Origin of the sequence: Methylobacterium sp. UNC300MFChir4.1, assembly GCF_900110155.1 — a bacterium.
Classification (GTDB): Bacteria; Pseudomonadota; Alphaproteobacteria; order Rhizobiales; family Beijerinckiaceae; genus Methylobacterium.
This window is the reverse complement of sequence record NZ_FOCS01000008.1, coordinates 57,672-113,695: the sequence shown is the minus strand read 5'-3', so window position 1 is coordinate 113,695 and position 56,024 is coordinate 57,672. Positions and strand designations below refer to the sequence as shown.

At 73.4% G+C, this 56,024-nt stretch carries 47 protein-coding genes (1 of these 47 only partly in view); 21 read left to right on the top strand and 26 right to left on the bottom strand.

Annotated elements, in window-relative coordinates:
* Positions 1-408: the 5' portion of a Ros/MucR family transcriptional regulator gene (locus BMY19_RS13205; protein WP_020095185.1), read on the bottom strand. The gene continues 60 nt to the left of window position 1, outside the view; only the first 408 of its 468 coding nucleotides appear in the window; its start codon is at positions 406-408; the stop codon falls past the left edge of the window.
* 318 nt (positions 409-726) lie between these two features.
* Here BMY19_RS13205 and BMY19_RS13200 point away from each other — a divergent pair, with 318 nt between their 5' ends.
* The 5 genes from BMY19_RS13200 (at position 727) to BMY19_RS13180 (ending at position 2,299) form a co-directional block, all read left to right on the top strand.
* The gene (locus BMY19_RS13200; RefSeq protein WP_026605250.1) at positions 727-933 is read left to right on the top strand and encodes a hypothetical protein; all 207 of its coding nucleotides are present in this window, start codon (positions 727-729) and stop codon (positions 931-933) included.
* 33 nt (positions 934-966) lie between these two features.
* A complete protein-coding gene (locus BMY19_RS13195; RefSeq protein WP_012318898.1) occupies positions 967-1,152 on the top strand; it encodes a hypothetical protein in 186 nt (61 codons plus the stop codon).
* 52 nt (positions 1,153-1,204) lie between these two features.
* Positions 1,205-1,459: a hypothetical protein gene (locus BMY19_RS13190; RefSeq protein ID WP_020095183.1), complete on the top strand. Its 255-nt coding sequence runs from the start codon at positions 1,205-1,207 to the stop codon at positions 1,457-1,459.
* Positions 1,460-1,600: 141 nt separating this feature from the next.
* A complete protein-coding gene (locus BMY19_RS13185) occupies positions 1,601-1,834 on the top strand; it encodes a DUF6894 family protein (RefSeq protein ID WP_026605249.1) in 234 nt (77 codons plus the stop codon).
* A gap of 39 nt (positions 1,835-1,873) precedes the next feature.
* Complete coding sequence (locus tag BMY19_RS13180; protein ID WP_100251998.1) at positions 1,874-2,299, top strand: hypothetical protein; 426 nt, start codon at positions 1,874-1,876, stop codon at positions 2,297-2,299.
* A gap of 16 nt (positions 2,300-2,315) precedes the next feature.
* Here the strand turns inward: BMY19_RS13180 and BMY19_RS13175 are convergent, their stop codons facing one another.
* Both BMY19_RS13175 and thrS read right to left on the bottom strand, forming a co-directional pair.
* Positions 2,316-3,326: a sensor domain-containing diguanylate cyclase gene (locus BMY19_RS13175; protein WP_100251997.1), complete on the bottom strand. Its 1,011-nt coding sequence runs from the start codon at positions 3,324-3,326 to the stop codon at positions 2,316-2,318.
* Positions 3,327-3,602: 276 nt separating this feature from the next.
* Entirely contained in the window at positions 3,603-5,630 is a 2,028-nt protein-coding gene (gene thrS / locus BMY19_RS13170) for a threonine--tRNA ligase (protein WP_100251996.1), read from the bottom strand.
* 1,002 nt (positions 5,631-6,632) lie between these two features.
* Between thrS and BMY19_RS13165 the strand changes: the two genes are divergently transcribed.
* On the top strand, positions 6,633-7,538 hold the full coding sequence (locus BMY19_RS13165) for an NAD(P)-dependent oxidoreductase (protein ID WP_056532754.1): 906 nt from the start codon (positions 6,633-6,635) through the stop codon (positions 7,536-7,538).
* A gap of 60 nt (positions 7,539-7,598) precedes the next feature.
* Here the strand turns inward: BMY19_RS13165 and BMY19_RS13160 are convergent, their stop codons facing one another.
* From BMY19_RS13160 to BMY19_RS13150, 3 genes are all read right to left on the bottom strand, one after another.
* The gene (locus BMY19_RS13160; protein WP_100251995.1) at positions 7,599-7,835 is read right to left on the bottom strand and encodes a DUF6894 family protein; all 237 of its coding nucleotides are present in this window, start codon (positions 7,833-7,835) and stop codon (positions 7,599-7,601) included.
* 72 nt (positions 7,836-7,907) lie between these two features.
* A complete protein-coding gene (locus BMY19_RS13155) occupies positions 7,908-9,830 on the bottom strand; it encodes an ABCB family ABC transporter ATP-binding protein/permease (RefSeq protein WP_091680197.1) in 1,923 nt (640 codons plus the stop codon).
* An 87-nt stretch (positions 9,831-9,917) separates the two neighbouring features.
* On the bottom strand, positions 9,918-10,112 hold the full coding sequence (locus BMY19_RS13150; protein WP_100251994.1) for a DUF1127 domain-containing protein: 195 nt from the start codon (positions 10,110-10,112) through the stop codon (positions 9,918-9,920).
* Between the two features lie 104 nt (positions 10,113-10,216).
* On the opposite strand from BMY19_RS13150, the gene BMY19_RS13145 reads away from it, so the two are divergent.
* Positions 10,217-11,551, top strand: a complete 1,335-nt coding sequence (locus tag BMY19_RS13145; protein WP_091680198.1) for an aminotransferase-like domain-containing protein — start codon at positions 10,217-10,219, stop codon at positions 11,549-11,551.
* Between the two features lie 10 nt (positions 11,552-11,561).
* Here BMY19_RS13145 and BMY19_RS13140 read toward each other — a convergent pair whose 3' ends face one another.
* On the bottom strand, positions 11,562-13,058 hold the full coding sequence (locus tag BMY19_RS13140; protein WP_100251993.1) for a LysM peptidoglycan-binding domain-containing protein: 1,497 nt from the start codon (positions 13,056-13,058) through the stop codon (positions 11,562-11,564).
* 227 nt (positions 13,059-13,285) lie between these two features.
* Here BMY19_RS13140 and BMY19_RS13135 point away from each other — a divergent pair, with 227 nt between their 5' ends.
* The 3 genes from BMY19_RS13135 (at position 13,286) to BMY19_RS13125 (ending at position 19,268) form a co-directional block, all read left to right on the top strand.
* Positions 13,286-13,882, top strand: a complete 597-nt coding sequence (locus BMY19_RS13135) for an LOG family protein (protein ID WP_100251992.1) — start codon at positions 13,286-13,288, stop codon at positions 13,880-13,882.
* Between the two features lie 34 nt (positions 13,883-13,916).
* Positions 13,917-15,695, top strand: coding sequence for a methanol/ethanol family PQQ-dependent dehydrogenase (locus BMY19_RS13130; protein ID WP_091680204.1), 1,779 nt, complete (start codon positions 13,917-13,919; stop codon positions 15,693-15,695).
* A gap of 411 nt (positions 15,696-16,106) precedes the next feature.
* Positions 16,107-19,268, top strand: coding sequence for an autotransporter domain-containing protein (locus tag BMY19_RS13125; protein ID WP_100251991.1), 3,162 nt, complete (start codon positions 16,107-16,109; stop codon positions 19,266-19,268).
* Here the strand turns inward: BMY19_RS13125 and BMY19_RS13120 are convergent.
* On the bottom strand, positions 19,252-20,172 hold the full coding sequence (locus BMY19_RS13120; RefSeq protein ID WP_100251990.1) for a LysR family transcriptional regulator: 921 nt from the start codon (positions 20,170-20,172) through the stop codon (positions 19,252-19,254). The two genes, BMY19_RS13125 and BMY19_RS13120, sit on opposite strands and share 17 nt — an antisense overlap.
* A 92-nt stretch (positions 20,173-20,264) precedes the next feature.
* Between BMY19_RS13120 and BMY19_RS13115 the strand changes: the two genes are divergently transcribed.
* The gene (locus BMY19_RS13115; RefSeq protein WP_100251989.1) at positions 20,265-21,146 is read left to right on the top strand and encodes an aldo/keto reductase family oxidoreductase; all 882 of its coding nucleotides are present in this window, start codon (positions 20,265-20,267) and stop codon (positions 21,144-21,146) included.
* Positions 21,147-21,304: 158 nt separating this feature from the next.
* Here BMY19_RS13115 and BMY19_RS13110 read toward each other — a convergent pair whose 3' ends face one another.
* The 7 genes from BMY19_RS13110 to BMY19_RS13080 form a co-directional block, all read right to left on the bottom strand.
* Positions 21,305-22,534 (bottom strand): ABC transporter substrate-binding protein, encoded by a 1,230-nt coding sequence (locus BMY19_RS13110; RefSeq protein ID WP_091680211.1) that lies wholly within the window; start codon positions 22,532-22,534, stop codon positions 21,305-21,307.
* 268 nt (positions 22,535-22,802) lie between these two features.
* A complete protein-coding gene (locus BMY19_RS13105; RefSeq protein WP_100251988.1) occupies positions 22,803-23,690 on the bottom strand; it encodes a beta-keto acid cleavage family enzyme in 888 nt (295 codons plus the stop codon).
* Between the two features lie 18 nt (positions 23,691-23,708).
* Positions 23,709-24,467 carry an SDR family NAD(P)-dependent oxidoreductase gene (locus BMY19_RS13100; RefSeq protein ID WP_100251987.1) on the bottom strand — a complete coding sequence of 253 codons (759 nt, stop codon included), beginning with the start codon at positions 24,465-24,467 and terminating at the stop codon, positions 23,709-23,711.
* On the bottom strand, positions 24,464-25,414 hold the full coding sequence (locus tag BMY19_RS13095) for a 3-hydroxyacyl-CoA dehydrogenase family protein (protein WP_100251986.1): 951 nt from the start codon (positions 25,412-25,414) through the stop codon (positions 24,464-24,466). Before BMY19_RS13095 ends, BMY19_RS13100 begins: the two co-directional genes overlap by 4 nt.
* 64 nt (positions 25,415-25,478) lie before the next feature.
* Entirely contained in the window at positions 25,479-26,330 is an 852-nt protein-coding gene (locus BMY19_RS13090; protein ID WP_091925922.1) for an AAA family ATPase, read from the bottom strand.
* Positions 26,331-26,563: 233 nt separating this feature from the next.
* On the bottom strand, positions 26,564-27,205 hold the full coding sequence (locus BMY19_RS13085) for a hypothetical protein (RefSeq protein ID WP_020092351.1): 642 nt from the start codon (positions 27,203-27,205) through the stop codon (positions 26,564-26,566).
* Complete coding sequence (locus BMY19_RS13080; RefSeq protein WP_100251985.1) at positions 27,202-28,461, bottom strand: ATPase; 1,260 nt, start codon at positions 28,459-28,461, stop codon at positions 27,202-27,204. Before BMY19_RS13080 ends, BMY19_RS13085 begins: the two co-directional genes overlap by 4 nt.
* A gap of 310 nt (positions 28,462-28,771) precedes the next feature.
* Here BMY19_RS13080 and BMY19_RS13075 point away from each other — a divergent pair, with 310 nt between their 5' ends.
* The gene (locus tag BMY19_RS13075; protein WP_042671514.1) at positions 28,772-30,616 is read left to right on the top strand and encodes a cation:proton antiporter domain-containing protein; all 1,845 of its coding nucleotides are present in this window, start codon (positions 28,772-28,774) and stop codon (positions 30,614-30,616) included.
* 75 nt (positions 30,617-30,691) lie between these two features.
* Here BMY19_RS13075 and BMY19_RS13070 read toward each other — a convergent pair whose 3' ends face one another.
* Positions 30,692-31,099, bottom strand: a complete 408-nt coding sequence (locus BMY19_RS13070) for a hypothetical protein (protein WP_100251984.1) — start codon at positions 31,097-31,099, stop codon at positions 30,692-30,694.
* Between the two features lie 335 nt (positions 31,100-31,434).
* Here BMY19_RS13070 and BMY19_RS13065 point away from each other — a divergent pair, with 335 nt between their 5' ends.
* A complete protein-coding gene (locus tag BMY19_RS13065; protein WP_100251983.1) occupies positions 31,435-32,610 on the top strand; it encodes a vWA domain-containing protein in 1,176 nt (391 codons plus the stop codon).
* Between the two features lie 169 nt (positions 32,611-32,779).
* Here the strand turns inward: BMY19_RS13065 and BMY19_RS13060 are convergent, their stop codons facing one another.
* Together BMY19_RS13060 and BMY19_RS13055 are read right to left on the bottom strand one after the other, a co-directional pair.
* The gene (locus BMY19_RS13060; protein WP_020092346.1) at positions 32,780-33,100 is read right to left on the bottom strand and encodes a 2Fe-2S iron-sulfur cluster-binding protein; all 321 of its coding nucleotides are present in this window, start codon (positions 33,098-33,100) and stop codon (positions 32,780-32,782) included.
* Between the two features lie 133 nt (positions 33,101-33,233).
* Entirely contained in the window at positions 33,234-33,554 is a 321-nt protein-coding gene (locus tag BMY19_RS13055; RefSeq protein ID WP_100251982.1) for an Hpt domain-containing protein, read from the bottom strand.
* Positions 33,555-33,842: 288 nt separating this feature from the next.
* Between BMY19_RS13055 and BMY19_RS13050 the strand changes: the two genes are divergently transcribed.
* Positions 33,843-41,180, top strand: a complete 7,338-nt coding sequence (locus BMY19_RS13050; protein WP_100251981.1) for an apolipoprotein A-IV repeat region-like domain-containing protein — start codon at positions 33,843-33,845, stop codon at positions 41,178-41,180.
* A 71-nt stretch (positions 41,181-41,251) separates the two neighbouring features.
* On the opposite strand, the gene BMY19_RS13045 is transcribed toward BMY19_RS13050, so the two are convergent.
* Both BMY19_RS13045 and BMY19_RS13040 read right to left on the bottom strand, forming a co-directional pair.
* Positions 41,252-41,692 (bottom strand): DUF1489 family protein, encoded by a 441-nt coding sequence (locus BMY19_RS13045; RefSeq protein ID WP_091925910.1) that lies wholly within the window; start codon positions 41,690-41,692, stop codon positions 41,252-41,254.
* A gap of 103 nt (positions 41,693-41,795) precedes the next feature.
* The gene (locus BMY19_RS13040; RefSeq protein ID WP_100251980.1) at positions 41,796-43,094 is read right to left on the bottom strand and encodes a hypothetical protein; all 1,299 of its coding nucleotides are present in this window, start codon (positions 43,092-43,094) and stop codon (positions 41,796-41,798) included.
* 145 nt (positions 43,095-43,239) lie between these two features.
* Here BMY19_RS13040 and BMY19_RS13035 point away from each other — a divergent pair, with 145 nt between their 5' ends.
* The 6 genes from BMY19_RS13035 to BMY19_RS13010 all read left to right on the top strand — a co-directional run bounded on the left by BMY19_RS13035 (position 43,240) and on the right by BMY19_RS13010 (position 49,662).
* On the top strand, positions 43,240-44,415 hold the full coding sequence (locus BMY19_RS13035; protein ID WP_100251979.1) for an MFS transporter: 1,176 nt from the start codon (positions 43,240-43,242) through the stop codon (positions 44,413-44,415).
* Between the two features lie 48 nt (positions 44,416-44,463).
* Positions 44,464-45,618 carry an ABC transporter permease gene (locus tag BMY19_RS13030; protein ID WP_100251978.1) on the top strand — a complete coding sequence of 385 codons (1,155 nt, stop codon included), beginning with the start codon at positions 44,464-44,466 and terminating at the stop codon, positions 45,616-45,618.
* Between the two features lie 10 nt (positions 45,619-45,628).
* Positions 45,629-46,438, top strand: a complete 810-nt coding sequence (locus tag BMY19_RS13025) for an ABC transporter ATP-binding protein (protein ID WP_056532693.1) — start codon at positions 45,629-45,631, stop codon at positions 46,436-46,438.
* Between the two features lie 170 nt (positions 46,439-46,608).
* The gene (locus tag BMY19_RS13020; protein WP_020092338.1) at positions 46,609-47,691 is read left to right on the top strand and encodes an MlaD family protein; all 1,083 of its coding nucleotides are present in this window, start codon (positions 46,609-46,611) and stop codon (positions 47,689-47,691) included.
* Positions 47,692-47,812: 121 nt separating this feature from the next.
* Positions 47,813-48,391: an ABC-type transport auxiliary lipoprotein family protein gene (locus BMY19_RS13015; protein WP_020092337.1), complete on the top strand. Its 579-nt coding sequence runs from the start codon at positions 47,813-47,815 to the stop codon at positions 48,389-48,391.
* 350 nt (positions 48,392-48,741) lie between these two features.
* Positions 48,742-49,662: a helix-turn-helix domain-containing protein gene (locus BMY19_RS13010; RefSeq protein ID WP_244534913.1), complete on the top strand. Its 921-nt coding sequence runs from the start codon at positions 48,742-48,744 to the stop codon at positions 49,660-49,662.
* Here BMY19_RS13010 and BMY19_RS13005 read toward each other — a convergent pair.
* The 3 genes from BMY19_RS13005 to thiE form a co-directional block, all read right to left on the bottom strand.
* On the bottom strand, positions 49,637-50,263 hold the full coding sequence (locus BMY19_RS13005; protein ID WP_020092335.1) for a helix-turn-helix domain-containing protein: 627 nt from the start codon (positions 50,261-50,263) through the stop codon (positions 49,637-49,639). The genes BMY19_RS13010 and BMY19_RS13005 overlap by 26 nt on opposite strands.
* A gap of 136 nt (positions 50,264-50,399) precedes the next feature.
* A complete protein-coding gene (thiD, locus tag BMY19_RS13000; protein WP_091680230.1) occupies positions 50,400-51,215 on the bottom strand; it encodes a bifunctional hydroxymethylpyrimidine kinase/phosphomethylpyrimidine kinase in 816 nt (271 codons plus the stop codon).
* The gene (gene thiE, locus BMY19_RS12995) at positions 51,212-51,940 is read right to left on the bottom strand and encodes a thiamine phosphate synthase (protein ID WP_056532687.1); all 729 of its coding nucleotides are present in this window, start codon (positions 51,938-51,940) and stop codon (positions 51,212-51,214) included. Before thiE ends, thiD begins: the two co-directional genes overlap by 4 nt.
* A 217-nt stretch (positions 51,941-52,157) precedes the next feature.
* Here thiE and BMY19_RS12990 point away from each other — a divergent pair, with 217 nt between their 5' ends.
* Positions 52,158-53,153: an NUDIX hydrolase gene (locus BMY19_RS12990; protein WP_100251977.1), complete on the top strand. Its 996-nt coding sequence runs from the start codon at positions 52,158-52,160 to the stop codon at positions 53,151-53,153.
* A gap of 9 nt (positions 53,154-53,162) precedes the next feature.
* On the opposite strand, the gene BMY19_RS12985 is transcribed toward BMY19_RS12990, so the two are convergent.
* The 3 genes from BMY19_RS12985 to panB all read right to left on the bottom strand — a co-directional run bounded on the left by BMY19_RS12985 (position 53,163) and on the right by panB (position 55,980).
* Positions 53,163-54,719 (bottom strand): serine hydrolase, encoded by a 1,557-nt coding sequence (locus tag BMY19_RS12985; protein WP_100251976.1) that lies wholly within the window; start codon positions 54,717-54,719, stop codon positions 53,163-53,165.
* Between the two features lie 147 nt (positions 54,720-54,866).
* Positions 54,867-55,148, bottom strand: coding sequence for a DUF333 domain-containing protein (locus BMY19_RS12980; protein WP_020092330.1), 282 nt, complete (start codon positions 55,146-55,148; stop codon positions 54,867-54,869).
* Between the two features lie 13 nt (positions 55,149-55,161).
* Entirely contained in the window at positions 55,162-55,980 is an 819-nt protein-coding gene (gene panB / locus BMY19_RS12975) for a 3-methyl-2-oxobutanoate hydroxymethyltransferase (RefSeq protein ID WP_020092329.1), read from the bottom strand.
* Between the last annotated feature and the right edge of the window lie 44 nt (positions 55,981-56,024).

Sequence of the window (56,024 nt, the reverse complement as noted above, 5' to 3'; positions counted from 1 at the left end):
GATCGCCTTGGCGAGGGCGGAGCGCTGCTCGGCGTAGCTCGGCGCGACCATCGGATAGTCCGCCGGCAGGCCGTAGCGGTCGCGGTAGCTGCGCGGATCCAGGCCGTGGCTGGTCAGGTGGCGCTTCAGCGTCTTGTAGGTCTTGCCGTCGATGAAGCTGACGATCCCGTCGTGCCGGACCGACTTGCGAATCTGGGCCGCGCTCGGCTTCTCGACCTCGGCCTGCGGAACCGCCCCGATCTCCGCCGTCAGAGTCCCGGTGACGAGCCCGCTGATCGCGCCGTGCACGCGCGCGATCAGAGCCGGAAGCTCCGCGGCCGGCACCGGATTGTTCGACACGTAGGCGGCGACGATATCGCCCGCCAGCTCGATGAAGTTGGAGTTGGGCCCTGTGGTTTCTTCTGACACTGTAAGATTCCTGGTGTGCCCCTCGCCCGGGATCTGCTACTTTTGAGCACTGAATGCAAGTTACAAAACCGTTGGCGGGCCGCTTCCGGTGCATGATCGGGGTGCCCGCCGCGGAGATCGGCCGGCCATTTCTGGCGATTTCCGGCGGAGTATTTCCGAGCGCCGTCCGAGTCGGCCTATCGACTGCGGTAGAGTTTCTGCTCTGCAGAACGACCAGAACGTGCATCTGGCGGACTTGAAGTCGGCCCGGGCCGGCCGATGGGCCGTTCCGCCGTCATCCGCGGTGACGCGGCGCCCCGGTCGTGGCATGGCGCGGCCATGCTGATGCTCGCCCTCCTCATCGCCCTGCTGGCCGTCGTGGTCGCCATGTTCGTGCTGCGGCGGTGGACCGGGCGGCTGGCCTCGCTCGCGACGCTCCTGGCCGGAGCGATCATGGTCCTGTGGCTCGCCGAGGTCGGCCTGCTTCCCGGAACGCAGGGCCCGTTGACGGCGTACCGTCCCCTCGTGCCCGGGCTCGACCGGTAACGGTTCGGTAAGCGTACCGGCGGAGCATGGGGTATGCCCACGCTCTCCGCCCCGCGCCTGCTCACGTTCCTGGTGTCGGCCGTGCTGATCGGCCTCGCCGTGGCCAGCCTCTACACGCGCATCCCGATGGTCGGAAAAACCGTCGTGGCGCACCGGCAATGGTTCTTCATCGGCGCCTACGCCCTGCTCGCCCTCGGGGTGACCACCCGCAGCCTGTAGTGGACCGCGCCGCGGTCCGTTCGCCACCGCGCGCCGCGCCGAGGAGGCCGGAATGGCCCTGAAGACCACCTACCTCGTGCAGCCGTTCGAGCTGCACCGGAATCGCCTGCGGCCGGCCCGTCAGGAGCCCGCGCAGAGCGAGTTCGGCGCCCTCAAGAAGGCGGAGGCGCTGGCCGCCCGCATGCCCGGCGCGGCGGCCCTCAGGGTCGTGGCCGACGACGAGACCGGGGAACTCGAGGGCGTCACGATCCTCGGCCAGTTCGGGACCGTTCCGGACGATTTCGCCGAGAGCCTGCTGGGGGGCTGATGCGGCCCGCGGGTCCCGGCTTACATCCGGCCGCGTCTGGGGGTGCGACACGGGCGACCTCCGATTGCGGCCCTCCGGAAACTACGTAGAAACAGCGGAGACAGATCCTTGCGAGCTCCGGCGCTCGCCGAGCTCGCATCCGTGCCCCGCTATTTCATCGACCTCCACGACGGCGCCAACTTGGTTCGCGACCGCGACGGCTTCGATCTTCCGGATCTCGCCGCGGCGCGGGCGCAGGCGGTGCGCATCCTGACGCGGCTCGCGCAGGGCTTGACCGATCCGATGGAGCGGCAGGATTACGTGCTCGCCGTGCGCGACGAGCAGGGCGCGGTCCGCCTGCGCCTGCGGCTCTCCTACGATGTCGAGGGCGGCTGACGGCCCGGCCGCGCGCGGGTCGGGAAAGCGGGAGATCGCATGCGACGCTCAACAGGTCTGACCGGCCCGCTCGCGGCGGCGCTCCTGCTGCTCGTCGCCGCCGGGCCGGCAGGGGCGCAGACCGCGCCGCCCCCGCCCACGGGATCCGCCGCGGCGACGGCCGACAACGCCGTGCTGCTGACGGTCTTCCTGCGCCACGACCAGTCCCGCCCGCTGGCGGAGCTGAACGCGCAACTCGCCAAGCAGGGCTTCTACAAGGCCTTCCCGCCGCCGGGCATCGAGGTCGTCTCGTGGAACGTCGTCATGGGGATCGGGCAGATCATCGTCCTGCGGCTGCCCGCCTCCCGCCTGCGCGAGGTCAACCGCGTCCTGGAGGACACCGCCTGGGGCGCGTACCGGACCGAGTTCTTCCCGACCTACGATTACAGGGCCGTGGGCCTCGCGGAGCACGAGAAGGCGCGCTGAGACCGTCCCGGCCGCCTCAGGCCGGAACCGCGCCGCCCGGACCGACCGGCCCGAGATCCAGCGCGTCGTCCCACAGGTAGGGGTGGCCGAGGCGCTTGGCCGCGTACATCGCCGCGTCCGCCCGCTCCACCAGGGCCTCAGGCCGGGTGGCGTGCAGGGGCGCGCAGGCCACGCCGATCGCCGCGCCGATGCGGATCGGCGTTCCGGTCCCGAGATCGTACGGCTCGGCGAGGCGCGCCTGGAGGCGCAGGGCGAAGCCGAGGGCCGGCGCCGGCGCCGCGTCGCCGAGCAGGATGGTGAACTCGTCGCCCCCGAGCCGCGCGGCGCAATCTCCGGCGCCCAGCGCCGCCCGCAGGCGCTCGGCCAGGTGTCGCAGGAGCGCGTCGCCCACCGCGTGCCCGTGGCGGTCGTTCACCGGCTTGAAGCCGTCGAGGTCGAGGCACAGCAGCGCGCAGGGCGCGCCGTCGAGGTCGGCCAGGGTCCGGTCGAGCCGGGCCGCGAACAGGTGGCGGTTCGGCAGGCCGGTCAGCGGGTCGTGGTGGGCCATGTAGCGCAGGAGCGACTCCGCCCGGCGGCGCTCGGTCACGTCCTCCCACAGGGCGGTCCAGCCGCCGCCGGCCTGCGGGTGCAGCGTGATCGCGACCTGGCGCCCGTCCGCGAGCGTCTGGACCACGGCGTCGGTCGCGCCCCGGGCGAGGAGCCGCCGCCGCGCCGCCCAGAGGCCGCAGGGATCCCGGTCGGCCGGGACCGCCCCCGCGGCGCTCGCCGCGCCCACCGCCCGGGCATGCATGCCGGGCCGGATCCGGTTCGCGGGCGGGCCGAACAGGCGCCGGAACCCGTCGCTCACGAACAGCAGCCGGTCGGCGGAATCGAACAGGCACAGGCCGTGCGGCAGCGAGTCCAGCGCCTGGACGATGCCGGGTCCGAGCTTGCGCCCGCGGCCGAGCCCGTCCTGGCGCCGGGCGCAGGCCGCCTGCCGGTGGCGCCGCGCCAGCCTCGTCGCCGCCCTGCCCGCCTCCGCCGCCATGGCCGGTCCCCCGAAACGCCCGACAGCGTCGTCAGGCGATCGCCGGAACGTGCCGGCTCGGAAATTAGTCTCCGGTCTTCATAGAATGGGATTCCTTTCGCCAACCTTGACGAAAGTCGTGCGCGTTGAGCGATCTTCGCGGAGATTGACCATCCGCAAGTTGAGGTGGTGATCGCGGCGCGCGAACTCTGTCGGTCGACGGGTCCGCCCGGTCGAGCCGCGCCGCCGTCCCGGGTGCCGCCGCACGGTCCCGGGACGACGTCTATCGGCGGCGCGTCAGGGCGCGTCGTGCGGGCCGTGATGGCCGTCGAGCACCGTGTCGCTGGTCGGGACCGTCGCGGAGACGGCCTCGGCGCGGCGGATGTCGGGCGCGGTCGCCTCCTCCACGAAGGCCGCCACGGCCTCGCTCAGCGGCAGTGTGCGGGTCTGCTGGCTGCCGAGCCGCCGGATCGAGACCGTGCGCTCCTCCGCCTCGCGGCGACCGAGCGCCAGCAGCACCGGTACCTTGGCGAGCGAGTGCTCGCGGACCTTGTAGTTGATCTTCTCGTTGCGCAGATCCGCTTCGACCCGCAGGCCGGCGCGCTCCAGGGTGCGGATGACGTCCCGGGCGTAGGGATCGGCCTCGCCGGTGATCGTCGCCACCACCACCTGGACCGGCGCCAGCCACAGGGGGAAGTGCCCGGCGAAGTGCTCGATCAGGATGCCGGTGAAGCGCTCCATCGAGCCGCAGATCGCCCGGTGGACCATCACGGGCGGCTTCCGGGCGCCGTCGGCGTCGATGTAGAAGGCGCCGAACCGCTCGGGCAGGTTGAAGTCCACCTGCGTGGTCCCGCATTGCCAGTCGCGGCCGATGGCGTCGCGCAGCACGTACTCGAATTTGGGCCCGTAGAACGCGCCCTCCCCCGGGTTGACCGCCGTCTTGATCCGGCCGGCCGACTGCTCCTCGATCTGCGCCAGCACGCGGGTCATCACGTCCTCGGCGTGGTCCCAGAGGGCGTCGGAGCCGACGCGCTTCTCGGGCCGGGTCGAGAGCTTCACGACGATCTGGTCGAAGCCGAAATCCGCGTAGGTCGAGAGGATCAGGTCGTTGATCTTCAGGCACTCGTCGGCGAGCTGGTCCTCGGTGCAGAAGACGTGGGCGTCGTCCTGCGTGAAGCCGCGCACGCGCATCAGCCCGTGCATGGCGCCGGACGGCTCGTAGCGGTGGACGATCCCGAACTCGGCCATGCGCAGGGGCAGGTCGCGGTAGGATTTCAAGCCGTGCTTGAAGATCTGCACGTGGCCCGGGCAGTTCATCGGCTTGAGGGCGAACCAGCGCTTGTCCTCGGCCTCCTCGCCCGCGGACTGCGCGGCGAACATGTTCTCCCGGTACCAGCCCCAGTGGCCGGAGGTCTCCCACAGGGCCTTGTCGAGGATCTGCGGAGCGTTCACCTCGGCGTAGTCGCCGCGCAGGCGCCGGCGCATGTAGGCGATCAGCTCCTGGAAGATCGTCCAGCCCTTGGCGTGCCAGAAGACGACGCCCGGCCCCTCCTCCTGGAAGTGGAACAGGTCCATCTCGCGGCCGAGCCGTCGGTGGTCGCGGCGCTCGGCCTCCTCCAGCCGGTGCAGGTAATCGTCGAGATCGGCCTGGTTCGCCCAGGCCGTTCCGTAGATGCGGGTCAGCATCGGGTTGTTCGAGTCGCCGCGCCAGTAGGCCCCCGCGACCTTCATCAGCTTGAAGGCGGTGCCGACCTTGGCCGTCGAGGTCATGTGCGGGCCGCGGCAGAGGTCGAACCAGTCGCCCTGGCGGTAGATCTTCAGGTCCTCGCCCGGCGGGATCGCGTCGACCAGCTCGACCTTGAAGCCCTCGCCCTTGCCGGCGAACAGCGCCCGCACGTCCTCGCGCGTCCAGACTTCCTTCGTGAAGGGCGCGTCGCGCGCGATGATCTCGCGCATCTTCGCCTCGATCTTCGGGAAGTCCTCGGGCGTGAACGGGGTCTCGCGATGGAAGTCGTAGTAGAAGCCGTTCTCGATCACCGGGCCGATCGTGACCTGCGTCTCCGGCCAGAGCGCCTGCACGGCCTCGGCGAGCACGTGCGCGCAGTCGTGCCGGATCAGCTCCAGGCTGCGCGGGTCGGTGCGGTCCAGGAACTCGATGCGGGCATCGCGGTCGATCGGGTCGTCGAGGTCGGCGACCGTGCCGTCGAGCGCCATGGCGACGGTGCGCTTGGCCAGCGACTTGGCGATGCCCTCGACCACGGCCCGGCCGGTCGTGCCGGCGGCGATCTCCCGCGTGTTGCCGTCGGGGAAGGTGAGAATCGGCATGGTACGAGCGTCTCCGGGCTCAGTCCTGCATACGGGGCAGGTAAGCGGTTTCGAGGGAGCGGCCGTGTAGACCGATTTCTCGGGCGAGGGAACAACGGTGCGGCGCAACTTCACGCATCCCTGCCCTTCGTCCGCCGTTCGGGTGCGCGTGATCGTCCCCGCGCGCCGTCTGGCGCCGGGGGCATGGCCCGGGAGGCGAGCACGAGGGACGCGGGACGCCGCGGGAACCCAGGTGTCGGCCAAATACGCGCGGGATCCGATCCCCGCGGCGCCCCGCGGCATCGGCCGGGCATGGTCCCCGGCCGGTGCCGTCTGTCTCGTCGCGGCGTCTCCGACGTCCCGGTCCTGCGACTCCCCGTTAGCGGTCTCGGTCGAGGTGCGTGCACGCCGTGCCCGCAACCCCCGGAACCCGCATCGGCGCCGTGGCCTTCCAGCCGTTCCCCGCCTCGTAGTGGGCAGGTCCGCAGGTCGCTCAGGGTCGGCCCAGAGGCGGGTCGGCGCGGGGGCATTTCCTCACCCCGCCGGGCAGAGTGCCGCCCGGTCTCACGCCCGCGTCCGAGGCACGCCCCGCACCGGTCCGTCGCCCGGGGCGATGGCGGCTGAGAGCCACCGACGCGGGCGCCGCCCCGTCCCCGGACCCGCACGGTCAGCCACCGGGCGGGCCCCCGAAGGACGCCCCGGGATCGCTCCCGGGCCGCCGCGGACAGGTGCGGTCAGGAAGCGCAAAATAGGAACATTGTCAAGGCAACCTGAGCGGCGCAGCGCGGTCGACGCGCCTCTCCGTCATCGCGAGCGCAGCGAAGCGACCCAGGGCGGCGCAACATCGGCAAGGTCGCGCTGCTGGATTGCTTCGCTCCGCTCGCAAGGACGTCGGTGCCGAGAAGCCATCGGCCGCAATTCCAGGGCCGGGGCTGGAAGACGGCCCCGTCCGGCGACATGCTGGCGCGGCGCCTCCCCCGCACGGACAGGGGGCGCCCGGACACTCGGAACAGGGACACCCGCATGGCCGCGCGCCTCGCCCTCCTCGGCCTCGGCGCGATGGGGCACCCCATCGCCCGCAACCTCGCGGCCAAGCGGGGCTCCGACGCCGAGACGCTCGTCGCGATCGACACCGACCCGGCGCGCCTCGCCGGCCTCGCCGCGCCGGGCCTCGTCGCCACCACCGATCCCGGGCAGGCCGCCGGCGCCGACGTGCTGTTCCTGTGCCTGCCGAACGGCGACGCCGTCGAGGCGGCGCTCCTCGGGGACGGCGCCCTGGCGGAGCGCCTCGCCCCGGGGGCGGTCGTGGTCGACCTCAGCACCATCGCGCACGCCAAGGCCCTCACGGTCGGCCGCGCCGTGGCGGCGACCGGGCGCGCCTTCGTCGACGCGCCCGTCTCCGGCGCGCCGGCCGGCGCCGAGGCCGGGACGCTCACCGTGATGTGCGGCGGCGCGGCCGGGGCGGTCGCGCGGGTGCGCCCGCTCCTGGAGCGGATCGGCACGACAATCCTGCACATGGGCCCGGCCGGGTCCGGCCAGCTCACCAAGACGATCAACAACGTGCTCTACGACATCAACATCGCGGCGCTGGCCGAGGTGCTGCCGATGGCCGTCGCCATGGGGCTCGACCCGGATCAGGTCGCCCAGGTGGTCACGACGGGCACGAGCCGGAGCTACGCGGCGCAGTACTTCGTGCCGCGGATCCTCCGGGGCCAGTTCGACGAGGGCTACCCGATGGGGGCGGCCTACAAGGACCTCGTCGCCGCCGCGGCGGTCGCGGCGGAGAACGGCTTCCCGATGCCGGTCACGGCGGCCGCCACCGCCACCTACCAGACCGCCCTGCGCCAGGGCCACGGCGACCGGGACAAGGGCGCCATGGTGCTGCCGTTCGAGGACCTGCTCGGGGTCCGGGTGCGGTCGCGGCCGTAGGGGCCGGCCGTAGCGGCCATCGGGCGGTCGATCCCGACCGGCCCGCCCGCGCCCTGGATCTTACGGCAGCTCGAGCACGTCCCTCAGCGGCACGACCGCCAGGACCTGACCCGACGCGTCGGCGATCTCGAAGGCCTGCCCGGCCAGCACCGCGCCGTCGACCCGCTGGATCTCCAAGAGCGCCCGGGCGGAGCGCTCGGCCTCGCTGCGGGCGGCGTCGAGGTCGGGCAGGTCGGCGCCGTCGAGATCCTCGACCAGCCACTGACCGTCCCGGATGTGCAGGTAGAAGTGCGGCATAACCGCAGAACCGCGCTTACCGCCTCCGGTTGCGTCCCGGCCGCGTTGCGCGGACCGCGTGTGGCCTTTCGGTCACTCCGCGGCCTCGGTCTCCGGCACGGCGGCGTGGCCCGTCCGGGGCGGGAGCACCGGCGCGTCGGCGCGCTGGAGCACCTCCAGGGCGGCGTCGGCCTCCCGCTGGCGGTCCCAGAGCGCCGCGTAGACGCCCCCGGCCTCCAGCAACGCGGCGTGGGTGCCGCGCTCGACGATGCGGCCGTGGTCGAGGACCAGGATCGCGTCGGCGTTGACCACCGTCGACAGCCGGTGGGCGATCACCAGGGTGGTCCGGCCGCGGCTGACCCGGTCGAGCGCCGCCTGGATCTCGGCCTCCGTGAAGGAGTCGAGCGCCGAGGTCGCCTCGTCGAGGACCAGGATCGGCGGCGCCTTGAGGATCGTGCGGGCGATGGCGACCCGCTGCTTCTCGCCGCCCGAGAGCTTCAGGCCGCGCTCGCCCACCGGGGTGTCGTAGCCCTCCGGCAGCCCCGAGACGAAGCGGTCGATCTGGGCGAGGCGGGCCGCCTCCCGCAGCTCCGCGTCGGTGGCGTCGGCCCGGCCGTAGCGGATGTTGTAGCCGATCGTGTCGTTGAACAGCACCGTGTCCTGCGGGACCATGCCGATCGCCGCCCGGAGCGAGGCCTGCGTCACCGCGGCGATGTCCTGCCCGTCGACGCTGATCCGGCCCCCTTGCGGCTCGTAGAACCGGAACAGCAGGCGCGAGAGCGTCGACTTGCCGGCGCCCGAGGGCCCGACCACCGCCACGGTCTGGCCCGCCGGGATCTCGAAGGTGACGCCGCGCAGGATCGGCCGCTCGGGATTGTAGGCGAAGCGCACGTCCTCGAACCGCACCGTGCCGCCCGCCACGGCCAGCGGGGCGGCGCCCGGCCGGTCGGCGATCTCGGGGTTCTGCCCGAGGATGCGGAACATGTCGTCGATGTCGATCAGCGCCTGTTTGATCTCGCGGTAGATCATGCCCATGAAGTTGAGCGGCATCGCGAGCTGCACCAGCATGGTGTTGGCGAGCACGAAGCCGCCGATCGTGGTGCGCCCGGCCAGGATGTCGCGCGCCGCGAGCCACATCACCACGGTCATGCCGAGCGTGAAGATCACCGCCTGCCCGGCATTGAGCACCGCCAGCGACACGTAGGTCTGCGTCGAGGCCTTCTCGTACTTGGCCATCGACTCGTCGTAGCGGCCGGCCTCCCGGGCTTCCGCGCCGAAATACTTCACCGTCTCGTAGTTGAGCAGCGAGTCGACCGCCTTGGTGTTGGCGTCGGTGTCGGAGGCGTTCATCCGGCGGCGGATCGCGATCCGCCACTCGGTCGCCTTGTAGGTGAAGGCCAGGTAGGCCGCGACCGTCAGGAACGCGGTCAGCGCGTAGGTCCAGTTGAACTCGTAGGCCAGCACGCCGAGCACCAGCACGAACTCGACGATGGTCGGCACCAGGGTCAGCACCATCAGGCGCGACAGCTCCTCGATGCCGGCGCGGCCGCGCTCCAGCACCCGGGTCAGGCCGCCGGTCTTGCGCTCCAGGTGGAAGCGCAGGGACAGGCGGTGCATGTGCTCGAAGGTCTGGAGCGCCAGCCGCCGCACCGCGTGCATCGCCACCTTGGCGAACAGCCCGTCGCGCACCTGCGTCAGCGCCGACATGGCGATCCGCGAGAGGCCGTAGAGGGCGATCAGCAGCATCGGCGCGGCGAGGAGGCCGGTGGGCACGGCCTCGTCCTTGCCGCCGACCGCCGCGACCAGCGCGTCGGTGATCCATTTGAAGGTGAACGGCGTCACCATGGTCACCAGCTTGGCGGCGAGCAGCAGGCCGAAGGCCAGGAAGACCCGGCGCTGCAGGTCGGGCCGGCCGTGGGGCCAGAGATGCGGCCAGAGCCGCCGGTAGGTGGCGATCAGGCCGGGGCGCTCGGCCGGGATCGGCGTCCCGGCCGCGGGCGCGGTGTTGTCGGTCATGAAGGGTTCTGCGGGGCGGGATGTCCTGGCCCCGCATATAGGCCCGCTGCCGCGCCGGAGCACCCGCGCTGCGTGCAGGCCCCCGCCTCACGCTCGCCAGAACGGCTTCGCGACCTCGGCGCACAGGTCCCAGGGCTCGAGGCCGGCGTCTCGGGCCTGGTCGGGGTGGAGCGCCGCCAGGGCGCGGCGGGTGCGGATCCGCTGCAGCCACGTGCGGAGCAGGGACGGGCGCGCGGTCGGACGGGTGACGGCGGGCGAGGAGGACAGGGTGACGGCTTGCATCGCAGACGATCCGGTGGCGGGAAGGCAGTCCGGCCGGGATTGCTGGCGGAGCATTGATCCGATACAAAGCTCGGATCAATTGAAACATTGACCTCGGAGCAATTATGCGCCCCGCGGATTACCGCACCGTCGCCGACGCGATCGCGGCCGACATCGCGGCGGGCCGGCTGCGCCCCGGCGCGCGGCTGCCGCCGCAGCGCGACTTCGCCTACGCGCGGGGCATCGCGGTCTCGACGGCGAGCCGGGTCTACGCCGAGCTGGCCCGCCGGGGGCTGGTGACCGGCGAGGTCGGGCGCGGGACCTACGTCCGCAGCGAGCCGGGGCGCGCCGGATTGCTCCGCCCGGAGCCGCCCCCGGCCGCCCTCGACCTGCAGCGGACCCACTCGCGCCTGCCCGAGCAGGAGGTGGTCCTGGCCGAGACCCTGGCGGCGCTCGCCCGCGACGACGGCCAGATCGGCTTCACCCAGTACGGGCCCGCGGGCACGCCCTCGGCGCAGGCGATCGCCGCCGGGTTCCTGGCGCGGGCGGGCTACGCCCCCGATCCCGCCGACATCCTGTTCACCGGCAACGGCCGGCAGGCGCTGGCCGCCGCCCTGGCGGCCCTGGCTGCGCCCGGCGAGCGGATCGGCTGCGAGCCCCTGACCTATCCCGGGGTGAAGGGCATCGCGGCGCGGCTCGGGATCACGCTGATCCCGCTCGCCATGGACGCGGAGGGCGTCTGCCCCGAGGCGCTGCTCCAGGCCCACCGCGCGACCCCGCTGAGCGGCGTCTATCTCCAGCCGACCCTGCACAACCCCCTCGGCGCCACGATGGGGCCGGCGCGCCGGGCCGCCCTGGCGGAGGTGCTGGAGCGGACCGGGCTCACCGCCGTCGAGGACGCGGTCTACAGCTTCCTCGCCGAGGCGCCGCCGCTCGCCGGCCTCGCGCCGGACCGGGTGATCTTCGTGGACAGCCTGTCGAAGCGGGTGATGCCGGCGCTGACCGTCGGCCTGATCGCCGCGCCGCCTGCCCTCACCGACCGGCTCGCCGCCTCCGTCCGCCAGGGCGCCTGGACGGTGCTCGGCCTGTCGCTCGCGGCCGGCATGCACTGGATGGCGGGGGGCTCGGCGGCGGCGCTGGCCGAGGCCAAGCGCCGGGACGCCGCGGCCCGGCAGGCCCTCGCCCGGGCCGCGCTCGCCGACCTGCGGGTCGTGGGCGATCCGCAGGCCTACCACCTCTGGCTGGAACTGCCCGAGACGTGGCGGGCCGAGGCCTACGCGGCCGCAGCCCTGCGCCAGGGCATCGCCCTCCTGCCGGCCTCGTCCTTCGCGGTCCATCCCGGCCACGCGCCGAACGCGGTGCGCCTCGCCCTGGCCTCGCCGTCGCGGGAGGAACTCGACCGGGCGCTGCGCGGCCTGCGCCGGCTGGCCTTCGCGGGCGACGACCAGGTGGTGGAGTAGGCGGCGCCGCTCAGCCGCGCTTGTCGGTGGGCAGCACGAAGATCTGGCCCGGGTAGATCAGGTCCGGATCGCGGATCTGGTTCTGGTTGGCGTCGTAGATCACCGTGTAGCGCTCGCCCCGGCCGTAGGTGCGCTGGCTGATCCGCCAGAGGTTGTCGCCGCGGGTGATCCGGGCGGTGCTGATCTCCGGCACGAACACCGCGCCGACCCGGTCCGGCTCCGCCATGTCGGCCACCTGGGGGTTCGAGACGGCGGCCGGCGGCGAGGCCGCGGCCGGCCGGTCCCGGTCGGCACCGTCGCGCGCGGCCTGATCGGGGCCGGCGCGATCCCGCGCGCCGCTCTGGGCGGGCGACGGTCCGGACTCGGCGGTCTCCCGGGCGGCGACCTGCGTCGGCTCCGGCACCGACAGGGGGACCGCGGCGCGGCTGGCGACCTTGCCGGTGGCCGGATCGACCTGGTCGATCCGCACCTGGTACTGCCCGGGCTTGATCCCGCGCCCGATCGTGAAGGTCGCCCGGCCGTCCGGCCCGATGCTGCCCGGGGCGATCATCGTGTCGTTGAGGTAGAGCTGGATCCGCGCCCCCGGCGTGCCGGTGGCCGTCACGAACAGGCGGCCGTTCCCCTGCACGTCCACGCTGGCGATCCGGGTCGGCCCCGCCCCGGACGCCGCGGCCTCGCGGGTATCCCCGCTCCCGGCCGGACGGCCGGCCCGCGCCGCGTCGGCGTCCCGGGTACCCGGCTCGGAAGCCGGACCGGAGGATCTGGCGCCGCCCTTCGCGTCGGCCGTCGCGCCCGGCGCGCCGGGCTGCGACAGCACGACGGTCGCGGCGTCCGGGGCGGTCAGGGCCACGAGGGGCTGGCGGTCCCGGCCGGGGGCCACGTCCACCGCGACGCTCTGCTGCGACTCGGTCGCGCGCCCGTCCGCGCCGGTCATGCGCAGGCGGAGCGTGCTGGCGCCTGTCGGCAGGGCCGGCGGCACGATCGCGAACTGACCGTTGGAATCGGCCTTCGCCCGGGCCACGGGCTTGCCGTCGACCAGCATCTCGATCGCGGCGTTCGGCGCGCCGCGGCCGGCCACCACGGCGTCGCCGTTCGGCTCGACGCGGACGATGTCGAAGCGCGGCGCCTCGGCCGCCTCCGGCAGGCGCGCGTCCTGGCCCGGACCGGCCTGCGGCGCCCCGGCGGTGCCGGCCTGCGGAGCCCTGGGGGTGCCGGCGCGGGGGTCTTGCGGGAGCGCCGCCACCGGGCCGTCTCCCGGCGCCGGGCTCGCCCGGCCCGGCTTGTCGTCGCGGAAGTCGATCGTCGGGTCGGCGCGGCCGGCCAGGGCGCCCGGATCGGCGAGGCTGCGCAGGCTGCCGCTCGGCGCCGACGACGCGGACGGCTCGGGACCGCCGCGGCCGGTGAGCCGCCGCAGGGAGTCGCCGCCGAACAGCGCCAGCACGAGTCCCAGTCCGCCGAGAAGGCCGGCCAGCGCCAGGGCGAGACTGCGCCGCACCTGTCTCGACATCGCCACGAAGGCCTCCCCTCATCCTGCCGCCGCCCGGCGGGCGGCCGTCCGCCCGCGCGAAAAGCCGTCGACGGCGCCGCCCATAATACCGTACATGGTCCCCACACCAAGCCGTCCTGCCGCCCAGGCGGGTGAATCCCACGCGAATTCAGCAGTTTGGCACGTGGAGTGCTGGGCGCGGGGCGCGATCTGGACGGCTCGCAACGGACGCGCGAGGAGGACGCCGGATGGCTCCGGTGAGGACAGTCTGTGTCTATTGCGGCTCCGGCTTCGGCCGCGACCCGGCCTTCCGCGAGGCCGCCGAGACCCTCGGGACCGCGGTCGCGCAGGCCGGGATGGGCCTCGTCTACGGCGGCGGCGACGTCGGGCTGATGGGCACGGTCGCGCGGGCGGCGCTCGCCGCCGGCGGCCACGTCACCGGCATCATCCCGGACTTCCTCCAGGCGCGCGAGCACATGCTGGCGGACATTCAGGAGACCGTGGTGGTCTCCGACATGCACACCCGCAAGCGCCTGATGTTCGAGCGCTCGGACGCGTTCGTGACCCTGCCGGGCGGCATCGGCACCCTGGAGGAGCTGGTCGAGCAGCTGACCTGGGCGCAGCTCGGGCGCCACCGGAAGCCGGTGGTGCTGGTCTCGGTGGCGGAGTTCTGGGCGCCGCTGCTGGCCCTGTTCGAGCACATGCGCGGCCACGGCTTCATCCGCGAGGGCCTCGACCTGAGCTACCTCGTCGCGCGCGAGGCGGCCGAGGTGGTGCCGATGCTCCGCGCGGCCGGCCACGAGCCGGACCTCCAGGCCGAGAGCATCGTCCAGCAGCGCATGTAGGTGCGCGCGCCGCGCGGCGATGAGGATCACGAGGATGCGTGCGTCGATGCGTGCTTCACTGCTCGCGGCCCTGCCGCTCGCCGGCCTCGCCTCCGCGGCGGCGGCCGGCCCGTCGCCGGTCCTGCAGACCCTGGACTACGCCAACACCCGCTACTCGGCTCTCGACCAGATCGACGCCGGCAATGTCGGGCGCCTGAAGGTCGCCTGGACCTTCTCCACCGGCGTCCTGCGCGGCCACGAGGGTGCGCCGATCGTGGTCGGACACCTGATGTTCGTGCACACGCCGTTCCCCAACGTGGTCTACGCCCTCGACCTCGACCGGGGCGGGAGGATCCTGTGGCGCTACGCACCGCGGCAGGACGCGAGCGTCATCGCCGTGATGTGCTGCGACACGGTCTCCCGGGGGCTCGCCTACGCGGACGGGCGGTTGTTCCTCCAGCAGGCCGACACCACCGTGGTGGCGCTCGACCCCGAGACCGGCCGGGTGCTGTGGTCGGTGAGGAACGGCGACCCGGGCCGGGGCGAGACCAACACCGCCACGGTCCTGCCGGTGCGCGGCAAGCTCATCGTCGGGCTCGCGGGGGGCGAGTACGGGGCGCGCTGCCACGTCACGGCCTACGACCAGGCGACGGGCCGGCGGCTCTGGCGCGCCTACGCCACCGGGCCGGACGCCGACATGCTGGTCGATCCGGAGACGACGACCGAGCTCGGGCGCCCGGTCGGCCGCGATTCCTCGCTCAAGAGCTGGGAGGGCGACCAGTGGCGGACCGGCGGCGCCTGCAGCTGGGGCTGGTTCTCCTACGATCCGGACCTGAACCTCGTCTATTACGGCACCGGCAATCCCTCGACCTGGAACCCGAACCAGCGCCCGGGCGACAACCGGTGGGCACAGGCGATCATCGCCCGCGACGCCGATACGGGCATCGCCCGCTGGGTCTACCAGATGACCCCCCACGACCAGTGGGACTACGACGGCGTCAACGAGATGATCCTCACCGAGCAGGTGATCGACGGCCGCGCCCGGAAGGTGCTGACTCATTTCGACCGCAACGGCTTCGGCTACACGCTGGACCGGGCCACCGGCGCGCTGCTGGTGGCGGAGAAGTTCGACCCCACGGTGAACTGGGCCAGCCGGATCAGCGTGGATCCCGCCGCGCCCGATTACGGAAAGCCGGTGGTCGACAAGCGCTACGCTCCCGGCGAGGCCGACGAGGACGAAGCAACCAAAAATATCTGTCCCGGGGCGCTCGGAGCCAAGAACCAGCAACCGGCCGCCTACTCGGCCAAGACGCGGCTGTTCTACGTGCCGACCAACCACATGTGCATGGATTACGAGGCGTTCCGGGTCACCTACACGCCCGGCCAGCCCTATGTCGGCGCGACGCTCACCCTGCACCCGCCCGAGGGCTCGGATCGGACCGGGGCGTTCATCGCCTGGGACGGCGCGAAGGGCCGGATCGCCTGGACGATCCCGGAGCCGTTCTCGGTCTGGTCGGGGGCGCTCGCCACGGCGGGCAACGTGGTCTTCTACGGCACGCTGGAGGGCTACCTGAAGGCGGTCGACGCGCGGGACGGGCACGAGCTGTACCGGTTCAAGACCCCATCCGGGATCGTCGGCAACGTCACCACCTACCTGCACGGCGGCAAGCAGTACGTCGCGGTGCTGTCCGGGGTCGGCGGCTGGGCCGGGATCGGCCTGGCGGCCGGGCTGACCGACCCCGCGGACGGTTCGGGGGCGGTGGGGGGCTACGCGGCCCTGTCGCAGTACACGGCGCCGGGCGGGCAGCTCACGGTGTTCGAACTGCCGCAGTGAGCCGCCCCGGCGGCGTCCGCACGCGCCGCCGGGCGATTCGCACGGCATCTCCCTGACCTTCCGAGGCACTCCCGCGCCGGGTCTGGCTGGACGCATCCCGGGCCGCCTCTCCTGTCCCGCATGACCCCGCCACCGGCGCCGGTGGCCGGTCTCGGGCGGGCCTATCCAGACGCGGCCGCGCCGCTCACGGCGATCGATGACCGGTCAGAAGTGCTGTTCGGGCAAATTCAGAAGTAAAAATTCCAATTTCTCAAATATAGTTATAAGAAATAAGCCGCCTCACAGAGTGTTGCTCAGGGGATACGAATCGAAAATGCGTCCGATTTTGAACGAACTATGACGATCTGACCTCGATGATCTTGGATATGGGGCGCGCGACCGGCCGGACGGGGCGGTGTCGGGGAGCGCGTCATGACACGAGGATATGGGGTCTCACTCGCCGCGCTGGCGGTCGTGCTGCTCGGTCCGGGCGCCCAGGCGCAGACAGCCGGCAACGGCGTCGACATCCTGTCGGGTTTCCGGCGGATCTGGATCCCCGGACGGACATACGACACCGGATCGCCCACGGCGCTCGGGGCGCCCCTCCTGCTGCGCAACATCCAGATCGTCGCCGAGCGGGCGCGGGAGCGGACCGGCGCGCAGGAGATCGCCGCCTATTACGACGACCGCCGCAACCAGAGCTACAGCGTCATCGACGGCCTCGGGCCGCTGACGCGGGCCAATCTGGCGGGATCGGGGGCGACCACCACGATCCCGGCCTTCGACGCGACCACGTCGCGCGTGCAGTACGTCGACCAGGGGACCGGTGCCGGCGTGACGACGTCGCCCCTCGGGAAGGTCGTGCAGCTGGTCAACGCGTTCCGGACCAACGCCTCCACCGGCCCGGCCAAGGACGCCTACAGCTATCCGCGCCCCTGGCGGCAGAGCCTGAACGGCCAGGGCCTCGGCCTCGTCGTGCCGCCCTCCCTTGGGCCGGAGAAGAGCCCGACCCCCGCGACGGATGGCGGCTTCCCGAGCGGCCACACCAACGCCGCCTATCTCTCGGCCCTCGCCCTGGCCTACGCGGTGCCGCAGCGGTTCCAGGAACTGCTCACCCGCGCGAGCGAGCTCGGCGACAACCGGATCGAGGCGGGCATGCACTCGCCCACCGACGTGATCGGCGGCCGCGTGCTGGCGACCTACTTCGCCATCCGGGCGCTCAACGACCCGGCGAATGCGGCCCTGCTGGGCGAGGCCTTCGCGCAGGCGCAGAGCTACCTGAGCCAGGCCTGCGGCGGCCCGCTGGAGCAGTGCGCCCACGCGCCCGTGGATCCGGCCACCGACCGGTTCTCCGACTACGCGCGCAACAAGGCCGCCTACACGGCGCGCCTGACCTACGGCCTGCCACCGGTCGGGCCCACGGACCGTCCGCCGGTGGTCCCGGCGGGTGCCGAGGCGCTGCTCGCGACCCGCTTTCCCTACCTCACGGCGGCGCAGCGCCGCGACGTGATCGCGACCACGGAGCTGCCCTCCGGCGGCTTCCTCGACAACGGGCTGGGCTACGACCGCATCAACCTGTTCGCCGCCGCCGACGGCTACGGCGCCTTCAGCGGCACGGTCACCGTCACGATGGACGCGGCCCGGGGCGGGTTCTCGGCCTACGACGTCTGGCGCAACGACATCGGCGGCGCGGGCGGCCTCGTGAAGCTCGGCAGCGGGACGCTGGTCCTGACCGGCGCCAACACCTACGCGGGCGGCACGACGATCGGCGGCGGGACGCTCGTCGGCCATGCCGGCGCCTTCGGCACGGGCGCCATCGTCGACGACGCGGCGCTCGTCGTGGATCAATCGACCGACGGGACGCTGGCCAACGCCGTCTCGGGCTCCGGGACCCTCACCAAGACCGGGGCGGGCACCCTCACGCTCACCGGGCTCAGCACGCTGACGGGCGCCACCGCGGTGCAGGCCGGTCGGCTCGTCGTGAACGGCGGCCTCGCCCACTCGGTCGTGTCGGTGCTGCCGGGGGCCGAGCTCGGCGGCTCGGGCACGCTGGGCGGGATCGTCGCGCTCGCGGGCGCCACGGTGGCGCCGGGCAATTCCATCGGCACGCTCACGGTCGCCGGCAACGTCGGCTTGGCGCCGGGGTCGACCTACCGGGTCGAGGCCGACGCCGCCGGCCGGGCCGACCGGATCGCCGCCACCGGCACCGCCACCCTGTCGGGCGGCACCGTCCAGGTGCGCGCCGCCTCCGGCGCCTACAACCCGCGCACCACCTACACGATCCTCTCCGCCGCCGGCGGCGTCTCCGGCCGGTTCGCCGGCGTGACCGCGAACCTCGCCTTCCTCACCCCGGGCCTGCGCTACCGGACCGACGCGGTCGACCTGACGCTCACCCGCAACGACGTGCCCTTCGCCGCCAGCGCCACCTCGCGCAACGGCGCGGCCGCCGCCAACGCGATCCAGGCGATCGGCGCCGGCCGGCTCTACGACGCGGCGGTCGCCTTCACGGCCAACGAGGCCGGCAGCGGCTTCCGGGCGCTGGCCGGCGACGTCCACGCCGGCACCGTGTCCACCGCCTACGAGACCGCCTTCTTCGTGCGCGAGGCGGTGCTCGACCGCCTGCGCTGGGGCGATCCCGGTGCCGGGCTCGACGCCGGCGCCCTGCCGGCCGCCGACGAGGCCGACCTGCCCGGCCGGGCCCCGGTGGTGGCGACCGTGCCGGTGCGCACCCTCGACCCGCAGGTGTTCGGGCTCTGGGGCCAGGGCTTCGGCGCCTTCGGCACGGCCGATGGCGGCGGCAACGCGTTCGGCCTCGACCGGCAGATCGCCGGCTTCGCGGCCGGCGCGGACGTGCGGCTCCCCGGCGGGCTGCGCTTCGGCGCGGTCGGGGGCTACACGGAGGCCTTCCTCGACAGCGCGGGCCGGGCGGGCGGCGCGAGCCGGGCGGAGAGCGCGACGCTCAGGAGCGGGTTCGGCGGCCTGTACGGCGGCTACGAGCTCGGCCCGCTGTCGCTGCGGCTCGGCGCGCTCTACGCCGACACGGACGCGCGCACCCGCCGCGCGGTGCAGTACGGCCTGTCCGACACGCTGAGCGGGCACGGCGGCGGCTCCACGGTGCAGGGCTTCGGCGAGATCGGCTGGAGGATCGCGCTGGGCACGCCGGCGGCGCGCTTCGTCGAGCCGTTCGCGGGCGGGGCCTATGTCGGCATCCGGCGCGGCGCCTTCGCGGAGGCCGGGGGCGCGGCGGCGCTGGCGAGCTTCGCGCGGGACTACGACCTCGGCGCGGCGACGGTGGGCGTGCGGGCGCAGGCGCGCCTGGACCTGGGCCTCGGCCTGCCGGTGACGCTGCGCGGTCTCGTCGGCTACCGGCGCGCGTTCGGCGACGTCGTGCCGACGGCTCTGCTGGCCTTCGGAGCGGGCGGCCCGGCCTTCCTGAGCGCGGGCGTGCCGATCGCCCGGGACGCGCTGGTGGCGCAGGTGGGCCTGGACCTGGCGGTGGCGCCGAACGCGAGCCTGGGCGTGGCCTACACGGGCCAGACCGGAGCCCGCGCCCAGGACCAGGCCGTGACGGGCCGCTTCACCCTGCGGTTCTAGCGCGCGACGCCTGCGCGCCGACGAAGTCCACGAAGGCGCGCAGGGGCGCCGGCAGGTGCCGCCGGCCGGGATAGTAGAGGAACGGGCCGGAGAAGACCTGCCACCAGGGCTCCAGAACCGGCTCCAGGGCCCCGCTCGCGAGCTGCGGCCGCAGCCAGTCCTCGAACAGGTGGACGATCCCGGTGCCGGCGACCGCCGCCTCCACCGCGAGGTCGCTGGCGGCGACCCGCACGATCAGCGGGCCGGACGGGTCCACCCGGACGATGGTGCCGTCGCGCTCGAACTCCCACGGCGCCGTCAGGGCGCCGCTGGGGAAGCGCCCGAGCAGGCAGGCATGACCCAGGAGATCCCGCGGGTGCTCCGGCCGGCCGCGCTTCTCGAGATAGGCGGGCGCCGCCGCGGTGGCGAAGCGCTGCCGCCGCGGGCCGATCGGCACGGCGATCATGTCCTGCTCCAGCCGCTCGTCGTAGCGGATGCCGGCATCGCAGCCCGCCGCCAGCACGTCCACGAACCCGTCCTCGACCACCACTTCCAGGCGGATCTCCGGGTAGGCCGCCAGGAACGGCGGCACGAGGGCTGGCAGCACCAGCCGGGCGGCGCTCAGCGGCACGTTGAGCCGGAGCGTGCCCGCGGGACGGTCGCGGAACCCGTTCACCACGTCGAGGGCGGATTCCACCTCGGCGAGCGCCGGGCCGAGCCGCTCCAGCAGGCGGGCCCCCGCCTCGGTCGGCGCGACGCTGCGGGTGGTGCGGTTCAGGAGGCGCACCCCCAGGCCCGCCTCCAGCCGGCGCACCGCCTCGCTGAGGCGCGACGCGCTGCCGCCGCCGGCGCGGGCGCCCTCGCGGAAGCCGCCGGCCCGAGCCACGGTCACGAAGGCGGCGAGGTCCGTGAGATCCTGGGTCATCGTTCCAGAATCCGCACGGCCCGTGCCGATTGTCACGGCTTATCGGCGCAAAGCGTGGCGTGTACATCCGGAGCGCCAACAGGAGATCCGTCATGACCGCCATCACCGCCGACATCGCGCAGGCCGGGACCTTCCCCCTCGGCGGCCGGAAAGTGAAGCGGCTCGGCTACGGGGCCATGCAACTCGCCGGGCCCGGCGTGTTCGGGCCGCCGAAGGACCGCGCGGCGGCGGTCGCGGTGCTGCGCGCGGCCGTGGCGGCGGGGGTCGACCACATCGACACGAGCGACTTCTACGGGCCGCACATCACCAACCAGATCATCCGCGAGGCGCTGCACCCCTACCCGGACGGGCTCGTGATCGTCACCAAGGTCGGCGCCGAGCGCGGGGCCGACGCCTCGTGGAACCCGGCCTTCTCGGCCGCGGACCTCACCCGGGCGGTCCACGACAACCTGCGCAACCTCGGCGTCGACGCCCTCGACGTGGTCAACCTGCGCCTGATGTTCGACGTCCACGGCCCCGCGGAAGGCTCGATCGAGGCGCCGCTGACGGTGCTGGCGGATCTCCAACGCCAGGGGCTGATCCGCCGGATCGGCCTGAGCAACGCGACGCCCCGGCAGGTCGCGGATGGGCGGCGGATCACCGACATCGTCTGCGTGCAGAACCAGTACAATCTCGCCCATCGGGGCGACGACGCCTTCGTCGACGACCTCGCGGCGGCCGGGATCGCCTACGTGCCGTTCTTCCCCCTGGGCGGGTTCAGCCCGCTGCAGTCGGACACTCTGTCGGCGGTGGCGGCCGGGCTGGGCGCGACGCCCATGCAGGTGGCGCTGGCGTGGCTGCTGCGCCGGTCGCCCAACATCCTGCTGATCCCGGGGACGTCGTCCCTCGGCCACCTCCGCGAGAACCTCGCGGCGGCCACGCTCGCGCTCCCGGATGAGGCGATGGCGGCGCTGGATCGGATCGGGGCGGCGTGAACGGTTTCCGTCCGGACGCTTCGGTTGGGAGCTCCCTCACCGTCATCGCGAGCGCAGCGACGTGACCCAGGGCAGCGCGACGACGGTCGGCGTCGCGCCGTCTGGATCGCTTCGCTCCGCTCGCAAGGACGGCGGTGCGGAAAGGAGCGACCCGAGGCCTACTTCGCCGTCATGCCGGCCACCATCGGGCAGCCGCCCTCGCTCATCGGGCGGAAGGCCTGCTCGGCCGGGATCGTCTCCAGCACCTTGTAGAGATCCCACGCGCCCTTCGACTCGGACGGCGCCTTGGCCTCGAACAGGTACATCGGGTGGATCTTGCGCCCGTCCGGCCGGATCGTGCCCTTGCCGAACAGCGGGTCGTCGGTCGGCATCTCCTTCATCTTGGCGACCACGGCGGCGCCGTCCTTGGCCGAGTGCAGGGCCGCCACCGCCTTCAGGTAGTGCAGCGTGCTGGCGTAGACGCCCGCCTGGTACGAGGTCGGCTTCTTGCCGGGCATGCGCTTCTCGAACCGCTCCGCGAAGGCCCGGGTGCCGTCGTTGAGGTCCCAGTAGAACGAGGCGGTGAAGGCGAGGCCCTGCGCCACGTCCAGGCCCAGCGAGTGGATGTCGGTGATGGCGATCAGCAGGGCGGCGAGCGTCTGACCGCCCTGGCGGATGCCGAACTCGTGCGCCTGCTTGATGGCGTTGGCGGCGTCGAGCCCGGCATCGGCGAGCCCGATCACCTGCGCGCCCGAGGCCTGGGCCTGGAGCAGGAACGAGGAGAAGTCCGGGTTCGGGAACGGCGTGCGCACGCCGCCGACGACCTTGCCGCCGTTCTTCTCCACCACCGCCTTGGTGTCGCGCTCCAGGGCGAGGCCGAAGGCGTAGTCGGCGGTGATGAAGTACCAGGACTTGCCGCCGCGCTTGAGGATGGCCTTGCCGGTGCCGTTGGCCAGCGCCGCGGTGTCGTAGGTCCAGTGCACGGTGTTGGGCGTGCAGGCCGGGCCGGTGAGGTCGGCGGTGCCGCCGCCCGAGTTGATGAAGGCCTTGTTCTTCTCCTTGGTGATCTGCGCGATGGCGAGCGCCACCGAGGAGGTCGGCACGTCGAACACCGCGTCGACGCCGTCGCGGTCGTACCATTGCCGGGTGATCGAGGCGCCGACATCGGGCTTGTTCTGGTGGTCGGCGGCGACGACCTCGACCTTCAGCCCGTGTTCCTCCGGCTTGAAGTCCTCGACCGCCATGCGGGCCGCCACCACCGAGCCCTCGCCGGTGGAGTCGAAGTAGACGCCGGAGCGGTCGTTCAGCACGCCGATCTTCACCGGCACGAGGTCGGCCGCGAGCGCCGCGCCGGCGCCGAACGCGCACAAGCTCCCGAGCAGCGCCGCGGCGCGGTGGCGGAGCGTCATGTCTCTCTCCCTGTCGTGTCCACCCGGCGGCGTTGATCGCCGCTCGGAATGTTTCCGAAGGCAGAGTATCCGCGGCGGTCCGCGGCTGGAACGGGTGCGCGTGAGGATGCCGGCGATCCGTCAGGGGCAGCCCTCCCCGCCCGAGACGGCACCGCCGTCTTTGCGAGCGGAGCGAAGCAATCCAGCAGCACCACGCTCGCCGAGGTCGCGCTGCCCTGGGTCGCTTCGCTGCGCACGCGATGACGGGTGAGCGGCGGCGATCGGCCTCTCAACCGCCCCGCGGCGTCAATCCAAAAATCGCCCGCGCCTGATCGGGCGTGGCCGGCTCCCGGTCGATGTGGGCCAGCAGGCTCACGGCCTTCTCCACCAGGGCGGCGTTGCTCGGCGCGAGCGTGCCCCGGGACAGGTACAGGTTGTCCTCCAGCCCGACGCGGACGTTGCCACCCATGCCGGCGGCGACCGCGAGGATCGGGAACTCCTCCCGGCCGATGCCGAAGGCCGACCAAACCGCGTCCTCCGGCAGTCGGGCGCGCATCGCCACGAGGGCCTCCGGCGTCGCGGGCGCCCCCCAGGGAATGCCGAGGCAGATCTGGAACAGCGGCGGGCGCGCCAGATGCCCCTCGGCGATCAGGTGCCGGGCCAGCTCGATCTGGCCGAGATCGAACACCTCGATCTCGGGCTTCACGCCCGCGTCGCGGATGTGGCCCGCCATCGCCCGCAGGTGGCCGGGGGTGTTGAGGAACAGGTGCTCGCCGAAATTCATCGTGGCGATGTCGAGGGTGCAGATCTCCGGCCGCAGCGCGCCGACATGCCGGGTGCGGGCCTCCGGTCCCACGAAGGTCGTGCCCGGGCCGGCGACCGACGGGTCGGGGTCGCCCGGCACGAACCGGCCTCCCGCCCCCGTGGTCAGGTTGAGGATCACGGCGTCGTTCTTCTCGCGGATCCGCTCCACCACCTCGCGGTAATGGGCGAGCTCCATGCTCGGCGCGGCCGTCTCGGGGTCGCGGACGTGGATGTGGACCACGGCCGCCCCGGCGGCGGCGGCCTCGAGGGCTGACTGCGCGATGGCCTCCGGGCTCACCGGCACGGCCGGGTTCTTCCGCGGCGTGTCGAAGGAGCCCGTGAGGGCGCAGGTGATGACGGTGGTGCTCGCCATGTGTGTGCTCCCCGCGCGTCAGATCGCTCCGCCGTCGACCGTGATGGTCTCGCCCGTGATGTAGGCCGCGCCCGCGCCCAGGAAGAAGATCGTCTCGGCGATGTCCTCCGGGCGGGCCATGCGGCCGAGCATGGTGCGCCCCACGGTCGAGGCCTTGCGCTCCTCCGACCAGGGCTCGGTCCAGGGCGTGGCGACGAGGCCGGGCGCCACCGCGTTGACGCGCACGTCCGGCGCCAGCGCCCGGGCGAGGCTCCGGGTCAGGTTGATCAGTCCGGCCTTGCTCGCCGAGTAGGCGACCGACGAGCCGCGCCGCCCGAGGCCGGCCACCGACGCGGTGTTGACGATGGCGCCGCGGCTCGCCTTGAGGGTCGCGGCCGCGGCCTTCGCGCAGCGGAACGGCCCGAGCAGGTTGGTCGCCAGGATCGTGGCCCAGAAATCCTCGGTCATCGCGTCGAGGTCCTCGAAGGCGATGGGCGTGGTCGTGCCCGACGTGCCGGCATTGTTGACGAGCACGTCGAGGCCACCGAGCCGGTCGATGCCGGCCGAAACCATCGCCTCGGCCTCGCCCGCCCGCGACACGTCGCCGGGCAGCGCGATCACCGAGAATCCGGCTCCGGCGAGCCGGGCGGCCTCTTCGGGGCCGCGGGGATCGTCCGGCAGGTGGTTCAGCGCCACGGTGGCGCCGTTGCGGGCGAAGATCGCGACGGTCGCGAGCCCAATCCCCGACGAGGCTCCGGTGACGAGGACGCGCCGCCCGGACAGGTCCGCTCCGATCATGATCCCTCCATCCGGCCGATCCCGGCCATCGCGGCCTTCAAAGCCAGGAGCTTGCGGTCGCGCTCGCGGAACAGCTCTTCCGGCGGCCGCCCGCCCCAGTCGAAATAGCCCTTGCCGGCCATCACCCCGGTCCGGCCGGCGGCGCAGAGGGCGTCGAGGGTCTCGGAGCGGGTGCGCGGCGGCGGCGGCGCGTAGCTGCCGTTGGCCAGCGCCCGCTGCGTCAGCTCCAGCCCGGTGAAGTCGGCCTTGGCGAGGTGGCCGAGGATCGGGATGCGCAGGGCGAGCCCGTGGATGATCGCGTCGTCGATGTCCTTCGGCGCGGCGACGTCCTCGTCGAGGAGCCGGAACACCTCGGCGCTGATCGCCTGCTGGATGCGGTTGGCGACGTAGCCGGGGATGAAGCGCTTGAGCACGATCGGGACCTGGCCCAGGCCGCGCACGAACTCGGCCATGGCGACGGCGACCGCCGGGTCCGTGCCGGGCCCCGGCACCACGTCGACGAGGTCGACGATGTAGGGCGGCGTGTACCAGTGCAGGATCAGCGCCCGCGCCTGCCGGGCTTCCGGGATCAGCGGGAAGACGTCGAGGTAGCTGGTGTTGCTGGCGAGGATCGCGTCGGCCGGGCAGAGCCGGTCCAGCTCGGAGAAGAGCGCGCGCTTGGCCTCCGGGTTCTCGGTGATCGCCTCGATCACGAGGCCGGCGCCCGAGACCGCCGCGTCGAGCGCCGCCTCGACCCGGACGGCCCGGGCCAGCCGCGCGGCATCCCAGCCCTCCGGGGCGGCGCCGGCCTCCCGCAGGGTCGCGAGGGCGGATTCCATCAGGCCGGGGATCCGCGCCCGGGTCTCGGGCCGCGTGTCGGTGATCCGCACGCCGTGGCCGGCGAGCGCCAGCACCAGGGCGATGCCGTGCCCCATCACGCCGCCGCCGACGATCGCGATCTCGCCCATGCCGCACGCTCCTGTCCCTGCCCCGGGCTCCTCTCGCGGGAATCCTCGGGTCGTCCGTCCGGCCTCAGCCGCCGCGCTGGTCTCGGCGCATCATGAAGGCCAGCTTCTCGAACAGGCTGACATCCTGCTCGTTCTTCAGCAGCGCCCCGTGCAGCGGCGGGATCAGCTTGCGGCCGTCCTGCTCGCGCAGGGTCTCGGGGGCGATGTCCTCGGAGACGAGGAGCTTCAGCCAGTCGAGCAGCTCCGAGGTCGAGGGCTTCTTCTTGAGGCCCGGGACCTCGCGCATCGCCAGGAAGGTCCGCAGGGCCTCCTCGACGAGGCGGTGCTTGATGCCCGGATAGTGGACGTCGACGATGCGCTGCAGCGTCTCGGCATCGGGGAACTTGATGTAGTGGAAGAAGCAGCGGCGCAGGAACGCGTCCGGCAGCTCCTTCTCGTTGTTCGACGTGATGATCACGATCGGCCGGCGCACGGCCTTCACGGTCTCGCCGGTCTCGTAGACGTGGAACTCCATCCGGTCGAGTTCGGTCAGCAGGTCGTTGGGGAACTCGATATCGGCCTTGTCGATCTCGTCGATGAGCAGGACCGGGCGCTCGGGCGCGGTGAACGCCTCCCAGAGCTTGCCGCGCCGGATGTAGTTGGAGATGTCCGAGACCCGGGGGTCGCCGAGCTGGGAGTCGCGCAGGCGCGAGACCGCGTCGTACTCGTAGAGCCCCTGCTGCGCCTTGGTGGTCGACTTGATGTTCCAGACGATCAGCGGCGCGCCCAAGCCCTTGGCGATCTCCTCGGCCAGCACGGTCTTGCCGGTCCCGGGCTCGCCCTTCACGAGGAGCGGCCGCTCCAGGACCACGGCGGCGTTGACCGCCGCGGTGAGGTCGGGGGTCGCGACGTAGGTCTCGGTTCCGGAAAAGCGCATCGCGGTCTCGGAGAGAGGGGCTCGGGCCAAGGGGTAGCGCGCCGCGCCGCCGGGCCGCAAGCGCCGAGCCCTCCCGGCCGTCCCAGTCGGTGCCGGCTGATGCGCCCTCCGAACGGTCCACGCCGTCATCACGAGCGAAGCGAAGTGACCCAGAGCAGCGGGACGTCCGGAGGCGTGGCGCTACCCTGGATTGCTTCGCTTCGCTCGCAAGGACGGTGGCGCCGCGAGCGATCTCAGCCCTTCTCGTGCCAGACGCAGTTCCGGGCGAGGATCTCGAGGTTGACGTCCGACTTCTGCGGCTGCGGCAGGGTCTTGCCGTCCATGGCGAGGTCGATCTTGATCTCGACCTGGCCCTTCGCCTCGTTGGAGCGGCGGGAGAAGTAGCAGTACTGCTGGTAGGGCTGCTCGGCGCTGTCCTTGAAGTTCCAGCCGGTCACTATCTGCCCGTCGAGGTAGGGCACCTGCTTGAACACCGTGAAGGTCGTGTTCACCGCGGCCTTGGAGGCCGGGGCGGCGTCGTTGCCGAGCTGCGCCTTGGTGGGCGTCGGCGTCGCCGGCGCCTTGGGCAGGCCCTCGAGCTTCAGGGTGTTGTCGGTGAGCGTGACCTCGCCCTTGGTCTTCAGGGTCACGTCCGAGAGCGCCGCCTGCATGGCGGCGGCGATCTTCTCGGCGGCGGTGTCGAACTGGTTCAGGGTCGCCCAGCCGTAGGCCGCCGCGCCGACGCCGATGCCCGCGAGGCACGCGAAGGCGCCGAAGCCCAGCGCCCGGAACAGGAAGGCCCGGGCCGCGACGTAGCTCGAATCCGCCCGCAGGCGGGAATTCACCTGCTGGGCGAGGGCGATGTTCTCGGGGGTCCCGCTCGCGACGTAGTTCATGCGCCGGCTCCAGCGGCAGGGAGGGTCGGGCCCGGATGGGTCTGGTTCGGCAGCGCCTGCTGGCCCTGGGCCGGCCGGCTCATCGGGATCACCGCGCCCGACGCGTTGGCGGCGCGCGGCAGGATCGGCTCGGGGTGCGAGCGCAGGGCGTCGGCGATCGCGTCGAGCATGTAGGGGGCCGCCTCCGGGTTCACGGCGGCGCCGAGATCGTCCTCGTCCATGAAGGTCCGGCGGGTCGAGACCGCGCAGAGCGCCAGGATCGTCGACGCGAAGGCGGCGCAGACCGCGGGCAGGAACACGAAGATCCGCAGGAAGGCGTGGACCTGGCTCTCGGTCACGTCGATCGGGTCGACGCCGTAGACCATGGCGGTGAAGGAGTGGAGCTGCGAGCGGTTGACCGCGTTGCGATAGCCCTGCTCGGCATCGGCCACGCGGCGGTCGGCGGCGCCCGGATCGAGGGCGGCGCGCGCCTTGCGGGCCTCCTCCAGGTCCTTGATCATCCCGGCGCGGTCGGCGGACGCCTTGGCGACGCCCTGCGACAGGGCGGCGACGCGGGGATCGGCCACGCATTTCAGGTTCTGGTACTTCCGGCCCTTGCTGTTGGTGCCGAAGACCCGCTCGCAGCGCTGGGCCGGGAGGCCGGCGAGCTGCTGGGCGTTGTCGGCGGAGCGCTTCTCGATCTGGTCGAGCTCGGCCGTGTACTGCGCCACGCGCTCGTCGGCCGCCTTGATCCGGTCGCCGATCGTGGCGCGGTCGGCCTGGGCGTCCTTCAGGGCGGTCTTGGTCCGGGCCGCCTCCATCAGGCGGGGATGGAACATCATCTCGCCGAGCTGCGACACCGACTTGGTGGTCACGCCCGCCGCGAAGATGATGCCCAGCACGGCGAGGCCGCGCACGAAGTAGGAGCGCTGGGTCCGGGCCAGGATGCCGAGCGGCACGCGGCACAGCTCGACCGCGGCGTAGACCAGCGGCGCCAGCAGCATGAAGTAGAAGGCGTGCCAGTCGCCGTCGCTGTAGACGCCCGCGAACAGCCACGCGCCCCAGAGCGAGGCGCCGATCACCATGAACTCGACGAGGTACGCGATCGCCACGTAGCCCCACTTGATGCGGTAGCCCTTCTCGACGTGGCGCTGGTGCCGCCAGCGGTCCGACTCGAGCTTCCACTCGCGCTTCTCGCGCTCGAGGTCGCGGCTGGGGGGCGCTGCCGGACCGGCAAATATCGATTTGATGGAGATCATCGGCCTCGTCGCATCCATCCGGTCCAGTTCCGGGCCGAGCCCGGCCGAGCTTAACCCCCGGTTAACTCAGGCGTGTATGCGCGCATTGTGCCGATTTTGGGCCGCGTTGCACGCCTTCACCGCATGCCTCCTTTGGATGCCGTCCGCATCCCGCGTGCCGGTGACCGAAATGTCTCACCCGCGCCTGTATCCGGCTTGTGTCGGAACGCACGTCCGCGGGACCGGTCGCCGGCCGAATCCGGTTGCTCCGAGGGCGCCGCCGACCCATGATCGCGCGGCCGTGAGCGGCGCTCCCCACCCCCGAGAGACGAGGTTCGATCCGCCGCCGATGCCAGAGGTCCACGCCGGCTCCTACAAGGAAGCGATCCTGTTTCTCGTCACAGCGGGCATCGTGGTGCCGCTGTTCCACCGCCTGCGGATCTCGCCGGTGCTCGGCTTCATCGGCGCCGGGGCCCTGCTCGGACCCTTCGGCCTCGGCCGGCTGGCCGACACCTATCCCTCTGTGCACCTCTTCACCATCGGCAACCGGGCCGAGATCTCGCACCTCGCCGAGTTCGGCGTGATCTTCCTGATGTTCATGATCGGGATCGAGCTGTCGTGGGAGCGCCTGCGGGTGCTGCGCCGGCTGGTCTTCGGCCTCGGCTCCCTGCAGGTGGGCTGCTCCGCGCTGATCCTCGGGGCGATCCTCTACGGGCTCAACGTGCCGATCACCGGCGCGGTGATCGTCGGCATCGGCCTCGCGCTGTCGTCGACCGCGGTGGTCCTGCCGGTCCTCGCCGAGCAGAAGCGGCTGAACGCGCCGACCGGGCGCACGAGCTTCGCGGTGCTGCTGTTCCAGGACCTGGCGGTGGCCCCGGCCCTGTTCGCGATCGCGGTGCTCGGCCGCGACGACGGCGGTGACAAGGGCTGGGCCCTCGCCCTGGCGCTGGGCCAGGCGGCGATCGCGCTGGCCCTGATCGTGGTGGCGGGTCGCCTCGCCCTGCGCCCGCTGTTCCAGCTGGTGGCGCGCACGCGCTCCACCGAGCTGTTCATGGCCGCCTGCCTGCTGGTCATCGTCGGCACGGCGCTGACCGCGGCGGCGAGCGGCCTGTCGATGACGCTCGGCGCCTTCGTGGCCGGCCTGCTGCTGGCCGAGACCGAGTACCGCCGGGCCATCGAGGCGACGATCGACCCGTTCAAGGGCCTGCTGCTCGGCGTGTTCTTCGTCTCGGTGGGCATGAACCTCGACCCGGCGCAGCTGATGGCGACGCCGGGGGCGATCATCGGCCTGTCGCTGGCGCTGGTCCTGATCAAGGCCGCCGTGGTGATGATGGCGGCCCCCGTGCTGAAGATCCCCCGGCCGGTGGCGCTGGAGACGGCGCTCCTCCTCGGTCCGGGCGGCGAGTTCGCCTACGTGCTGATCGGCGGCGCCATGGCCACCGGCCTGGTGCCGGAGGAGGTCGGCGCGGCGGCCCTCGTGGTGACCACGGTCACGATGATCATGATCCCGGCGCTCGCCGCCGTCGGCCGCCGGCTCAAGCTGCGGGCGACGGCCAGTGCCCAGGCCACCGCCAAGGCGGAGCCGGTGCCGGAGCGCGTGGGGAACCGGGTGATCGTCGCTGGGTTCGGCCGCGTCGGCCGGCAGGTCGGCGAGATGCTGGAGCGGCACAAGATCCCGTACATCGCCCTCGATTCCGACGCCGCGCGGGTGGCCGAGCAGCGCCGCGCCGGGGCGCCGGTCTATTTCGGCGACAGCGGCAACACCGAGATGCTGCGCCGCTGCGACATCGCCACGGCCCGGGCGCTGGTCGTCACCCTCGACAATCCCCGCGCCGTCGAGGCAGCGGTGGCGGCGGCCCGCGCCGAGCGGCCGGACCTGACCATCGTGGCCCGGGCCCGCGACGCCCGCCACGCCTCCTCGCTCTACGAGCTCGGCGTCGACGACGCGGTGCCGGAGACGATCGAGGCCTCGCTGCAGCTGTCGGAGGCCGTTCTGGTCGATGTCGGCGTGCCGATGGGGCTGGTGATCGCGTCGATCCACGAGCGGCGGGACGAGTACCGCGCCCTGCTGAAGAAGCGCGAGGGCGAGTCGAAGCCGATCTTCCGGGCCCGCCGGACCGTCGGGAAGGCACTCGGCAAGGCCCCGGTCAAGCGGGAGCCCGAGCGCCAGGAGGCGGCCGGCCAGGAGGCCTGAGGGGGAGGCCTGAGGGGGCGGCCTGAGGGGGCGGCCTGAGGCGGGAGATCCGAGCGGAGGTCCCGGGGGCCCCGCTCAGATCAGGACCGGGTGCGCGTCCTCGTGCTTGGCCCGCCGCGCCGCGCGGCTGCGCGACGCTGGCTCGAACCCGTCGGCGAAGCTGCACCGGTAGACCAGCTCGTCCGCCGGCCCGAGGCCTGTGACCAGGGGCACCGTCACGGTGTCGCCGGAGAAGCGCCAGCCGCGGGCGCCCTTGTCCCAGTAGAGCCAGACCGTCCCGGGATAGCCCCGCAGGGTGAAGACCGCGGCCTTGCGCGACAGGGCCTGCACCGCCCGCGGGGCGTACATGCCCTTGTCGCGGTAGGCGTCCCGGGTCGCCTCCGGTTGGCGGTCCATGAAGGTGTTGCGCACCAGCTGAATCGTCGCCCCCGGCTTCCCGAGAAACCGCTTGAATTCCGTCAGATTCCGCAGGATGACCGCCATCGCAGGTCTCCTCGCTAGCTCCGTGTCGGCCGCGCTGCCGCGTCCGCACACACTCGATGTCCCGAGTTGAGCGATTCCCATGACCGATTGAGTGACTGGGCGAGGCTTGTTCGGTCACATATCAACAGATTCGACGACTTATGCCCAGGTTATGAGTCCCATCGGGTCGGAGAGACTCGTTTGGGCGCCGGAATCGGCGCTGCCGACGGGGCTGAATCTTGTCGACCATCGGCGAAGACTCGGAAGTCCTTCGGAAAAGTCCTGCCACGCTCGGCGGCGCGCCGACCGATTCGCGCGGGCTTGACCCGGACGCCCGGCTGGCGCGTTCTCCCGGCATGCTGCTGCAGTTCTTCACGGCCCTCCGGGACGCCAAGGTCCCCGTCTCCCTGAAGGAGTACCTGACCCTGCTCGGCGCCCTGGACCGGGGCCTCGCGGAGCATGACGTCGAGGCGTTCTACTTCCTGTCGCGCACCGCGCTGGTGAAGGACGAGGCGCATCTCGACCGGTTCGACCGGGTGTTCGGCACGGTGTTCAAGGGGCTGGAGACCCTGGGCGAGGCGGTCGAGCCCGCCGCGATCCCGGAGGAATGGCTCCGGAAGCTCGCCGAGAAGTACCTGACCGAGGCCGAGAAGGCGGAGCTGAAGGCGCTCGGCTGGGACAAGCTGTTCGAGACCCTGAAGCAGCGCCTCGCCGAGCAGAAGGGGCGCCACCAGGGCGGCTCGAAATGGATCGGGACCGGCGGCACCTCGCCCTTCGGCGCCTACGGCTACAACCCCGAGGGGATCCGCATCGGCCAGGACGGCAACCGCAACTTCCGGGCGGTGAAGGTCTGGGACAAGCGCGAGTTCAAGGACCTCGACGACGACCGGGAGATCGGCGCGCGCAATATGCGCCTGGCGCTGCGGCGCCTGCGCCGCTTCGCCCGGACCGGCGCGGCGGAGGAGCTCGACCTCGACGGCACGATCCGCGCGAGCGCCCGCCAGGGCTACATCGACGTGAAGCTGCGGCCGGAGCGGCGCAACGCCGTGAAGGTGCTGCTGTTCCTGGACGTCGGCGGCTCGATGGACTGGCACATCGAGCAGGCGGAGGCACTGTTCTCGGCGGCGCGCTCGGAGTTCAAGCACCTCGCGCACTACTACTTCCACAACTGCCCCTACGAGGCGGTCTGGACCGAGAACCGTCGGCGCCACGAGGCGAAGACGCCGCTCCTCGACGTGATCCGCACCTACGGCAGCGACTACCGGCTCGTCTTCGTGGGCGACGCCTCGATGAGCCCCTACGAGATCGCGACGCCCGGCGGCTCCGTGGAGCACTGGAACGAGGAGGCGGGTGCCACCTGGATGCAGCGGCTCCTCGACCATTTCCCGAAGGCGGCGTGGCTGAACCCGGTGCCCGAGACGCACTGGGGCTACACGCAGTCGATCGGCATGATGCAGCGGCTGGTCGCCGGCCGGATGTTCCCCCTCACCCTGGAGGGGCTCGACGCGGCGGCGCGGGCCCTGGTGCGATGACAGGTGCCTTTACGGCCTCACAGCGCGACGCGACCGGAGGCGATGCCGTCCTCGCGAGCGCAGCGAAGCGATCCAGCAGCGGCGCATACGCGGACGTCGCGCCACCCTGGGTCGCTTCGCTGCGCTCGCGAGGACGGGCGGGGATCGCGCGACCAAGACGGTTTTCGTCTCAGCCCTGCTGGGACGGCGTCGTCACCACGAGGCCGTCCATCGCCGGCGTGATCTTGATCTGGCAGGAGAGGCGGGAATTCTCGCGGACGTCGCTGGCGAAATCCAGCATGTCCTGCTCCATGTCCTGCGCCTTGCCGACCGTGTCGATCCAGGCGTCGGCCACGTAGACGTGGCAGGTGGCGCAGGCGCAGGCGCCCCCGCACTCCGCGTCGATGCCCGGGACGTTGTTGCGCATAGCCGTCTCCATCACGGTCGCGCCGACGCTGCCTTCGACGGTCCGTTCCGTCCCGGCGTGGTCGACGTAGGTGATCTTGGGCATGCTGGGGGCTCCGGGCTCGCGTCGAGCGCAATCTGTCCGACGGGCGGCGTGCCTGCTTGGCGGCTGGAAACGCGGAATGCAAGCGCGGCATTAGACACCGGTCCCGGATCGATCGCCGCATTGGGCGACACCGTCAGGCGCGCGCCTCCGCGATCTCCGCCAGCGCCCGCGCGACCGCGGCCGCGAGGTCGTCGACCGGCACCGCCCCGGCGCCGGCGCGCAGGCGCGTCTCCGCGGCGTCCGCGAGCGCCCGCACGTGGATCGCCCCGACGCCCGCGGCCGAGCCCTTCAGGGTGTGGGCGAGGTCGGCGCGCTGCGCCCGCGGCAGGGCCGGGTCGGCGAGGCGCGGCAGGATCGAGCGGCACTGGCCGGCGAACAGCACCAGGACCTCACGGGCCACGTCGGCGTCGCCGCCGGTCTGGGCCTCGAGTTCCGCGGGGTCGATGGCCTGCATGTTCGGGCTCCCGGCATCCGGATTCGTCGGGGATTGCGGATCTGATCCACACAATTCACCCCCTGATTCGCCGGGTGGGGATCGCGCCAGACCCCTCCCCTGCGGCAGGATGGTGGAGGCGGCGAGCGACGGGCCCGGTAACCATTCGGTTAACCTTTTCTGGGGCCGGTCGAGGGCTCGGGTATCGGCAGTCGCTGCCCGAGTTTAGTCTTGTAATGGTAAACGGGGCGTTGCGTCTCCGGCTCAAGCCTCTCCAGGCGCCGGTGAACCCGTGTAACGAGGCGTTGTATGGCGACCGAGAAGAAGCTGAAGGACCCGGCCGAGGCCGCGCTCTCTGCGATCGAGCAGGCGCTGAACCTCGACGCCCTGACGCCGAACGGCACCGACGGTCGCGCCGAGCCGCGCCTGCCCGATGTCGGTGACGCCGACCCGCTGCGCGACGGCGGTCTCGACGCCGGCCGGACCATGCCGCCGCGCCTCGACCTCGACCCGCCGCTCGCCTCCGACCTGCCGCCGCCGGGCCTGGACCGCCCCCGCCGCGAGGGCGGCCTCCTGCCCCCCGACCGCTCGCTCGTGGCCAACGACGACCGGCGCAACATCGGCATCCTGCAGCAGACCCTGCGGGTGCGCTCCTCGCCCAAGCCCTACCTGCTCGCCCTCGCGGCCGGCGCCGTCTGGATCGGCGCCCTGGTGCTGATCGCGTGGTCGAAGTCCGACGGCGACCTGCGCGCCGTCCTGTCGGGCCTCTCGGCCCTCCAGGCGAGCGTCGGCGCCGCGGCCCTGTTCGGCCCGGTGGTGCTGTTCGTGATCGCCGCCATGCTGGCGGTGCGCGCCCAGGAGATGCGCCTCGTCGCCCGCGCGGTCGGCGAGGTCGCGGTGCGCCTGGCCGAGCCCGAGAGCTTCTCCACCGACGCGGTCCTGACCATGTCGCAGACCGTGCGCCGCGAGGTGGCGGCGGTGGGCGACGGCGTCGAGCGGGCGCTCGCCCGGGCCGGCGAGCTGGAGACCCTGGTGCGCGGCGAGATCGCCACCCTGGAGCGGGCCTATTCGGACAACGAGATCCGGATCCGCTCCCTCGTGGACGAGCTGGTGGCCCAGCGCGAGGCGATCGTCACCAACGCCGAGCGGGTGCGCAGCGCCATCACCGGGTCGCACCAGAGCCTGAGCCAGGACCTGGAGGGCGCCTCCGACCGGATCGTCTCCGCGGTGACCGGCGCGGGCGAGCGCGTGACCGGCGCGCTGGAGACCCGCGGCGCCGCGATCACCGCCTCCCTGGGCGAGGCCGGCGACCGGGTGGTCAACCTGATGACCGCCCGCGGCAGCGACCTGATCGACACGCTGGCGGCCACCAGCCAGGAGGTGCGCGGCAGCTTCCAGGAGGTCGGCGAGACCCTGACCCGCACCTTCGAGGACCGCGCCGGCACGGCGACCGGCGCCTTCCAGGCCGCCGGCACCGCCCTGGCCGAGCGCCTGTCGGAGAATGCCGGCGCCCTCACCCGGACCCTGGAGGAGACCGGCAGCCGCGTGAGCGACGCGCTGGAGCGCCAGGCCGGCACGGTGCGCGAGAGCTTCGAGCGCTCCGTGACGGGGCTGGAATCCGTCTTCCTGTCGCGCGGCTCGGAGCTGACCGAGCGCTTCGGCGCTATGGGTGCCGAGATCACCGCCCGCTTCGCCGAGACCGGGTCGGCCCTGACCCAGGACATCGCCGGCCGCGGCCTCGCGCTGCGCGCCGAGATCGAGAGCGCCGGCCTGTCGGTCGCCGAGACGATCGAGGGCCGCGGGCGCGACGCCCAGGCCGCCCTGGCGCTCGCCGCCAGCGGCGCCGGCGAGACCCTGGCGGCCCGCGCGGGCGCCGTGCGCGACGACCTCGTCGGCACCGCCGAGCGGATCGCCGAGGCCCTGTCGGAGCGCGGCGGCGCCCTCGCCGAGCGGATGGACGGCATCGCGGCGCGTCTCGACGAGACCGTGACGGTCCGGGCCGCGGACCTGGAGCACCGGGTCGCGGCGGCGGCCGAGCAGGCCGGCGGCAGCATCGCGCACCGGACCGAGACGGTCGCGGCCAACCTCGAGGCCGCCTTCGCGGCCCTGGGCCGGGGCTTCGAGACGGGGGCCTCCTCCGCGGTCCAGTCGCTGCGGGGTACCGTCGAGGGCCTGTCGGGCGAGATCGACGGCCGCACCGCCGAGGCGGTCGCGGCGCTCCGGCGCGGGGCCGAGGCGGCCACCGATGCCCTGCGCGGCACGGCCGAGGACGCCACCGGCGCGGTCGAGGCGCGGACCCTCGAGGCCGTGCGGGTGTTCGAGCGCCGGGTCGCGGATTCCGCCGCCGCCCTGTCGGCGCGGACGGAGGAGGCGGCCGCCGCACTGCGGGCCGCCGCCGATCAGGCGAGCCAAGCCGCCGAGACGCAGACGCGGGACGCCGCCGCCCGGCTCGCCGCGGCGCTGGACACCCTGCGCACCGCCTCCGGCGAGGTCACCGGCGCCGTCGAGGCCGAGACCGCGATCCTCACCGCCCGGTTCCGCGACGCCGCCGACCGGGCCGGCACCGAGCTCGGCGCCCGCGGCACGGACGCCGTCGCGGCGGTCCGCGCCGCCCTGGACGATCTCAACCGCGAGCTCGCCGCCCGGACCGGCGACGCCACCGGCAGCCTCGCCGAGGCCGCCCGCGCGATCTCGGCCGACCTCGCCGCCCGGATCGGCGAGATGGAGGCGGCCTTCGGCGAGCACGGCCGGAGCGTCGCCGAACTGCTCGCCGGCCACGCCGACGAGACTCAGGCCCGGATCAGCGGCACCGGCCGCGACATCGTGCTCGCCGTGGCGAGCCAGGGCGCCCGCATCGCCGACACCCTCAGCCAGACCGGCGCGAGCTTCGCCGAGACCGCCGACGGCCGGGTCCGGGCCATCGACGAGACGCTGGGCAACCGCCTCGCCGCCCTGCAGGAGACCATCGCCCGCGGCGACATCCTGGCCGACCGGATCAACCGCGACACCGCCGCGCTGGGCGAGACCGTCGGCGCCCGGCTGGAGGAGATGGACCGCCTCCTCACCGGCAAGGGCGAGGCCGTCGCCGAGACGATCGCCACCCGGGCCCGCGAGGCCGGCAGCCTGATCGAGACCCATCTCGGCGGCCTGGAGACGCGCTCGGCCGAGCGGGCCGCCGCCATCGCGGCCGCCGTGGCGGCGCTGGTCGGCCAGATCGACGACCATCTCGGCAGCCGCGCGAACGCCGTGGACGACGCGCTGCGCGCCCGGACCGACGAGATGGCCCGCGTCATGGCCGAGGGCCATCGCGGCCTGATGGAGATGCTGGAGGGCCGCACCTCCGGGCTCGGCCAGGACATCGCACGCCACACGGGCGAGATCGCCCGGCGGATCGAGGAGAGCGCCGGCCATTTCGACACCGGCGTCATCGGCCGCCTGCAGGCGATCGCCGAGACCCTGGACCAGCGCGCCCGCCTCGTGGACGAGAGCTTCGGCGTCCAGGCCTTCGAGGCGATCCGCCTGATCGAGGCGCGCACCCGGGCGGTGGACGAGGAGCTGGCCGGCCGGACCCGCGACCTCGTGGCGATGATCGCCGACCGGACCGGCGGCCTCGACGGCGCCATGGCTGAGCGCGTCCGCGCCCTCACCGGCACCATCGAGGAGGCCACCCGCGGCCTCGAGGCCGCGCTGGCGAACCGCGCGGATTCGATGATCCGCCTGGTGGACGAGCGCACCGAGAACGCCGACGCGGCGCTGGCGGCCCGCACCGAGGCCGTGCACGCGGCCTTCGCGGAGCGCGCCGACCTCATCGGCCGCCTGATCGACGAGCGCATCGCCGCCATGTCGGGCGAGCTCGACGAGAAGGGCCGCGCCGTGTTCGGGGCGATCGGCGGCCGGATCACCGAGCTCGCCCGCCTGCTCGACCGCGGCGGCACCTCGCTGGCCGAGCTCATCGACCAGCGCGGCGAGAGCGTGCTCGCCAAGCTCCAGCAGACCATCGCGGACGCCGAGCGGATGCTCGATGCCGGCGAGGGCCGCCTGGGCCACACCCTGTCGAGCCGCACGGCCGACATCAGCGGCCTCCTCGACGAGGGCGTCCGCTCGGTCCACACCCTGCTGGACGACCGCACCAACCAGATCCGCGTCCTGCTGGACGACCATGCCGGCACCCTGGCCGCCACCCTGGACGGCCGGATGGGCCCGATCCACGAGGCGCTGGACGGCCGCGGGCAGGCGATGGTCGCCGCCCTGGAGGGCGCGTTCGGCTCCGCCACCGGCGCCCTGGACGACCGCACCCGCCAGCTCGGCAGCCTGTTCGACGAGCGGCTGGGCCACCTCGAGAGCCTGGTCGACGGCCGCGGCACCCGCCTCGCCGACACCCTCACCGCCCGGGCCCAGGCCCTGCGCACCCTGTTCGAGGAGGCCCAGTCGGCCCTCGACGGCGTGGTCGAGGGCGGCGGCGGCCGCTTCGCCGCCGCGGTCGACGCCCGCATTCAGTCCCTCCGCGCGGTGCTGGAGGAGGCGCCCGCCGCCGTCTCGGCGCTGGTGGAGACCCGCGAGCGCCAGCTCGCCGCCACCCTCGACGCCCGCACGCAGCGCCTCCACACCCTGTTCGAGGAGGCCCAGGCCGGCCTGCGCGACCTCGTGGACGGGCGTGGCCAGGAGGTCGCCGACGCCATCGCGGCCCGGACCGAGGGCCTGCGCACGACCCTCGACGCGGCGCCCGCCCAGATGGCGGACCTGCTGGACACCCGCCTGTCCGACCTCCAGGGCCTGTTCGAGCGGGCGCAGGGCGAGATCGACCGCCTCGTGGACACCCGCGGCCGACAGATCGCCGGCACGATCGAGCACCGCACGCAGGCGCTCCAGACCACGATCGAGGGCGTGAACCCGGCGATCGCCGGCCTGCTCGAGGAGCGCGAGAACCGCCTCGCCGAGACCCTCAAGGAGCGGACGTGCGAGCTGCAGACCCTGTTCGACCGGGTGCAGAACCGCCTCGGCGCCCTGGTCGAGGGCACCGGCCGCGACGTGTCCGAGCGGGTCGACGCGCGCGTCGAGACCCTGCGGGCGACCTTCGAGCAGGCGCGCGCCGCGATCGAGGGCCTGCTGGAGGACCGCGGCCAGGCCCTGGTGGCGGCCGCCGAGGGCCGGACCGGCGCCCTGGTGGAGGTGTTCGACGCCCGCCTGCGCGCCCTCGACGGTGCCGTCGAGGGCCGCACCGGCGCCCTCGTGGAGACCTTCGATGCCCGGCTGCGGGAGCTGGACGGCGTGGTCGAGGGCCGCACCGCGGCCCTGGCGCAGGCCGTCGAGGCGCAGAGCGAGGCCCTGGCCCGCGGCGTCGACGCCCGCGCCGACGCCTTCACGCAGCGCATCGACAGCCGCATGCGGCTGTTCGCGACCCTGGTGGCGCAGCGCGCCGACACCCTGGCCACCGCCTTCGACGACCGCCACGAGGCCTTCGCGGGCCTCATGGACGAGCGCACGGCGTCCCTGGTCGCCGCCCTCGACGAGCGGGCCCGCGCCCATGCCGAGCAGGTCGAGGCCCACAACGCGGCCCTGGCCGAGACGCTCAGCCGCCGCGAGGCCGCGCTCGCCGGCCTGATCGACGCCCGCACCGAGGCCCTCGGGGCCGGGTTCGAGCGCCGCGCCACGGCGCTCGGTGCCCTGGTCGACGCCCGCGGCGAGGCCCTGTCCCGCCGCCTCGCCGAGAGCGCCGAGACCCTGGTGCGCGCCATCGAGGAGCGCGGCGGCGCGCTGCTCGCCAGCGTCGAGGGCAGCGGCCGCGCCGTCGGCGATAGCCTGGAGGGCCATGTCGAGCGCCTGCGCGGCGCCATCGACGGGCCGATGATGGACCTGTCGCGGGCCCTGTCGGACCGGGCCGAGGCGATCGAGCGGACGCTCGCCGAGACCGGAATGCCGCTCGCCGAGAGCCTGCGGGAGCGGACCGAGGAGCTGGCCGTGCAGTCGCGGGCCTCGGCCGAGCTGCTGCGCGCCGCCGTCGAGGACGGCGCGGGCCGCACCCTCTCGGAGCTGTTCGAGACCAACGACCGGATGGGCCGCGAGCTCGGCGCGCTGCTGCAGCGGATCGAGGCCGCCAACACGGCGCTGACCGACCTTGTGGCCGGCGCCGACACCAACCTCGGCGCGATCGAGCAGGGTCTCGCCGGCCGGATCGAGCAGGTCCAGGGGGCGCTGGAGCGCATCGCCGCCGAGACCGGCCGGGCCAGCGCCGGCGTCTCGGCCCAGGTCGAGGCCCTGCGCGGCGCCGCCGACGGGGCGCTCAGCGAGGCCTCGCGCCTCGCCGAGACCCTCGACGGCCGCGGCCGCTCCCTCGGCGAGCAGACCGCCGCGCACGTGGCGGCCCTCGACCGGGCCGCGGCCTCCCTGGCGGCCATCGAGGAGCGCCTGGACTCGGCCCTGTCGGGCCGCGAGACCAAGCTGACCGAGGCTCTGGCCGCGTTCGAGGCCCGGGCCGCCGCCCTGGAGCAGAACGGCACCGCCCTGGCCCAGACCATCGAGCAGACCCTGCGCGCCGCCGAGGAGCGCGCCCGCAGCGTCGGCGAGTCCCTGGCCCAGTCGGCCCAGGGCGCCGGGGCCTCGGTGACGAGCGCCTTCGCCGACCTGAAGGACAGCGCCAGCGCCGAGGGCGAGAAGGCCGCCCAGGGCGTCCGGCAGGTCATCGAGGAGGCGGCCCGCGAGATGCGCAGCGGCTTCCAGGAGGCCCAGGCCAGTTTCGGCGACTCCTTCTCGGCCCTGCGCGAGATGGCGGGCTCGATCCGCGGCGAACTCGACGCGACCCGCGCCGAGCTCGCCAAGGGCGTCCTCGAGCTGCCGCGCGAGACGCAGGACGCCACCGGCGAGATGCGCCGGGTGGTGGCGGACCAGATCAAGGCCCTCAACGAGCTGTCGTCCCTGGTCTCCCGCTCCGGCCGCTCGGTCGACGTCGCCCAGCCGCAGGCGCAGCCCCAGCGCCGGGTCGCGGAGAGCGGCGGCCGCGCCGTCGCGGCGGCGGCGCCCGCCGCGGCCCCGGTCGCACCGGCGATGCCGACGGCGGCCCCCGCGGCTCCGGCCCTGCCGGCGCCCGCGGCGACGCCGCGGCCCGCCACGGCCAAGATCGAGGCGCCGCGCCCGTCCGCGACCGCCCGCCCGGCGCAGGCCGGCGACAAGCGCGGCTGGCTGTCCGACCTGCTGACCCGCGCCTCGCTGGACGACGACGAGGAGCCGGCGGCCGACGCGCCGGCCGCCGCCCCGGCGCCCGCGCCGGCGGCCCGCCGCCCCGCGGTGGCGGCCGCCGAGACCGGGCGGATCGCCCTCGACACGATCTCGACCGACATCGCCAAGATGATCGAGCACCGGACCGCGGTCGACCTGTGGGAGCGGTACCGCCGGGGCGAGCCGAACCTGTTCGACCCGCGGATCTACACGCCGCAGGGCCGGGCCACCTTCGCGGAGATCCAGCGCCGCTACAGGACCGATGCGGAGTTCCGCCGCAGCGTCGACCGCTACGTCAGCGAGTTCGAGCGCCTGCTCGGCGACGTGGTCAAGAACGACAGCGACGCCAAGCGCACCGACGCCTACCTGACCTCGGAGACCGGCAAGGTCTACACCATGCTGGCCCATGCCAGCGGGCGCTTCGACGGGGCGTAGGACCGATCCCGCCGGGGCCGCTCGCGGCGCCGGCGGGTCCCGCACCGGGGACGACGAGACCCGCCCCGCGCTCAGAGCAGGCCGAGGCCGACCAGCTCGCGCCGCAGGGCCTCGGGCATCTCGGCGAGGTCCCCCGAGGCCTCGGCCCCGAGATCGGCTGGCGCGTCGCTGGCCGTGAGATAGCGCCAGCCCTGGAACGGCCGGTAGGGCCGGGGCGCCACCGGGACGAGCCGGGGATCGAAGACCAGCCGGCAGCGCGGGATGCCGTCCTCCCCGGTGAGCGGCTCGATCGCGGTGATCGCCTGCCGGCAGGACAGCGTCCCGCGGATCACCCAGTAGATCGAGCCCTGACCGGTGATCTCCCGGTGGCGCTTGGGCAGGGTGCGGGTGACGTGGAACGGCGCCGCTTGCCGTCCGTCCCGGAGCGCCTCCGCGCGGAAGCGGGCCTGCCGGGCCTCGAGGTCGGCGATGGTGGCGGGGCCGACGCAGAGCTTGATCAGGTGCAGGGCCACGGATGCGCGTGCTCGGGGGTGCCGGGGGCGCCCCTGATAGCAGGGTCCGCGCCGGCGCGCGCCTGTCGAACTGCGCCGGAACGTCGGCGCCGGGCCGGACCCGTCAGGCGAAGAGCGCGAGCCGCTGCTCCGGCGTCAGCGCGTCGATCTCGGCGAAGCTCAGGGCCGGCTCCTCCGGCGGCATCGCCGGCTCGGGCGCCGCCGCGACGGTCTCGCCCCAGGTGAGGTCGGCCACGTCCCGCGCGATGTCCCGCGCGACGTCCGCCTCGACGTCCGCCTCGAACGCCTCCTCGATCGCGGTGGCGGGCTCCGGCGCGTCCGCGGCGGACGGATCGGCGACGGGAAGGGAGGCGACCTCCGGAGCCGGCTCCGGCTCCGGGGCGGCCTCGAGATCGACCGCCCAGTCCGCTTCCAGATCGGCCTCCAAGCCGGCCTCCAAGCCGGCCTCCAAGCCGGCCGCGGGTGCGGCCTCCGATCCGTCCCCCGGCGCAGCGAGGTCCGGCTCCGGGGCGAATGCCAGCGCGGCCGCTCCCGCCGGCTCGGACACGGCGTCCGGCTCGGCCTCCGCCACCGGCTCCGGCGCGGCCGGCGCTTCGGCCGCGACCTCTGTCTCCGGCTCGGCCTCCGGCGCCCGGGCCTCCGCCTGGACCGGCAGGAACACCAGATCCTCGTGCAGCGCCGGGCTGCCGGGGCGGGCCACGAGGGCCGCCACCGTGACGGCCGGCACGTCCATGGCGATGTAGCGGTCGATGTCGCTCTGGTTCAGATCGGCCGGCTCGCCGGCCGGCCGCGCGCCCCGGTGGGGCGGCACCCGCACCGCGTCCTCGCCCCAGATGGCGATCATCGCGGAGACCCGGTCCTCCAGGTAGCGCAGGGTGTAGACGATCCGGGCAGTGCGCTGCGCGGTCAGGTCCTGGAAGGAGCAGGCCGTGTAGATCGCGGTCGCGTGGCGGTCGAGGGCGTCGCAGGCCTGCGCGTCGGCCCCGTGCTCGCGCAGGGTCCAGGCTGCCTCCTGGATCGACTCGGCGGCGCCGAGGATGTCGGAGGTGGCCTGCTCGGTCTCGCGCACGATGGCGTCGAGGGCGAGGGACGCCTGCGTCAGCCGGGTCTCGTCGCCGTTCGGGGTGTTGAGCGCCGCGATCTCGCCCTTGGTCCGGCTGATCGCGTCGGCCATGTCGAGGAGATTGCCGCGCAGGTGCCCGAAGGCCTCCTGCCCGCGGTCGGCGGTGACGCTCCGCTCCAGCCGCGCGATCGCCCCGAGCAGCACCTCGGTCTCGGCGCCCCGGTTGCGCCGGGCGTACTCGGCAAGGAACCAGCGGCCGCGCTCGCTGGCGCTGATCGTCGCCTCGATCGCCTCGTACTCGGCCGAAGCGTGCGCGCTCGGGTTGACGGAACCGAACATGGGCCTCTCTGGACGCTGAATGCGGGCGCGGCGGCGGCCCCGATGCGCGCCAATCGCGGCGAATTTGACAGAGGGCCTTTAACGGGCGCTTACGGACGCCTTCCCGGTCCCGCCTCCCTCCTCACCCCGCTCGTCGAGACCCGCCTTGCCCCGCCCGTCCGGCCCGGCGCGCCTGTCGCTGCTCTACGCCGTGGTGTTCACCGAGATCGGCATCGCGATGCCGTTCATGCCCCTGTGGCTCGACGCCCTGGGGCTCGATGCCCGGGTGATCGGTCTCCTCCTCGCCCTGCCGATCGCCACGCGGATCGCCGCCACGGCGCCGCTGATGAGCCTCCTCGACCGCGGCCTCGGGCCCCGGCGGCTGATCCTGCTCGGCAGCCTCGCCCTGAGCCTGTCCTACGCGCTGATGCCCGCCGCGGCCGGGATCGGGTGGCCGCTGCTGGCCGGGCTGATCGTGCTCAACGCGGTCGCCGGCGCGCCGCTCGTGCCCTGCATCGACTACCTGACGCTCGCGGCCGTGCGCCAAGACGCCCGCCTGACCTACGCGCGGATCCGGATGGCGGGCTCCATCGCGTTCCTGCTGGCGAACCTCGCGGGCGGGCTGCTGCTGACGGCGCTCGGCGGCCGGCTCGCCGTGCCGCTGCTCCTGACCGGCCTCGCCCTCGGCGCGGGTCTGGTGGCGTGGCGCAGCCGCGCGGTGGCGGCCCTGCCGCCGTCGGCGGCGGGCGACGGCCGGACGCGGCTGCCGCGGCGGCTCTGGCTGTGCATCGGCGCGGCGGCCGCGATCCAGGCGAGCCACGGGGCGATCTACGGCTTCGGCAGCATCTACTGGACCGGCCAGGGCATCCCGCCGACCTGGGTCGGCGCGCTCTGGGCGATCGGCGTCCTGGCCGAGATCGCCCTGTTCGCCGGCCTCCCCGCCCTGCCCGCCGCCTGGCGCGGCCCGGTGCGGCTCCTCGGCGCCGGGGCCGTCGCGGCGATCCTGCGGGCGATCGGCATGTACCTCCTCGGCGACCACCTCGCGGCGCTGGTGCCGCTCCAGTGCCTCCACGGCCTGACCTTCGGGGCGACCCAGCTCGGCGCCATGGCGGCCGTTTCAGCCTACGCCCCCGACGGCGCGCGGGGCCGGGCGCAGGGCACGCTCAGCGCGGTCAATGCCGGGATCTCGGTGGTCGCGACCCTGGGGAGCGGCGTCGCCTACCGGGCCGGCGGCCCCCTCGCCTTCCTGCTGATGGCGCCGCTCGCCGCCGCCGGCCTGGGCCTCGCCCTGGCGTCCCGCCGCGCGCGGGGGGTGAGGTTGGAGACGGATCGTCAACCGTAATGTCGTCATAACCGCCGGGCAGGGTGGTGCCTCGATCGAGGAGTATGGGTGTTGCTGAGCGAGGGCACTGTTCCCGGCTCCTTGGCCGGCGCCGCGCTGCGGGACCGGTCGGCCGACGGCCGCCTGGCGCTCGACGGCCGCTGGACCGCCGACCAGGCCCCGACCGTCGAGGCCGCGGCCGCGCGCATCGCGGCGGCCGGCCGCGCCGGGCCGGTGGCGGTCGACCTGTCGGGGATCGAGCGCCTCGACACGCTCGGCGCCTGGGTCCTGGAGCGGACCCGCGCCGAGATCGAGCAGGCGGGCAGCGCCCTCACCTATCTCGGCGCCCGCCCGGAGCACCGCACCCTGCTGGGCGAGGTCCGGCTGCGCGAGCCGGACGCGCCGCCGCCGCGGCGGCACGGCCCGGTCGTCGGCCTGCTCGACGCCACCGGGCGCCGGACCGTGCAGGGCGGCCGCGAGTTCGTCACCGCCCTCGCGTTCCTGGGCGAGCTGATCGCCGCCTGCGGGCGCGTCGCCCTGCGACCCGGCACGTTCCGCGGCAACGCCCTGATCAACCAGATCCAGCAGGTGGCGCTCAACGGCACGCCGATCATCGTGCTGATCTCGTTCCTCGTGGGCGGCATCGTCGCCCAGCAGGGCATCTTCCAGCTCCAGCGCTTCGGCGCCCAGACCTTCGTGGTCAACCTGATCGGCCTCCTGATCCTGCGCGAGATGGGCGTGCTGCTCACCTCGATCATGGTCGCCGGCCGCTCCGGCTCGGCGATCACCGCCGAGATCGGCTCCATGCGCATGCGCGAGGAGGTCGACGCGCTCCGGGTCATGGGCCTCGACCCCGTCGAGATCCTGATCGTGCCCCGGGTGCTCGCGCTGATGATCGGCCTGCCGATGCTGACGCTGATCGGCGACCTCGCGGCGCTCGCGGGCGGCGGCCTGACCGCGATGCTCTACGGCGGCCTGACCCTCGACCAGTTCCTCGTCCGGCTCCAGGCGGCGGTGGGCGTCCACCACGTCATGGTGGGCCTGATCAAGGCGCCGTTCATGGCGCTGACGATCGGGGTGATCGCCACGATCGAGGGCTTCGCGGTCGAGGGCTCCGCGGAATCGCTCGGCCGTCACGTCACCGCGTCGGTGGTGAAGTCCATCTTCATGGTCATCGTCCTCGACGGCCTGTTCGCGGTGTTCTTCGCCGCGATCGATTTCTGAGGCCGCCGCGATGAATGCCCCGATGACCGCCTCGCCGAATGGCCCCGCCCCGATCATCCGCGTGCGCGACCTCGTGGTCGGCTTCCGCGACCGCAACATCCTGAAAGGCCTGAGCCTCGACATCCGCGCCGGCGAGATCCTGGGCTTCGTCGGGCCCTCGGGCCAGGGCAAGTCGGTGCTCACCCGGACGATCCTGGGCCTCAACCCGAAGCGGGCCGGGACCATCGAGGTGTTCGGCCGCGACGTCGACGAGCTCACCTACGCGGAGCGGCGCCGGATGGAGCAGCGCTGGGGCGTGCTGTTCCAGCAGGGCGCCCTGTTCTCGGCTCTCACCGTCAAGCAGAACATCCAGGTGCCGATGCGCGAGCACCTGAACCTGTCCGAGCGCCTGCTCGACGAGTTCGCCCGGCTCAAGATCGAGATGGTCGGCCTGAAGCCCGACGCCGCCGACAAGCTGCCCTCGGAATTGTCGGGCGGCATGATCAAGCGCGCGGCGCTCGCCCGCTCCCTGGCGCTCGATCCCGAGATCCTGTTCCTCGACGAGCCGACCTCGGGCCTCGACCCGATCGGCGCGGGCGAGTTCGACGACCTCGTCTCGACCCTGAAGGAGACTTTGGGCCTGACGGTCTTCATGGTCACCCACGACCTCGACAGCCTCTACACCGCCTGCGACCGCATCGCGGCGCTCGGCGACGGCCAGATCATCGCCGCCGGCACGATCGACGAGATGCTGGCGAGCGACCATCCCTGGCTGCGCTCGTACTTCCACGGCAAGCGCGCCCGGACCATCGCGACGGGGGGCGCCTCGGCCCATGCCTGATCCCGTGCCTGATCCCGTGCCTGATCCCGTGCCTGATCCCGTGCCTGATCCCGTGCCTGACCCGATGCCCGATCGCCGCCGTCCCACCCAGATCCCGCCCTGCTCCCCTCCGGGAGCCGGGGCTCCAGGCCCGGCCGGATCTCCGCCGGCCAGAACCGCAGGTTGAGCGCATGGAAACCCGCGCGAACTACGCCCTGATCGGGGCCTTCACGATCGCCGTCATCCTGGCGGGCTTCGGCACCGTGCTGTGGCTCTCCGGCGGCTCCTCGCGGCAGGTCAGCCAGCTCGTCCGCATCGTCTTCTCCGGCTCGGTCGGGGGCTTGTCGCGCGGCTCGAGCGTGAACTTCAACGGCATCAAGGTCGGCGAGGTCACCGACATCCGCCTCGCCCCGCAGGATCCCCGCCGGGTGCTCGCCACGATCAAGGTCGATCCCGCGACCCCGCTCCGGGCCGACACCCGCGCCCGCCTCGACTCGGCGATGCTCACCGGCGTCTCGGTGATCTCCCTGTCGGGCGGCAACGCCGACGCGCCGGTGCTGACCCCGATGGCCAACGGCGAGCCGCCGACGATCTTCGCCGATTCCTCCGACATGCAGGACATGATGGCGCTGGCGCGCCAGGTGGCGCAGCGGGCCGACGACATGCTGGCCCGCCTCGACCGGCTGGTCTCCGCCAACGAGGGGGCGATCAACCGGTCGCTGACCAACGTCGAGACCTTCTCGAAGACGCTGGCCGATGCCGGCCCGAACATCTCGGCGCTGGTGAAGGCCGTGGACGGGGCCAAGCTCGGCCGGGTGATCGACAACGCCGACCGCTTCTCGGCCGCCCTGTCCAAGGCCAGCCCCGATATCGAGGCCGGCCTGCACGACGCCCGGCTGCTCGCCGGCAAGCTCAGCGCCTCGGCCGACAAGATCGACGCGGTGCTGAACGGCGCCCAGAGCTTCCTGGGCTCAGCCTCCGGCCAGGAGGGCTCCAGCACCTTCACGGAGATCCGCGCGGCGGCGATCTCGGTGCGCGACGCCGGCAAGGCGTTCCGGACCATGTCGGAGAACCTCGACAAGCGCACCGCCAGCATCTCGGCCAATTTCGGCCGGCTGAGCGGCACCGGCCGCCGGGAGGTCGAGGCCCTGTCGGGCGACGGGCAGCGGACGCTGAGCACCCTCAACCGCACGGTGCGCAGCCTGGAGCGCGACCCGAGCCAGGTGATCTTCGGCGGCAAGCCTTCGTTGCCTGAATACAACGGTGGCCGGTGAAATGCCGCGTCGCCGGGCGGATGTGTCCCGGCGCACGGCACGGATGCCGCAGCGGATTAGTTTTAACCGCATAGCTTATACAGCTCCGCCGTTCGCCGGCGGGGTCCTTCAGGTCATGCGTATGGTCCGCTCGTCCCACATCGCCGCCGCCGCGCTGCTCGCCGCCCTCCTGGGCGGCTGCGGCGGCGCGGCGCCCCTCACCTTCGACCTCGCGGCGCTGCCGGCCGCGGGGCGGCCGATCGCGGCCGGCCGCTCGATCGCGGTCTCGGAGCCGGTGAGCATCCAGCCCTTCGAGGCCGACCGGATCATCGTCCGCGAGAACGGCGGCGCCCTGTCGTTCCTGGGCGGCGGCCAGTGGGCCGACCGGCTGCCGCGCCTGATCCAGACGCGGCTCATCCAGAGCCTGGAGAATTCCGGGCGGCTCCGCTCGGTGAGCCGGCCCGGCGACAAGGTCGTGGCCGACTACCAGCTGATCAGCGAGATCCGCGCCTTCGACGTGCAGTCCGGGACCGGCGAGGCGGTGGTCGACCTGTCGCTGAAGCTCGTGGCCGACGGCACCGGCAGGGTGGCGGCGGCGCGGATCTTCACGGCCCGCGTGCCGGTGTCCAAGATCGATGCCGGCAGCGGCGCCCGCGCCCTCGATCAGGCGCTGAGCATCGTGCTGGCCGACGTGGTGCGCTGGGTGAACAGCGGGCGCTGACGGCCCCGCGGCCGGGCCGCGCCGACGCCCCCGCCGGGGCGGGGCGCTCGCGACGGAACGTCCTCCGAATGCCAGCCGTGCGGATCCGCTCCACGGCCCGACAGGCGCCACGGGTGATGGGACGGGCCCGACGGTCCATCGTGGGCGCGCGGGATTTCCTGCCGATCAATCCGTGTTCCGCGGCGCCGCGGCGGCGTGCGTGGACGGGGCGCGGTTGCGGTTCGCAGCAATCGCGGTCATACGGCTGCCGCGATGCAGACTCTGTTCTCAACTGAAGGTGTATTGGAGAAGGACAAGTTTCGCCTTTGGCGAGATGTCTGCGAAGATCGCCTGGTTCCGATAGCGCAGACTTGTCTCAACGACGAGCCCTTTCACGCGACGATCGAGGGGCCAGTATCGGCGGCCTGGTCTTCACGAAATTCGCGCTGCGCAACCTGCGGGCGGCCACGACACCGCGCACGCTTCGCCATGAAAACCACAAGACCGACCACCTGTTCATGAGCATCGTGCTCTCGGGACAGGTCCGCGCGGATCAGTACGATCGGTCGAGCACGGATCGGGTCGGCGACTTCTCGATCCGGGATACGAATACACCCTGGACGATCGAGCACAGCGGCTACAGCGAGGTGCTGGCCATCGGGATCCCGCGGGAGCGGCTGGAGGGGGCTCTGGGCTCCGCGCGCCTGTTCGCCGGCGTGACTGTCGGCGGCGATCTGCCGACCGCGACCCTGACCCGGTCGTTCCTGGGCAACCTGCTCAGCCTGGGCGACCGGCTGACGCCCCAGGTGGCCGAGAGCATGGTCTCCACGGGGCTCGACCTCATCGTCGCCAGCCTCGCGGAGCGGCTCGCGCGGGAGGCGCAGCGGCCCGTCCAGGACAGCGTCGTGGTGCAGCGCGCCCGGGCCTATCTCGAGGCCCATCTCCACGATCCGACCCTGGACCCGCCCCGGCTCGCGGCCGCGGCCGGCGTGTCCCTGCGCCGGCTGCAGGCGCTGTTCCGCGTGCAGGACCGGCACATCTCCGACTGGATCTGGCACCGCAGGCTCGAGGCGGCCGCCAAGCGCTTGGCCGATCCGGGCTGCCTCCACATGCCGCTGGGGACCTTGGCGTATGGCTGCGGCTTCCTCAGCCAGTCCCACTTCTCCCGCCGCTTCAAGGAGCGCTACGGCCTGAGCCCCCGCGACTACCGCGTGCGCGCCCTCGCGCGGGGCGCCGAGGGTGGGCCGGAGGGCCGACCGGGCCGCCTCACTCCATCACGGCGGCCTTCATGATCACCACCATGGTGGCCCGGGCCGGACCGTCCGTGCAGCGCACGAGGTGGGGCCGGTCGCAGCGGTAGCGCAGGGTCTCGCCGGCCCGCGCCCGCTGCACGACGCCGCCGATCTCGACCTCGAACGCCCCCTCTGTGACCGAGAGCGACTCCACCGAGCCGCGCTGGTGCGGGTCCGAGTCGAGGACGCCGCCCGGGTCGGCCGTGACCTCGTACCATTGCAGCCACTCGATCGTCTTGAGCCAGCCGATGATCGCCAGCCGCACCTTCCCGTCCTCGGAGACGAGGATCGGCGTGTCGGCCCGGGAGGTCTTCTCGATGAACGGCTCCTCGTCGCCGGCCGCCAGCACCCGCTCGATCGACACGTCGAGGGCCTGGGACAGGCGCCAGATCGTCGCCAGCGTCGGGTTGGTCTCGTTGCGCTCGATCTGGCTGATGATCGACTTGGCCACGCCGGACTGCTCGGCGAGTTCCGAGAGCGACAGGTTGTAGGCCTTGCGCAGCCGCTGGATGGTCTTGCCGAGCTGGCCGGAGAGCACCTGCGCGCCGGTCAGCAGGTCGCGCCCGCGCGCCCGGTCGGGCCGTTCCGCCTGATCCTGCATCGTCCCCGATCCGCCTGCACCGTTCCATTATCCGAACGATCGTGCGCTTCTTCAAACGCAATCGACGCCCGGTTGCAAGGCGGCGGGCGGCGTGCGCGGCGGCGTGCGCACCGGAAAGCGGCGGCCGGATCGGCCTCTAAGTCCAGACGGCGTGGAAGTGGTGGACCGGCCCGTGCCCCGTCCCGACCGCGAGGCTGTCCGCCGCCGCGAGGGCGGCCGTGAGGTAGGCCTTGGCCTCCGCCACCGCCTCCGGCAGGGCCAGGCCCTGGGCGAGGCCCGCCGCCACCGCCGCCGAGAGGGTGCAGCCGGTGCCGTGGGTGTTGCGCGTCGCGATCCGCGGCGCCGACAGGGTCCGCAGGGTGCCGTCCGCCGTGACGAGGTGGTCGATGCTCTCGCGCCCCGCGCCGTGGCCGCCCTTGATCAGCACCGCCCGGGCGCCGAGGGCGACCAGCCGCCGCGCCTGGGCCACGATCGCCGCCGCGTCCGCGGCGACGGGCTCGCCGAGGAGCACCGCCGCCTCCGGCAGGTTGGGGGTGATCAGGTCGGCCCGCGGGAGCAGCCGCTCGCGGAGCGTCGCCACGGCGTCGTCGGTGATCAGCCGGTCGCCGCTGGTGGCGACCATCACCGGGTCGAGGACGACCGGGATCGACCCGGCGTGCCGGGCGAGGCCCTCGGCGACCGCCGCGATCACCGCGGTCTGCGACAGCATGCCGATCTTCACCGCCCTCACGGCGAGGTCGGAGAACACGCTGTCGATCTGCCGGGCGACGAACTCCGCCGGCACGTCGTGGATGCCCTGGACCCCCGCCGTGTTCTGCGCGGTCAGCGCCGTGATCACGCTGGCGCCGTAGACGCCCAGCGCCGAGAAGGTCTTGAGGTCCGCCTGGATGCCGGCGCCGCCGCCGGAATCCGAGCCCGCGATCGTGACCGCGATGGGCGCGGGGCCGCTCATCGGGCGCCGGCCCGCTCCGCCAGGGCGCCGTCGATCCGCGCGCGCAGGTCGCGGGCGCGCTGGCGCACCGACTCCGCGCCGAACAGCGCGGTGATCACCGCGACCCCGTCCGCCCCCGCGGCGACCACCGCGGCGGCGTTGTCGAGCCCGATCCCCGCGATGGCGCCGAGCGGCAGGCCGGCCCCGCGGGCGAGGCGGGCGCGGAAGGCGATGCTGGCGAAGCCGTCGAGGCCCACCGGCGGGTCGGGATTGTCCTTGCTGGTGGTGGCGAACACGCCGCCGATGCAGGCGTAGTCGACGGGCAGCCGGTACAATTCGTCGGCCTGGGCGGGCTTCTTCAGGGTGAGGCCGATGATCGCGCCCTCCCCCAGCAGCCGGCGGGCGTCGGCCGGGTGGAGGTCGCCCTGGCCGAGATGCACCCCGTCGGCTCCGGCCGCGAGGGCGAGGTCGACGCGGTCGTTGACGAGGACCGGGACGCGGCCGCCCACCGCCGCCAGGATCGCCCGGATCCGCGCCAGGGCGGCGCGGGCATCGGCGATGTCCTTCTCGCGGTACTGGAGCAGGGTGCAGCCCCCCGCCACCGCCTCGGCGCCGAGTTCCGCCAGCCGCGCCCCGTCGGCGCCGCAGACGCCGACATCGAGGAGCCCGTAGAGCCGCAGGTCGACGGCCCGGCTGCCGGTCGGGGTCGAGGGGGAAGCTGCGGGGGAAGTCGCGCTCGCTGGCATCGCTGTCGTCGCTCGGTCCGCCTCGGCCGGTCCCGTGCCGGCCTACCCGGACCCCTGTTTGGGCAGGGCTCGCGGCGTTGGCAAGCGGCGGGTGGACAGCGGTGCGTCGACGGGGCCCCCCGCTCCGTCATACGGCGGCGTTGACGCGCGGCGATCCTGTCCCCCTATAGGTGGGATCCGCTACGGCGCATCCCGGGGGACGGACGGTCGAGGAACGATGACGGGTGCCGCGGCGCAGACGGACGCGCGCGGGGGGCAGGCCCCGCCGGAGCGCTCCTCCGTAGGCCTCGTCGCGGTGATCGTCGCCGCGACCAAGGGGGAGCCGCGCGCCCTGACCATCCGGGTCCCCGACCAGGCGCCCGGCCGCGGCGACGGCCTGCCGGCCGGCCCCCTCGTCCCAGAGCACGCCACGCTGGAGCGGGGCCTGCGCGCCTGGGTGGAGCGGCAGACGCACCAGCGCCTCGGCTACGTGGAGCAGCTCTACACCTTCGGCGACCGCGACCGCTCCGGCACGGCGACCCTGTCGGGGGTGCACTCCCTCTCGGTGGCCTATCTGGCGCTCGTCCGCGAGGAGCGGCCGGCGGGGCTCGCCGAGGCCGCGTGGCAGAACTGGTACCGCTACCTACCCTACGAGGATTTCCGGCAGGGGCGCCCGCGCCAGCTCGACGCCATCGAGGCGCGGCTCGCCGAATGGGCGTCCGAGCCGGAGGATTGCGCCGCCCGGACCCGCCGCCTCGACCGCCTCGGCCTGACCTTCGGCATGAACGGCGGCACGTGGAACGAGGAGCGCGTCCTGGAGCGCTACGAGCTGCTGTTCGAGGCCGGGCTGATCCCGGAGGCGCGGGGCAATCCCGGCCCGGCCCTGCCGAACGACCCGACCGGCGTCCCCATGGCGTTCGACCACCGGCGGGTGCTCGCGACCGCGATCGGCCGGCTCCGGGGCAAGATCAAGTACCGCCCGGTGGTGTTCGAGCTGATGCCGCCGGAATTCACCCTGCTGCAGCTGCAGAAGACCGTGGAGGCCCTGTCGGGGACGCAGCTGCACAAGCAGAACTTCCGGCGCCTCGTGGCCCAGCAGGGGCTGGTGGAGGAGACCGAGAGCGTGACCAGCGGCGCCGCCGGCCGGCCGGCGCGGCTGGTGCGCTTCCGCCGGGAGGTGCTGCTGGAGCGCCCGGCCCCGGGCCTGCGGCTGCCGTCGCGGCGGGCGGGGTGACGGCGGCGGTCAGTCTCGCCGCGCCAGGGTGCCGAGCCCGCTCGCGTCGAGCGCGTCCACCGTCACGGCGGCGGCCCGGCCGTCGCTGCCGATGGCGAAGCGGACGGCGGAGGGGCGGTCGGGCGCCTCCGCGTCCGGGAAGCTGAGGAAGAGGTCGCGGTCGAAGTGCCGGAGGGGGTAGCGGCGCGCCCCCGCGGGGCCGACCGTCAGCGTCAGGGCGCCGTCCGCCTCCACCACGACGGCCTCGCCGACATAGGCGTTGGCGTAGCGCCCGGCATAGGCCGAGAGCGCCAGGGGCGCGGCGGGCGGCGCCGGCGGCGTGCCGTAGGCCGCCTTGTCGGCGGCGATGCCCGGCGCGAACAGGTTCTCGTAGGCCGCGCCCCAGGCCGCCACCCAGTCCCGGCCGACGCGGCCGTCGAAGACGAGGTCGGCGAAGCTGTCGGCCAGCCCCTCCGGCACGCCGGACGGGAAGGCGTTGGTCAGGACGAGGATCCCGAGACCGGCCTCCGGATGGATCGAGACGAGCGTCTGCGCGCCGACGCTGAAGGCGCCCGCGTGGCCCCAGACGAGGCCGTGGCGGCCGTACTCGACGTTCCAGCCGAGGCCGTAGAAGGACGCGCCGCCGGTCACGGGGTTGCGGCCGCGGGCCATGAGCGGGACGTGCGTCTGCGCCAGGGCCGGGGCCGCGACGCGCTGCGCGCCCTCGAAACGGCCCTTGCCGATCACGAGCCGCAGCCATCGGGAGAGGTCGCGGACATCGCTGCTGACGCCGCCGGCCGGCGCCTGCGCGTCGGGATTCCGCTCGATCTTGGCGGTCCAGACGCCGCCGGCCCGGACGTGGAGCGCCGCGCGGTCGGGCCGGCTGAGGAAATCCGCGTGGGTCGTGCCGGTAGCGGTCATCCCGAGCGGCCGGAACAGCCGATCCCGAGCCACCGCCTCCCAGGGCTGGCCGGTCGGCTTCGCGGCGGCGACCGCGCCCTCGGTGAAGCCGAAATTGCTGTAGGCGTAGCCGGCGCGGAAGCTGGAGGCGGGCGGCGCGAGGCGCAGCCGGTGCAGGATCGCGTCGCGGCCGAAGCCGATCGCCTCCAGATCGTCGCCGGCGGTCCCCGGCAGGCCGCTGCGATGGTTGAGGAAGTCGCGCACCGTGACCTGCGCGGTCGGGTAGGGCTCGTGCAACTGGAAGGCGGGGTCGAGATCCGCGACGCGCGAATCCCAGTCGACCACCCCGTCGCCGACCAGGGCGGCCACGATCGTCGCGGTGACGGGCTTGGACAGGGAGGCGATCTGGAAGACCGTGTCGGGGCCGACCGGCTCGGGCTTCCCGGCCTGCCTGAGGCCGTATCCCTTCAGGAGGAGCGTCTCGTCGCCGAGGACGACCGCGACCGCGAGGCCCGGCACCGCGCCCGCGTCGACGGCCCGCCGCGCCAGCGCCTCCAGCGCCGGCAGCTGCGCCTCGACCTGCGCCCGCGTCAGCGTCCCGGCGGATCCGGCTCCGGGCCCGGCCGCGATCAGGCCGAGGGCGAGGCACGCGCCGACGAGGCGCCGGCGCGATCGGGCCCGCTGCATGAGTCGTCGATCCCGCCTGAGAGAGCTCGGACCTCGAGAGTGGCATCGTCGGGCCGCCGAAATCAATCGCGCCGCCCCGGGCCGCGCCGCGAATGCGCGGGCCGGCCTGACGGACACGGACGAAGACTGTTCGGGAACCGGGCCGGGCTAGCGGAACGGGTCGGCGCCGGGTGCCGGCTTCACGCCGCGGAGCATCCGGTACAGCGTCCATTCCTCGACGATCTTCCGCCCCGGAAGGGCGCAGAGCCCGATCGTGCCGCCATCGGGCAGCTTCGCGAGGATCGTCTGCCCGCCCATCGTCGCGCAGAAGGCCGAGGCCGGATTCTCCAGCGCGCGGGCCGGCCCGGATCCGGCAAGGGCGGCGCAGACCGCGAGCGCGCGGACAGGCCACGCGGCGGGCGCCCTCCACGGTCCGATCATGCGCGTCATGGGCCGCCCTGCCCTAACCGTAGGTGTGGTCGTCGGCCGGGAACCGGCCGGCCCGGACCTCGTCCGCGTAGGCTTTCACGGCGTCCTCGATGTGGGTCCGCAGGCTCCCGAACTGGCGCACGAATTTCGGCGTGCGCTCGGACAGGCCGAGCATGTCCTCCAGCACCAGGATCTGGCCGTCGCAGACCGCCGAGGCGCCGATGCCGATCGTGGCGGCGGTGACCTGGGGGGAGGTCGCGATCGCCCGCGCCACCGGCTCGACGATGCCCTCGAGCACGATCGCGAAGGCGCCGGCCTCCGAGATGGCGCGGGCATCCTCCAGGAGGCGGCGCTCGTCGTCGGGGGCCCGGCCCTGGACCTTGAAGCCGCCCATCGTGTTCACCGCCTGCGGGGTGAGGCCGATATGGCCCATCACCGGCACGCCGCGCTGGACGAGGAACGCCACCGTCTCGGCGAAATGGGCGCCGCCCTCCATCTTGATCGCGCCGGCGCCGGTCTCCTTGAGAACCCGGGAGGCGCTGAGGAAGGCCTGCTCCCGGCTCGCCTCGTAGGAGCCGAACGGCATGTCGACCACGACCAGCGCCTTCTGCGTGCCGCGGATCACCGCCTGGGCCTGGAGGATCATCATCTCCAGGGTTACGGGGATCGTCGATTCCATCCCGTGCATCACCATGCCGAGGGAATCGCCCACGAGGATGAAGTCGCAATAGGGATCGACGATGCCGGCCGTGTGGGCGTGGTAGGCGGTGAGCGCGATGATCTTGCGCCCCTCGGCCTTGCGCTTGCCGATATCGACCGCCCGGAGCCGTCGGGACTGCACGACCTGCGACATGGTTCAGACCTCATTCCGGCCACTCGGGACGCGGCGCGGGCGCC

Bases quoted from the DNA above. Each gene is read 5' to 3' on its own strand.
- BMY19_RS13050 (WP_100251981.1), top strand. From the start codon at position 33,843: ATGGCGACCGAGAAGAAGCTGAAGGACCCGGCCGAGGCCGCGCTCTCT.
- BMY19_RS13110 (WP_091680211.1), bottom strand. From the start codon at position 22,534: ATGACGCTCCGCCACCGCGCCGCGGCGCTGCTCGGGAGCTTGTGCGCG.
- BMY19_RS13195 (WP_012318898.1), top strand. From the start codon at position 967: ATGCCCACGCTCTCCGCCCCGCGCCTGCTCACGTTCCTGGTGTCGGCC.
- BMY19_RS13105 (WP_100251988.1), bottom strand. From the start codon at position 23,690: ATGGCGAGCACCACCGTCATCACCTGCGCCCTCACGGGCTCCTTCGAC.
- BMY19_RS13065 (WP_100251983.1), top strand. From the start codon at position 31,435: ATGCTGCTGCAGTTCTTCACGGCCCTCCGGGACGCCAAGGTCCCCGTC.
- BMY19_RS13180 (WP_100251998.1), top strand. From the start codon at position 1,874: ATGCGACGCTCAACAGGTCTGACCGGCCCGCTCGCGGCGGCGCTCCTG.
- BMY19_RS13160 (WP_100251995.1), bottom strand. From the start codon at position 7,835: ATGCCGCACTTCTACCTGCACATCCGGGACGGTCAGTGGCTGGTCGAG.
- BMY19_RS13115 (WP_100251989.1), top strand. From the start codon at position 20,265: ATGACCGCCATCACCGCCGACATCGCGCAGGCCGGGACCTTCCCCCTC.
- BMY19_RS12985 (WP_100251976.1), bottom strand. From the start codon at position 54,719: ATGCAGCGGGCCCGATCGCGCCGGCGCCTCGTCGGCGCGTGCCTCGCC.
- BMY19_RS13085 (WP_020092351.1), bottom strand. From the start codon at position 27,205: ATGAACTACGTCGCGAGCGGGACCCCCGAGAACATCGCCCTCGCCCAG.
- BMY19_RS13125 (WP_100251991.1), top strand. From the start codon at position 16,107: ATGACACGAGGATATGGGGTCTCACTCGCCGCGCTGGCGGTCGTGCTG.
- BMY19_RS13025 (WP_056532693.1), top strand. From the start codon at position 45,629: ATGAATGCCCCGATGACCGCCTCGCCGAATGGCCCCGCCCCGATCATC.
- BMY19_RS13100 (WP_100251987.1), bottom strand. From the start codon at position 24,467: ATGATCGGAGCGGACCTGTCCGGGCGGCGCGTCCTCGTCACCGGAGCC.
- thiD (WP_091680230.1), bottom strand. From the start codon at position 51,215: ATGAGCGGCCCCGCGCCCATCGCGGTCACGATCGCGGGCTCGGATTCC.
- BMY19_RS13090 (WP_091925922.1), bottom strand. From the start codon at position 26,330: ATGCGCTTTTCCGGAACCGAGACCTACGTCGCGACCCCCGACCTCACC.
- BMY19_RS13020 (WP_020092338.1), top strand. From the start codon at position 46,609: ATGGAAACCCGCGCGAACTACGCCCTGATCGGGGCCTTCACGATCGCC.
- BMY19_RS13095 (WP_100251986.1), bottom strand. From the start codon at position 25,414: ATGGGCGAGATCGCGATCGTCGGCGGCGGCGTGATGGGGCACGGCATC.
- panB (WP_020092329.1), bottom strand. From the start codon at position 55,980: ATGTCGCAGGTCGTGCAGTCCCGACGGCTCCGGGCGGTCGATATCGGC.
- BMY19_RS13130 (WP_091680204.1), top strand. From the start codon at position 13,917: ATGCGTGCGTCGATGCGTGCTTCACTGCTCGCGGCCCTGCCGCTCGCC.
- BMY19_RS13175 (WP_100251997.1), bottom strand. From the start codon at position 3,326: ATGGCGGCGGAGGCGGGCAGGGCGGCGACGAGGCTGGCGCGGCGCCAC.
- BMY19_RS13075 (WP_042671514.1), top strand. From the start codon at position 28,772: ATGCCAGAGGTCCACGCCGGCTCCTACAAGGAAGCGATCCTGTTTCTC.
- thrS (WP_100251996.1), bottom strand. From the start codon at position 5,630: ATGCCGATTCTCACCTTCCCCGACGGCAACACGCGGGAGATCGCCGCC.
- BMY19_RS13060 (WP_020092346.1), bottom strand. From the start codon at position 33,100: ATGCCCAAGATCACCTACGTCGACCACGCCGGGACGGAACGGACCGTC.
- BMY19_RS13005 (WP_020092335.1), bottom strand. From the start codon at position 50,263: ATGCAGGATCAGGCGGAACGGCCCGACCGGGCGCGCGGGCGCGACCTG.
- BMY19_RS12980 (WP_020092330.1), bottom strand. From the start codon at position 55,148: ATGACGCGCATGATCGGACCGTGGAGGGCGCCCGCCGCGTGGCCTGTC.
- BMY19_RS13140 (WP_100251993.1), bottom strand. From the start codon at position 13,058: ATGTCGAGACAGGTGCGGCGCAGTCTCGCCCTGGCGCTGGCCGGCCTT.
- BMY19_RS13120 (WP_100251990.1), bottom strand. From the start codon at position 20,172: ATGACCCAGGATCTCACGGACCTCGCCGCCTTCGTGACCGTGGCTCGG.
- BMY19_RS13055 (WP_100251982.1), bottom strand. From the start codon at position 33,554: ATGCAGGCCATCGACCCCGCGGAACTCGAGGCCCAGACCGGCGGCGAC.
- BMY19_RS13150 (WP_100251994.1), bottom strand. From the start codon at position 10,112: ATGCAAGCCGTCACCCTGTCCTCCTCGCCCGCCGTCACCCGTCCGACC.
- BMY19_RS13070 (WP_100251984.1), bottom strand. From the start codon at position 31,099: ATGGCGGTCATCCTGCGGAATCTGACGGAATTCAAGCGGTTTCTCGGG.
- BMY19_RS12990 (WP_100251977.1), top strand. From the start codon at position 52,158: ATGACGGGTGCCGCGGCGCAGACGGACGCGCGCGGGGGGCAGGCCCCG.
- BMY19_RS13015 (WP_020092337.1), top strand. From the start codon at position 47,813: ATGGTCCGCTCGTCCCACATCGCCGCCGCCGCGCTGCTCGCCGCCCTC.
- BMY19_RS13190 (WP_020095183.1), top strand. From the start codon at position 1,205: ATGGCCCTGAAGACCACCTACCTCGTGCAGCCGTTCGAGCTGCACCGG.
- BMY19_RS13155 (WP_091680197.1), bottom strand. From the start codon at position 9,830: ATGACCGACAACACCGCGCCCGCGGCCGGGACGCCGATCCCGGCCGAG.
- BMY19_RS13165 (WP_056532754.1), top strand. From the start codon at position 6,633: ATGGCCGCGCGCCTCGCCCTCCTCGGCCTCGGCGCGATGGGGCACCCC.
- BMY19_RS13135 (WP_100251992.1), top strand. From the start codon at position 13,286: ATGGCTCCGGTGAGGACAGTCTGTGTCTATTGCGGCTCCGGCTTCGGC.
- BMY19_RS13040 (WP_100251980.1), bottom strand. From the start codon at position 43,094: ATGTTCGGTTCCGTCAACCCGAGCGCGCACGCTTCGGCCGAGTACGAG.
- BMY19_RS13145 (WP_091680198.1), top strand. From the start codon at position 10,217: ATGCGCCCCGCGGATTACCGCACCGTCGCCGACGCGATCGCGGCCGAC.
- thiE (WP_056532687.1), bottom strand. From the start codon at position 51,940: ATGCCAGCGAGCGCGACTTCCCCCGCAGCTTCCCCCTCGACCCCGACC.
- BMY19_RS13200 (WP_026605250.1), top strand. From the start codon at position 727: ATGCTGATGCTCGCCCTCCTCATCGCCCTGCTGGCCGTCGTGGTCGCC.
- BMY19_RS13080 (WP_100251985.1), bottom strand. From the start codon at position 28,461: ATGGATGCGACGAGGCCGATGATCTCCATCAAATCGATATTTGCCGGT.